This is a genomic window from Gordonia sp. C13 (assembly GCF_023218005.1).
In the GTDB taxonomy this organism is placed as follows: Bacteria; Actinomycetota; Actinomycetes; order Mycobacteriales; family Mycobacteriaceae; genus Gordonia; species Gordonia namibiensis.
Genome location: NZ_JALPSY010000007.1, coordinates 57672 through 115342, shown reverse-complemented (window position 1 = coordinate 115342; position 57671 = coordinate 57672). Strand labels below are relative to the sequence as shown.

Here is a 57671-nt window from a genome sequence, read left to right as displayed (position 1 = left end):
CGGTGGCGGCGAGAACCACGGAGTTGCCCTCGATCTCCACGCGCACGCCGGTCAGCATCGGCAGGGTGTCGTCCTTGCCGGCCGCGACGGCGACCTGCGAGATCGCCTCGGCGAACAGCTGCGACGGGATCGTGCCGGTGATGGCCGGGACATCGGGCAGCTGCGGGTAGTCCTCGACCGGCATCGTCGGCAGGGAGAACTTGGCGCTACCGCAGGTGATCGCGACGCGCGCGCCGTCGAGGGTCACGTCGACGGGCTTGTTGGGCAGGGCCTTGGTGATGTCGGCCAGGAGTCGACCGGAGACCAGCACCTGGCCGGGCTCGGCGACCTCGGCACCCAGGTTCTCCTGCGCCGAGACCTCGTAGTCGAATCCCGACACGGTCAGACCGGTCTCGCCGACGTTGAGCACCACACAGCCCAGAACCGGTACCGGCGGACGAGAGGGCAGGCTTCGAGCGACCCAGGCGACGGAATCAGCGAACTCGTCACGTGCGACACGGAACTTCATGCTGGGAGATTGCCCTTCTCTCTCGTGCGGATCGTCGGCATGCCGGAGCCGAAACGACGGCATGGTCGATCACGTCCCACATCCGGGAATCCCACTGTAGAACGCCACCGCCCATGCCGGGATGGTTGGGGCCAAGTCAGTCCATCCGGGAGGCCGGGCCCGCAGGGCCCGCGGATGGGTGTTTGTGCACAGTCCTTCTTACAAAAGATTTCTCTTTAGAGAGGGATCCATCTCAGTAATAGGAACTGTGGAATCTGTGGACAACTGTCACATCGGGCCAGTCGGACGGGGTGCGCGGGTGTGCATGACCGGTGGAGCGTCGTTGAGCGGAATCCCAAGAGTTTGTGGACAAAACTTGTTGTTCGCGCGGCGTCCACCGTCGGTGCACAGGTCTTGCCCTGTTATCCCACGCCGGTCCACAGCCTCCGGAGACAAAAATTGTCATTCGGAGATGGCCGATCCGAGTGTGCGAGAACACAGAAGATCGACGCGTCAGTCTCGACCCGGGGAACAGAGTTGTGGTTCGGGCGGGCCGGATCCGACGGGATACGACGCCACCCTCACTCTTCGTTCAGGGCGCTGCGCCGCCCCTCGCTCTCCGTTGCGGGCGCCGCGACACCTTTCACAGCTGCCTGTTTCGCGCGGCGTGACACGTCGTTGCTCCCAGTCGGTCGGCGCGACGTCTCAATTGCTGCCTGTTTCGGGCGGCGCAGCGCCTTTTACCGCTGCCTGAGGTGCGAGGAGCGCAGCGACGAGCCACGAAGGCCTGGTGAGACGACGCCGCTGACGCTCGCCCCTCCAGGAGCACCCAGATCGACCCCTGACACACGAAACGCGCCTCCCGTGCGGGGCACGAGAGGCGCGTGGAGGTAGAGGAGAAGGACTGTCAGCCCACCGCACGCTGCTTGATGCGGGCGGTCAGCTCCTGGACGTGGTCGTACACCTTGCGGCGCTCGGCCATCTCCTTGCGGATCTTGCGTTCGGCGTACATGACCGTGGTGTGGTCGCGGTCGAATGTCTCGCCGATCTTCGGCAGCGACAGGTCGGTCAGCTCGCGGCACAGGTACATCGAGATCTGACGTGCCTGGGCGATGGACCGGGTTTTACCGGGTCCGCGCAGCTCCTCGACCGAGATGTCGAAATACTCGGCGGTGATCGCGAGGATGCTGGCGGCGCTGACCTCGAGGGTGCCCGAGTTGGGCAGCAGTGCCTGCAGGACGACGTCGGCCAGCGACTTGTCGAGCGCTGCGTCGTTGAGTGAGGCGAACGCCGTAACGCGGATCAGCGCACCCTCGAGCTCGCGGATGTTGCGTTCGATCTTCGACGCGATCAGCTCGAGGACGTCGTCGGGCACCGCGATGTTGTCCATCTGCGCCTTCTTGCGCAGGATGGCGATGCGGGTTTCCAGGTCGGGCGGCTGGACGTCGGTGATCAGACCCCACTCGAACCGCGTGCGGAGTCGATCTTCAAGTGTGGCAAGCTGTTTCGGCGGACGATCGGACGAGATGACGATCTGCTTGCTCGCATTGTGAAGGGTGTTGAAGGTGTGGAAGAACTCTTCCTGGATACCTTCTTTACCCACCAGGAACTGGATGTCGTCGACCAGCAGCACGTCGACATCGCGGTAGCGGCGCTTGAACGCCACCCGCCGGTCGTCACGCAACGAGTTGATGAAGTCGTTGGTGAATTCCTCGGTCGAGACGTACTTGACGCGCATCCCGGGGAACAGCCGTTGGGCGTAGTGTCCGGCCGCATGGAGCAGGTGGGTCTTGCCCAGTCCCGACTCTCCCCAGATGAACAGCGGGTTGTACGCCCGTGCCGGAGCCTCGGACACCGCGACGGCCGACGCGTGCGCGAAGCGGTTCGAGGCACCGATGACGAAAGTGTCAAAGGTGTACTTGGGGTTCAGGTTTGCGCTCGACGGCGACGGCGTGCTCGTCGGCCGCTCGGCGAAATAGGAGGCCCAGTCGCCCGACGGTCGTCCGGTGTCGCCACCGGGCACCGCTCCGGCACCCGGGGCGGCCGGGAATCCGGCACCGATCGCCGCACCCGGGACCGCGGAGTAGTCGACCGGTGCCGAGCCGTTGACCAGGCGTGGTTCGGGCGCGGCCGGCTCCGGCACTGGTTCGTCGTTGCGGGGTGTCTGGATGCGGACGCCGAGGTCCACGGGCTCGTTGAGGTGACGGCTCAGAACGGATCGGATCGTCTCGCGCAGATTGCGCTCGATCTGTTCCTGGACCAGAGCGGTCGGCACGGTGAGGAGGGCGAATCCCTCGGTGAGGGTGAGGGGTCGAACCAGTGACAGCCACGCCTTCTGCTGGCGGGTCAGTGGTTCGTGGTCACGTGCGGCTTCGTCGTCGTTGAGTTCGGCGACGACCTGTTGCCACACCTCACCGAATGTGTCGCGGTCTGAAGTCACGGGGCTGGCCTCCTGACCCGGAAAACTACCAGCGTTGACGCGGGCCGGGGCACCCCACGTCATCGACCGCATCTCTCCACAGAGTTATCCACACCTGTGTACAACGGTGATGACGAACTTGGGACTTTGGTCGGTAACCTCGGATCCCGGCGACACTTCGTTCGTGTCCGGCAGGGGTTCGGGGCCGACGCTCTGACAGAACCTAACAGAGGTGTCGGCGGGCGACAAAGCGATCGGGACAATTGACTCGTTCGAACTGATTGTCGTCATCCGCGTGCTCCAGAGCACACCTGGTGAGAGACTGTTCTGCCGCCCCGACGGCCGCGTTTGATTTGAGCGCGCGCTGTCAGTAGTCTCGACTGGTCATCCAGGTTGCGGATTTGCGCGGCGTTTTGTCATGTTCGCCGAGTTCATCACCGACAAGAGTTCGGCACCGTCCTGGATCAACGACCAACGACAACATGTGGGTCACGTGCGGGTAACCGGCGTTCTCACAGGGAGCACAAGGAGTCACCGTGGCCAAGGGCAAGCGTACTTTCCAGCCGAACAACCGTCGTCGTTCGCGCGTGCACGGCTTCCGTCTGCGTATGCGGACCCGCGCCGGCCGTGCGATCGTCAGCAGCCGTCGTAACAAGGGCCGCGCGAAGCTCACCGCCTGATCGTCGGCTACCCACCGGATCCCCCGGGTCCGGTCAGCTGATCGATGACTGCGTCTTCTCATCGGATCTCTCGTGGATCCGACTTCTCACGCACCCTGAAGTCCGGTGCGGGGGTGAATGCTCGTGACTTCGTCGTACACCTGGCACCGGTCGGCCCACAGTGGCCGGATCCGGCCGGGTTGCGGCGCGACGTCGCCATGACAGGTGGACCCTGGCTCGGCCTCGTCGTGAGCAAGTCGGTGGGCAACGCCGTGGTCCGTCATGCCGTCGCACGACGGCTGCGGGCCGCGTTCGCGGCGACCAGGCATCTCTGTCCGGCCGTCGAGACATACGTGGTGATCCGCGCTCGGCGCGGCGCCGCGGACAGGACCAGCGAAGAACTGGCGGATCAACTCCGGGCAGCCTTCACCAGCCGGCGGGTCGTCGAAATGGCGTCCACCGCAGGCACACCGATCGGGGCGGGTGTCGGTCGATGATCGACGCCGAGCTGGATGACCGTGGATCGGCCCCCTCCCCCACCCCGTCATCGTCGACCCCGGACACTCGGACCGACTCGCCCGCGGACGCGGACGATCAGCTCACCGTCATCACTCGGATGCGCCGCGGAGCCCACCTGATCCCCCGCCGCACGGTCATCTTTCTCATCGAGCTCTACCGCACCTGGGTCTCGCCGCTGCGGCTGCCCACGTGCCGGTTCGAACCGACCTGCTCGGGCTATGCAGTGGAAGCCCTCTCTCGTCACGGCTTTCTGTACGGCTCCCTGCTGGCGACGGTCCGGCTCCTCAAATGCGGTCCGTGGCACAAGCCCGGATACGACCCGGTCCCGGATAGAGGTCCCCGCGAACTGTGGAGCGATCTCTGCGGGCGGATCCGTGAACTCTCCGGCGGGTCGCAGGCGGCCCACGATGACCGGACCCATCAGCCACCATCCCGGCGGAACGATTCCACCTAGAGAACAACAAGTAAGGGGTACCTGACCCGTGCTCGACTTCATCTACTACCCGGTCTCCGGGATCATGTGGGTGTGGCATTGGCTCTTCAGCTACGTCACGCCCAGCAGTCCCGGTGGCGACGGCATCGCCTGGGCACTGTCCGTGGTGTTCCTCGTCTTCACCCTGCGCGCGATTCTCTACAAGCCCTTCGTGAAGCAGATCCGCACCACGAAGAAGATGCAGGAGATCAACCCGCAGCTTCAGGCGATCCGGAAGAAGTACGCCAAGGACCGGGTCAAGATGACCGAGGAGATGCAGAAGCTGCAGAAGGAGCACGGGTTCAACCCGATGCTCGGCTGTCTGCCGATGCTGCTGCAGATCCCGGTGTTCATCGGTCTGTTCCACGTGCTGCGTTCGTTCAACCGCATGGGTACCGGCATGGGACAGCTCGGCATGAGTGCCGCCGAGACCCGGTCGCAGGGCAACTACGTCTTCAGCGCCGACCAGGTGCAGAACTTCCTCGACGCCCGTCTCTTCGGTGTGCCCCTGTCGTCCTACCTCGTCGAGCCGGTCACCGAGTTCCAGGCCTTCGTCGAGCCCGGCGCCCCCATCGATTTCACCCGTGTCCAGATCGGTTATGTCATCGTCCCGATGATGATCATCGCCTCGATCGCGACGCACATGAACTCGCGCGCATCGGTGCAGCGTCAGCCCGAGGCTGCGCTCGAGAACCCGCAGACCCGAATGATGAACAACCTCGCGCTGTACATCTTCCCGATCGGCATCCTGATCACCGGTCCGTTCTTCCCCGTCGCGATCCTCCTCTACTGGATGAGCAACAACATCTGGACCTACGGCCAGCAGCATCTGGTGTTCGGCAAGATCGCCAAGGAAGAGGAAGAGGCCAAGCGCCTCAAGCAGGAGAAGCTGAAGGCGAACGCCCCCAAGCCCGGTGCGCGTCCGGACCGCCAGAAGAAGCGCAACGCATCTGCTGATGCCTCCGGGGACGCGGATACGACGGCTGTGTCGATGACCAAGGCGGGTGCAGCCGACGAAGCGGGTACGACGTCTGACTCCTCCTCCGGCGAAACCACCGACTCCGCGCCGAGCGCGAAGCCGAAGCCGGGACAGAAGCCGACGCGCTCAGGCGCCGGCGCCGGTCCGGGTTCCAAGAAGCAACCCCCCAATCGGGGCGGGAAGTCCACCGCCAAGAGCGGTAAGAAACGCGGCAAGCGATGACCGCACAAGACTTGTTCGAAGCACACAGTTAGGTGAATGAGATGACAGCAGAGACTGCAACTCAAACCGGAACCGGGACCGAGGCACAGGACGACGCCAAGGCCACGACCGAAGCCCAGACCGACACCGCCGAGTCCACCGGAGCGGACGCCGCTGCCGACACCGACGTCACCGATGAGTCCGCCGAGGACTTCGACGACGATCAGGACGATGACGAGGACGATGAGGATCGCCTCGTCGAAGAGGGCGAGATCGCGGGCGACTACCTCGAGCAGCTGCTCGACGTTCTCGACTTCGACGGAGACATCGATCTGGATGTCGACGGTGACCGTGCCGTCGTCAGCATCGACGGGGGCGACGACCTGACGAAGCTCGTCGGCCGTAAGGGTGAGGTTCTCGACGCCCTGCAGGAGCTGACCCGCCTCGCGGTCCAGCAGGCGACCGGCGAGCGCAGTCGGCTGATGCTCGACATCGCCCGGTGGCGTGCCGACCGTCGTGACCGCCTGGCCCGTCTCGGCCGTGAGGTGGCCGAGCGTGTGCTCAAGTCGGGCGAGCGTGAAGCGCTCGATCCGATGACTCCGTTCGAACGCAAAATCGTTCACGATGCGGTCGCCGCCGTCGACGGTGTCGTCAGCGAGAGCGAGGGCGCCGAGCCCAAGCGCCGCGTGGTGGTCCTTCCCGAGTAGGACTCACCCGAACCTGAAGCCCACTCAGGCCCCGACCGACGGTCGGGGCCTGAGTTGTTTTCAGGGCTCCCCTCCCCTGCCGTTCTGGTGCCGACGTCTCGGTGTCCCGGCTCCGCGCGGGAATCACAACGGTGTTGTTTCACGTGAAACCGGACGGGGTCTTAGTGTGTACGCACTCGACTCTGAACGCCTAACTCGTGATGGCTCGAGTAGTGGTCCGCGACGGGGACGGTTGGCAAGTTCGAAGCCCGCCGGCGGACGGGGTGCCGAGACGTCGAACTGACCGTTCCGGGGCTGTAAAGACAGCGAATTTTCAGGACCTGAATTATCGGTGCTGATTCGTCACGTGTCGATTCATTCCGATCCGGTCCCCGATTGCCGGATAGCGCTGCTTATCCCCGCCCCGGGTTTCGCGTGCTGGGCATAACACTCGGGTCCCCTGCTGTCGGAGGGCTATGCCCTGGGCGGCGTCTCGGACGTACCGCCCGTGTTTGTGTGTCCAGCTGCTGACGCCAGTGCAGAATGATCCCCCCGGCCTGAAGCCACCGCAGTCGTCTCACCCAACTCTTGTCCGACGCTGATACCGCAGACGTGGCAATTGTCGGCGTCCACCGACGAACTGTCGATACGGGCCTCGCCGGACGTGCATCACTTCGAGCGAGCCCGGAACTGCTGGTTCACCTGACTTGAAGTCAGTAGCGGACCCTCGCGTCCACGGAACCGGATCCTCGATCACCTTCGATAGTTAACCCCCACGGTTGGAGCTACAGCCGCCAGACTTCGCGCATGGTGTCGGACACCGACACGTTTCGCGACACCTGCGTGCGCACCGCCGCGGTTCCACGTGCCGACTCTGTATCAAGTAGCCCGCGGCCAACTCAGGCGGCCTTGGTTTGACTCTGGACCGCCGGGACGCTCGGCGACAGGGGCGAGCCGGTCGAAGATGTCCGCTTGCGGATGCGCCAACCCTCAAGACCGGTGTCTGCCGTCGCAGCAAAGGTGAAGCTGTCGGTCGGTCCGGACGCGGAGAGGAACGTACGCGACGCTTCCTGAAACCTGGCCCCACTCCCCTCCCCCAGCCGAATGGGTTCACGTCGCCGATAGGAGAAACACCCGGCGTGCTCGGGTGCTCGCTGTCGAAGCATGGGCCGAGTGGCCTCTGATGTCTCGGCGGTCGTCGGAAGCGCGGCGCGGCGGGTACCGGTACGGTCTGTGGCTCGGCCGATCGGAGGGCCTACGCTCACGCAAAGACAGCCGCGATGACCCCGGGACCGGAATGACATAGGTGTCGTTTCACGTGAAACCGGACGCCCTCTATTGCTGTACCTGACGCGGCAGCATCGCCCGGTCCCATATGAAGCCGTCGCACCGGTGCTTCGGCGAACCAGACGTTTGTTACGCAGTCCTCGATTGGAAGTGCCCTACGTCGGACCCGCGCTCACTGGCGGGACCCCTTCGCGATCGCCGACGTGTAGACCGGCTCGCTAGCTCCGGTATGATCCTCAGTCTGAGCGAAGGACCCCGCTACGCTCCCGTCGAGCCGGGTGCTCGCCGCTCAGTCGACCCGTCTGTGCGTTCAGCCGTCAGCCATATCAGGCGAACCCACGATCGTCGCCGGGGCTGTGGCACCTGGCGGTAGTAGAAGGGGGCCGTTGCTGCGCCACCACGATATGCCGGGTGCTACTAAGCAGTGCGTGGTCTGAGCCGGCCAGTAGGGATAGCACCGTGCTGACTGGGCGACCTCGTGGGCGAGAACCTGGCGTCACAGCACCCGCGCGGGAGCGATCCTCGATTTCGCTTTGGTTCACCGCGTTCCGACTAGTGGCCGTATGGGGATCGGCAGTTCCCGCCCATCGATCGGGTCCTCGTGTCGGGGGTCAGATCAGCCACCGCAGACGTCACACGAACCGACCCGCACCCTGCCAGTCTCCGAGGGGAAACCTTCTGGGATCGGTTGGCTTCGGGCGGCGTTCGGGGGAACCGATGGCAAATAACAACGCTGTTGTTTCACGTGAAACGTGGGCCGTGGCGGTGATGTGTACCGACCGTCAGTCCCGCCCGGTTCCACGTGAAACACTGTCATAGGACCAACTAGAAACGGAGGCCAAGTGTCGTCAGACGCTCAACCCGATGACCATCCCGACCTTGACGCATTGCAGACCCCGCCGGCTTCGGCCGACGCGGTCTTCGGCGAACGTAAGGAACTGGCGAAGGGTTACTGGCGAATACTGGCCACCGATGGGATCGACCACGGTCTGATGGGACCCCGCGAGGTGCCACGGTTGTGGGATCGCCACATCCTCAACTGCGCGGTGATCGGGGAACTGATCAAGGAGGACGAGACGGTGTTCGACGTCGGGAGCGGCGCGGGTCTCCCCGGGCTACCGCTCGCGATCGCGCGCCCAGATGTGTCCATCACCCTGATCGAACCGCTGCTCCGGCGCAGCACCTTCCTCGAGCGAGCGGTGGAGACACTCGGTCTCGAGAACGTGCGGGTTGTTCGCGGCCGTGCGGAGGAGAAGGCGGTCCGCGCCGATGTCGGCCTCGCGGACGTGGTCACCTCACGGGCCGTTGCGCCGCTCGAGCGACTTTCCAAGTGGTCCGCTCCCCTGGTTCGCGGGGGCGGTCGGATGATCGCGATCAAGGGATCCTCGGCAGCCGAAGAGATCGAGCGGGATCGCGCGGTGGTCGGGCGGACCGGAATCAGCGACCTCCGCGTCGTCACGTGTGGGGCGGTTCTCGAGACTCCGACGACGGTCGTCGTAGGGACGAAGGCCGAGCGCGCCGCCAAGAAACAGCGACGACGATGAGTACCGACTCGGTCATTCGGGCCGATGCGGCGGATCCCGCCGATGGTGTCACACAGAGGGAGTTCTGAATTGGTATGGAGTCCGCGTAAGGCGCAGAATAGAAAGCGATCTGGCAGCGCGTCTCGGCGCTCTGCCTTCGACGATTCTGCATCTGTTGGAGCCGGGGCGACGCCCGCCGGAGCCGACAACTCGAACGCCTACCAGGTAGGTCAAAGGAGTGCCCGCGTGGTCGATCAAGACCCGAACGTTTCACGTGAAACGCCAGCCGCTGGAGCCCCGCCCGTCGCGGGCGAACCATACGCCGACACCCCGATCGCCATGGCTGCGGAGCGCGCCAGCCAAGTCCTGACCCCGGGGGGTGCCGGCCAACTCCCCCGTCCCCAGCACACCCGGATCATGACCGTTGCGAACCAGAAGGGTGGCGTCGGTAAGACCACCACCGCGGTGAACCTCGCAGCCGGTCTCGCTGTCCGTGGACTGCGCGTACTCGTCGTAGATCTCGACCCCCAGGGCAACGCGAGCACCGCCCTGGGCATCGACCATCGGGCCGAGGACATCGCTTCCGTCTACGAACTGCTCCTCGGCGAGGTGACTCTCAAGGAGGCCATCCAGGAGTCGCCGAGCCAGCAAGGTCTCTTCTGTGTGCCGGCGACACTCGATCTGGCCGGTGCCGAGATCGAGCTCGTGTCCCTGGTGGCGCGTGAGAACAGGCTTCGCAACGCGCTCTCCGACGAGGTGCTGGCCGAGTATCAGATCGACTACGTCTTCATCGACTGCCCACCGTCGCTCGGCCTGCTGACCGTCAACGCAATGGTCGCCGCCCGCGAGGTCCTCATCCCGATCCAGTGCGAGTACTACGCACTCGAGGGTGTGGGGCAGCTCCTGAGAAACATCGAGCTCGTCCAAGCGCACCTCAACCGTGGGCTGCACGTGTCGACGATCGTCCTCACGATGTACGACGGTCGGACCAAGCTGGCCGATCAGGTGGCTGAGGAAGTCCGCCGCCACTTCGGCGACAAGGTACTCGGCACGATCATCCCCCGCAGCGTGAAGGTGTCCGAGGCACCCGGTTATGGGATGACGATCATCGAATACGACCCGGGTTCACGTGGGGCGATGAGTTACCTCGACGCGGCGCGCGAGCTCGCTCTCCGCGGCGCAGCAGAAGACGCTCAGGCATGACGACAAAGATCCGTTTCCGAGTGGAGGTAGAGGCATGAGTCAACGGGACACCGCGCAGCGCCGAGGCGGACTGGGTCGTGGACTGGCCGCACTCATCCCGACCGGTCCCACCGAGGATCAGTCGAACGCTCCTCGACTGGGCAACGCAGCGGCCGACGTTGTCATCGGCAAAGGCCCTTCGCCCGTGGTCGACGGCCGGCCCTCCTCCCCCGTCGATGCCTCGACGGTTGACGTGCTGAGCCGCGAAGAGGCCGGTGCCGTCTACCGGGAGATCCCGCCCAAGCAGATCCAGCCGAACCCCAACCAGCCGCGAACGGTCTTCGACGACGAGCAGATGTCCGAGCTCGTCCACTCGATCCGCGAGTTCGGATTGATGCAACCGATCGTCGTACGGCGCCTGAAGGAGCCGACGGCTGACGGTGTCGCCTACCAGATCGTCATGGGTGAGCGCCGCTGGCGAGCGAGCCAGGAGGTCGGCCTCGAGGCCATTCCGGCCATTGTTCGTGAGACCGCCGACGGCGACATGCTGCGTGACGCACTGCTCGAGAACATCCACCGCGCACAACTGAATCCGTTGGAGGAGGCGGCCGCCTACCAACAGCTTCTCGAAGAGTTCGGTGTCACCCACGAGCAGCTGGCCGCTAAGCTCGGCCGCTCACGTCCGCTCATCAGCAACATGATCCGGTTGCTCAAGCTACCGATCCCGGTGCAGCGTCGGGTGGCGGCGGGTGTCCTGTCCGCCGGTCATGCACGCGCCCTCCTCTCCCTGGAGACCGGGAGCGATGCGCAGGAGGCTCTCGCCGCGCGGATCGTCGCCGAGGGACTGTCTGTTCGCGCGACCGAGGAAGCTGTGACTCTCGCCAACCGCGGCGATGGGCCTGAGGCGAAGCCGGCGGCGCCGAAGCGTAAACCGATGCAGATGCCTGGACTCCAGGACCTCGCCGAGAGACTGTCCGACAGCCTGGACACCAGGGTTACAGTCAGTCTAGGGAAGCGGAAAGGGAAGATCGTCGTGGAATTCGGATCGGTTGACGACCTGGAACGCATCGTTCAGTTCATCGACCCGAACAAGTGAATTTCACCGCGGATTTCTCGGTACCAGCGGATGCGGAAGTAATGTCACAGTGACGATTGACAGACCAGGCACGGACCTGGACTTCGAGATGGGTTGTAACCCAACACTTTTCGTCGATTCACGTCTTCGGCTCGGAGATCGGTGACATGAGCGTGTCGATCGTGCGGTTGGAACTCGGATCTTTCGAGTCGCTCCCCCATCACACCCGCCGATGTGTCTTCTGGGAGGTCGAACCGACCACCAACGGCCAGGCCTACGAGAGCGAGTTCGACAAGGAGGCCTGGATCTCGGGGCTGCTACTCGAGTGGGGTGCGTGCGGACAGGTCGCCATTGACTCGACAACCAATTCCGTCATCGGTACGGCGTTCTACGCACCACCGAACAGGGTGCCCCGTTCGCAGCACTTCCCCACTTCCCCGGTCAGTCACGACGCCGTCCTACTCACCAGCATCCGCACCGAGCCGGGACATGAGGAAGTGGCGACGATCTTGCTCGACGCGGTGCTCGGTGATCTGATCCGCCGCGGCGTCCGCGCAGTGGAGGCTTTCGGTCTCGTTCGAAACGGTGCCGGCGGTGCCGAGTTCGGCGGATCGATCGGCGCTACACCGTCCATGTCCGAGAAGGCGGGTGAGGCCGTCACGGGTGTAGGTCTCCCCGACCTCGACTTCTGGACGGACGAGGCGATCATCGAAGTCGCGCGAGAGATCCTGGAGGACTCACAGGCGGATCTGTGCACCTCGTGCATGATCGACGCGTCGTTCCTCAAGAACTCCGGATTCGACGTCGTCTCTTCGCATCAGCGGTTCCCGCGGTTCCGTCTGGAGCTCGATGAAGGGCTCGGCTGGAAGTTCGAGGTCGAGAGCGCACTGGAAAAGCTCGTGGTGATGGCCGAGATCGATCTCACCGGACGGCAGCGAACAGCTGTCCCGGTGGGATCGGGTGCGGATCGCGTCAGTGCGAAGCGTTCTCCGCGGCCAGAAGGTCCGCGAAAGTGTAAGTGCCCGTAGGACGATCGTCCTGGTCGAGCAGGTACAGCCGCTTCACCGCGACCAGGATGGCGTCGGCGATGACATTACGCCAATCGGAACTACCCAGCACCGCAGCATCATCCGGATTGGTGATGTAACCGACGTCGATGAGGGCAACCGGCATCCTGGTGAGCCGCAGGACATCCCAGGTGCGCTCATGGGTTCGACAATCGGCAAGCGGTGTGCGAGCGGCGATCTCGCGCTGGATGAACCCGGCGAGATTGCGGCCGATCGTCGAGAAAGAGTTCTGGTTGTTGCCGAAGTAGAACGAGGCGACGCCGTTGGCCTGTGCATTGTGGTAATGACCGCAACGCAGCGAGATCATCAGGTCGGCATCCATGAGGTTTGCGACCCGGGCACGTTCGTTGTCTCCCGGTCGGCCGCGACCGTCGTGGGACAGGAAGGTCTGCATCCCGGCAGCGGCCATGCGGCCCTCGAGACGTGCACCCAGATCCCAGAGCAGATCGGATTCGCGTTCGGCGAGCTCCCCGGTCGACAACGGGTGCAGCCCGCCGGAACCCGGATCGATGAGGATCCGCTTGCCCGACAGCTGCGGGCCGGAGCGTCGGACCTGCTCCTCCTGCCGGATCGCGTAGGGCGAACCACCGGTTACACGGGTACCGAGACGTTCGAGAGAGCGGAGAGTTGCCGGTCCGCAGATTCCGTCGGAAGCCAGACCGTATTCACTCTGGTACAGACAGACCGCGTTGTGGGTGTTGAGCCCAAAGATGCCGTCGACAAGAGAGGTGTAGTAGCCGAGGTTCTGGAGGCGGTGCTGCAGAGTTGCGACGTCGTCGCCGACCATGGGCGCCGACAGCTGGTACGAGAGCACACGTGCGCCGAGACGGTAGGAGGCCTCTCTGAGGACCCGGTAGGTCGCGGGGCCGACGATCCCGTCGACGATCAGACCGCGCTGCTGCTGGAACGCCCGAATTGCCCGGTCACAGGCTTCGTCGAAAACAGGGTCACCACGGTCGGGCAACAGACCGAGCCCGACCAGGATGGCGCGGATCTCGGCCACCGCCGAGCCGTGATCCCCAAGTCGGAACAATGGCATGTCGTCACCCCTCGTACGAATCGCGGCAGGGTGACGCCCTGCCGGCGATATCTGGCGGACCGCGTGACTGCGGTACCGGTCAGCATCAGCCTGCATTCTCTCAGCTGAAGTTCACTACACCAAACTGGAACAGCTCCAGTGGCGTCGTTGCCGGTTCGTGTCCCTCATGGTCGGGGACCCGGGCCGACACTACCAACGACGAGAGCCCGCGGGCCGACGACAACGTCGTTCACCCGTCGGACTCTCGTCGCGGATCAGAAGAAACTGCAGGTCAGGCCGACTGGCCGATCACCGAATCGAGTTCGCGGAGCAGAGCCGCCTTGCCCTTGGCCCCGACGATCGTCTTCACCGGCTGACCCTTGTCGAACAGGATCATGGTCGGGATCGACATGATCTGGAAGTCACGCGCGGTGGCCGGGCTCTCATCGACATCCAACTTGGCGATGGTGAGCTTGTCGCCGTTGTCGCGGGCGATCTCCTCGAGCACCGGGGCGACCATGCGGCACGGGCCGCACCAGGTGGCCCAGAAGTCGACCAGGACCGGCTTGTCGGCACCGAGAACGGTGTCCTTGAAGGTGGTGTCGTTGACGACGACCGTGTTTGCACCCATGGTGATGTCCTCCTCAGATGGACTCAAAGAATGAGATTGGGATGGAAAGCTCGGTCAGGCGGGTGCCTGAACAGCTTCGACCTCGGCGACCGACTCGGCGTCGACGGTGTGCGCGGGCGCCTCACCCTGTTCGGCGAGCCAGCGCTCCGCGTCGATGGCCGCCGAGCAGCCGCTGCCGGCTGCGGTGATGGCCTGGCGGTAGGTGTGATCGACCAGGTCGCCACAGGCGAAGACGCCGGGCAGCGAGGTGTAGGTGGTCCGATCCTTCACGAGGACATAGCCCTCGTCGTCGAGGTCGACCTGTCCGCGGACCAGTTCGCTGCGCGGATCGTGACCGATCGCGACGAACATGCCGGTGACATCGAGGTTGCTTACCTCACCGTTGCGGGTGTCCTCGATCTCGAGACCACTCACCGACCCGTCGCCGATGACCGAACGGACGGCGGCGTTGGTCACGAAGCGGATCTTGTCGTTGTTGCGGGCGCGCTCGAGCATGATCTTCGAGGCGCGGAACTCGTCGCGGCGGTGAACCAGCGTGACGGTGCGGGCGAACTTCGTGAGGAAGGTCGCCTCCTCCATCGCCGAGTCGCCGCCGCCGATGACGGCGATGTCCTGGTCCTTGAAGAAGAAGCCGTCGCAGGTCGCGCATGCGGAGACACCGCGACCGAGGAGCTCCTGCTCTCCCTGGACACCGAGGTATCGCGCTGCGGCGCCCATCGCGAGGATGACAGCGCGTGCGCGGAACACCTCACCGCCGACCTCGACCTCCTTGACGTCACCCTCGAGGCGGACCGTGTCGACGTCCTCCATGCGCAGGTCGGCGCCGAATCGGATCGCCTGCTCGCGCATCTCGTCCATCAGGGCCGGGCCCTGGATGCCGGTCTGGAAGCCGGGGAAGTTCTCGACCTCGGTGGTCGTCATCAGCGCGCCACCGAATTGGGTGCCCTCGAAGACGATCGGCGCTAGCTCGGCGCGCGCGGCGTAGATCGCCGCGGTGTACCCGGCAGGACCAGATCCGATGATGATCACGTCGTGGATCTGCTGGGTCTCTGGCTGGCTCATCCGTCCTCCGTGCTGTGGGGTATGCGGAATCCCGGAGTTCTCGTCGGGATCACGGCTGCTTCAACACAAGGGTAAGCGCAGATGTTCCCGGTCAAGTCCGTGCGTCCGGCGTGGTGACGCAGGTCTCGGCCCTGGCACAGGCGATCAGGCGCCGATCGTCCCCCTGGCCAGGAACGCGGGATTGCCGGTGTCGCATTCGAGACCGACGATCAGGGCGTCGAACCGACCGGCGATGCCGGTCGACAGCAGGATGGCGGCGGCGGGGTCACCGTGGAAGGTGATCCGCCCGGAGCCGACGATCACAACCGTCGCGGGGATGAGGTGAGCCGCGGTGCAGCGTCGGAGCGCGGCGACCGATTCGAACGGTGCCCCGTCGGTACGACCGAGGACCGAGAGGGCCGACGCGGAACCCGCCGGGTCCAGGGTCTGGGTCGATCCGGTCTGGGCCTGTATCGGAGATGGGGTGTCGTCGGACGAGGAGGACATCAGTCGAAGCACGCCGATCGAGCCGAGGGCGACCACCGCGATCGCCGCCGCGGCCAGCACCACCGGAAGGATCTTCGACCGACCGGGTCGGTCGCGCCGTGCGGCGAGATCCGCCGGGGAGTCTGCGACGAGACCGGGTCGTGCGGGGCCGGGAGGCGCTGCCGCGCCGGTCGCGGACGATCCCGCCAGTGCTGCCAGTGTGGCCTGGACATCGGCGCGGACATGATCCGGAACCGCATGGGGGGCGGGGGCCGAGGTGCGAAGCTGACTCGTCGTCCGGTCCAGAGCTGCCAGGATCTCCTGCGCGGCAGTGTCATCGGCGATCTGGGCACGAATGTGGGCGGCAGCGCGCTCGGACAGCACTCCGGCGTGAAGATCGGCCAGCGTGTCCGCCGAGTACGGCGGATCGGGCAGATCGCCGGACTCGGTGTCGTCAGGTCCCCGCGGGGTCATGGTGTCAGTCTTCCATTCCGAAGGTCGGGCGTCGGTGTCTCGGTGGTGGCATCTCGCTGGTCGTGGTCCGTTGTCGTCGAATACTTGGACGCACGACGCGCGGTTCCGGTTCCGCTCCGGCCGGATTCATCGCCGAAGACGTTGGCAGGCGTCGACTTACGCGTCATCGGCAGTCCGGAGGTGGCCCAGGACCTGGGCGAGTTTGAGACGTCCGCGTGCGCAACGACTCTTGATGGTCCCTTCGGCGACGCCGAGCAGGGAGGCGGCCTCGGCGATCGAGTAACCCTCGAGATCGACGGCGACGATGGCCTGCCGCTGGCCTTCGGGAAGAGCGTGCAGGGCCCGGCCGATGGAGACGGACAGATCTACCGCGGCGATGTCGTCGGCGGTGTCGGCGATCGACATCACGTCCCATTCGGGCAACGGAACGGTCTTGCGGGAGTTGTTGCGTCGGATCCGGTCGAGGCAGGCGTTGACGACGATCCGGTGCAGCCAGCTGGTCACCTTCGCGTCGGACCGGAAATCCCCGGCGGTCCGGTGGGCGGCGAGTAGCGCGTCCTGTAACCCGTCGGCCGCGTCCTCGGGGCTTTGGCTGGTCCGGATGGCGACCGACCACAGGTAGTCGAGGTGACGATTGACCAGATCGGTGAACGCGCCCGGGTCGCCGGCGACGTGAGCGCGTAACAACTGCTCATCGGTGCGCAGGTCAACTGCGTCGTTCCCCCCGGCCATGCGCTGAGAGTAACGGAGAAGTCACCACCCGACCCGGTGACGACGCGGTTGTCTACAGGAGTGATCCCGCTGTGGACAGTCGGTTTGGAGGGTGTGTTCAAGCCTCCAGCCGGGCTCGGACGGCGGCCATCCGCTGCGCGAGTTCGCGTTCGTCGATCACCCCGCGATCGAGCAGAGTGTGGGCCAGGGCGACGAGCTGATTCTCCGGATAGGGGAGGTCGGCGTAGGTGGTCGCCGCCAACCGGTCCTCTTCGTCCCGGCGCTCCACGACCCCGGGCGCCGCGCACCCGCTGTCGGCGGCCCGGTCGAGCGCATCGCAGAGACCGTCGAGGCTGGTCTTCCACGGCGGGACGAGGTTGGCGACCCCGTACTTGGCGGCCATCCGCGGCCACACCTGGTCACGCTCGACGACCTCGGCGAGCGGCGAGTAGACATCTCCGGTCTCGGGTTGCGTCGACATCGTCAGTCTCCTGCCGGGTGGACGGCGGGTCGGACGGTAGTGACCGCGTTGGTGGTCACCCCGGGCCTGGGGAGAGCGACCCCGATCAGGCAGTCGCGGGTCAGGATCTCGGCCAGCTGCTCCTGGGTCCAGTCCTCCGTCCCGGCCGGGCGTTGCGGCATCACCATGAACCGGTGTTTCTGATTGGAGTCCTGGACACGGACCGACACACCGTCCGGTAGCTGGAGACCGAACTCCGACAACACCTGTCGCGGCCAGCGCACCATGCGACGCCGATAGTTCGGCGTGCGATACCACTCGGGCGAATTACCGAGAATCGGCCGCGGATAACACGAACACAACGCGCACACGATCACGTGATGAACCGACGGGGTGTCCTCGAGGATCGAGAAAGCGGTGAAATCACTGGGCGTTCCGAAGCCGGTGGGCTCGAGCCAGTCGACCCCGACCTCCTTGCTCGCGGTCATCGGTTCGGCGAGGGCGAGTTCTTTGAAGTCCGGTTCGAGCCAGGCGCGGGCGACCAGGGTTGCGGCCGGCGTCGGTCCGATCTGTTCGGCGAACTCGGTGAACCTACGATGTTCCTCCGCGGTGAAAAGTCCCTTCTCTATGCACAATTCACGCAGGGCGATCTCGAGCACCTCGAAATCGGTGACCTCCTCGACCATCGGCGCGACCGTCCGCGCATGGTCGTGATCGTGATCGTGGCCGTGCGTACCGGTGGCGTCGCTCATGGTCTAGTTCTCCTCTCGACCGGCCGGCGCCAGCCACCTCTCCGGGATCTCGGTTCGCAGGGTGTCGTCGGCGGTGCCGGTGTATCCGTGCCACAGGTCACTCATCTGGAATTCGACGACGTAGAACCACTCGGCCTGGGCGTCGGACAGACCCCATGTCTCGTCCTCGGGCGCGGGACTCTCGTAGGCGACGGCCGAGATCCGACCGGTTGCGCCGCGCACGTATTCCGGTGTGCGCGTGTAGAAGACGACCGGAAGCTCCCGCACGACGACGAGATCGTCGACGGCGAACCGGGCCTCACCGGCCTTTCCTGCGTAGATCTGCGGGTCCCCGACCCCTACCGCGTGCCGGTGGTGGGTGTTGCGGGGTACCTCGGAACCGTCACCGACACTGCGGGGTTGCGCTTGGAGTTTCTTGCCCGCCAGTCCCCCGGCGTACCGTTCCTGCACCTCCAGCATGCGCTCGGAGAGCTCGCCGAGCGCGATGTGGTGTTTCTCGACCAGAACTCTCGCGACCGCCAGCAACCACCGGCCGTAGTACGGGAGACCGAGGTACTCCGCGCGGCCGACGTCGACATTGCCGATCCGCCGGCGTTCCTCGGAGAGCCAGATTCCGCGCCAGGCCAGGACTTCACACATGACGTAGGTCATGTGCTCCCACAGCTCGTAGGCTTTTCCCTCGTAGAAGATCGGTGCGTCGGGTTCACCGCCGACGTCGTGCACAGGTTTCAGGTAGGCGGTGATCCGCGCGTGATCGAGGAGATCGGGAGTCGGCGCGTCCGGAAGCTCCGGATACGAAGATTTCAGGCGCGCAACAAGATCCAGCTGTCTGGCACGTTCTTCTGCTGTACTCATCCGTCGCCTCCCGGGAGTAGCGGCCCCGCGGCTTTGAAGCAGAATGTTCCGAAATCTACTCGCGTAGCACGACTTATGGAGGTGTTTTGACGGAGTCGACGGTCGTGTGACGTCAGTTCAGCAGTCGGCCGTGCGCGGCGACGAACAGTTCGACGCACACGTCGAGGACGTCTTCGAGGGGTTCGCGTGGAATGTCGGAGTCCGCTTCCCCGGCGACATACCAGTCGACCATCAACTGGGTGACGGCTCCGACGAGCCCGACCGAGGCGAGCCGCTGACGGGTCGTGGGCGGACGACTTCCCCGTGCCAGCATCAGGATGAGGTCGGCCCATCCGTGTATCGCGCGCATTCGTACGCGCTCGATCTCCGGTGAGACGCCGACGACCTCGACCAGCATGACCCGCGCCCGACGCGCATCGTCGGCCAGTGCCGACATGAAGGCCTGCAGGATTGCGCGCGCCGCATCGGAGATGGCTTCTGCGGGAATGCCTTCCGAAGCATCGATGATCCCGGTCTCGTCGATCGCGGCGTCGAGGAAGCTCCTTGCGGCGGCGATCGTCGAGGTGCGGGCGAAGTCGACGCAGTCGTCGTAGACCGCGACGAGCAGGTCGGCGCGATCGCTGAAGGATTCGTAGAAGTAGCGCTGGGTGAGCCCGGCCTGGTCGCAGACACTCTTGACCGAGGCCTTCGCGTATCCGTCGGTACCGAAAACGTCGAGTCCGGCGCTGATCAGAGCGCTGCGTCGCCGAGCCTGGCGTTCGGTCGGGTCCGCTCCCCCATAGCGCCGGCCGGCGGTTCGGGTGGCGGGGTCTCCCGCGGTGGCGGACGTGGGCACGGAACCTCGCTCCTGTCGTCACGACCCGATTTCGACCGATCGGGTCTTTACAGCGCTGCTTCTGACACGATACCTTGTCAGAATCGAACTGACATGCTGACGTGTCAGATGGTGTCCTAGGGAGTACACGGTGTTGGAGTTCTTGCCGGAACCTATGCGCGAGCCCACGGTTCTCGCGATCCCGTTCTTCTTGTCGATGCTGGCCATCGAGTGGTTCGCCGCGGCCAAGCTCGAACACGAACACGATCACGACGACGAGGGCGGTCCGGCCCCCGGCGCCTACGAGACCCGGGATGCGCGCGCGAGCGTGATGATGGGGGTCGTCTCCATCGGGACCAGCGCCTTCTGGAAACTTCTCGGCCTGCTCGCCTACACCGCCCTGTTCACCTACGTCGCACCGTGGCATCTGCCGATGAACCAGTGGTACTCGTGGGTCATCGCTTTCGTGGCGGTGGACTTCATCTACTACTGGGTGCATCGGGTGTCGCACCGCGTGCGCATCGTCTGGGCGACCCATCAGGCCCATCACTCCAGCGAGTACTTCAACTTCGCTACCGCGCTGCGCCAGAAGTGGAACATCAGCGCCGCGATCGTGATGTGGCTCCCGCTGCCCCTGCTCGGTGTCCCGCCGGCCCTCGTGTTCTTCGCGTACTCGCTGAACCTCATCTACCAGTTCTGGATTCACACCGAGCACATCAACAAGATGTGGGCGCCGTTCGAGTACGTGTTCAACACCCCGTCGCACCACCGTGTGCATCACGGACGCGATCCCGAGTACCTCGACCGCAACTACGGCGGCGTCTTCATCATCTGGGACCGGATGTTCGGATCCTTCACGCCGGAGATCCGCCGCCCGCGCTACGGACTGACCAAACCGGTGGACACCTACAACATCTGGCGACTCGAGACGCACGAGTACGTGGCGATCGCCCGCGATGTGAGGTCGACGTCGAGCTGGCGAGCACGCCTGGGCTACATCTTCGGCCCGCCCGGGTGGACTCCGAAGACGACCGATCCGGCGCCCGAACCGGTGACAGCGGGCACCGAGAGCGAGTCGGTCAGCCCGCCATCGTGACGCGGCCGACCTCGGCCTGGAAGCCGCCCGCCGACGGTGGCAGCGTCTTGATCCACACCATCACGTAGCGGCTGGGTTGCGGAGACGCGATCGGGATCGTCGTGGTGTCCTGATCGACCCGACCCGCGGCCACCGGGGTGGTCCGGGCGAAGGCGGGCCGCGCGTTCGGCGAGGTGCGGATCTCCACGTCGAAACCGGGGGTCGGGGTCTCGATGGTCACCGACTTCACCGCGCGCTCGTCACCGAGGTCGAACATCAGGCCGAGCCCCTGCTTGAGACCGCCGAAGTCGGGGCGGCCCCGGTAGTTGTCGGTCTGCCACGGCGGCGCCGCACCGGTGATCACGTTCCCGACGTTGGCCGAGTTGTCCGGCGGCTGCGACGAGAAGTCGGCCACGGTCACCCCCCGGAGGGCGATGTCCTGTGCCGGCGGGGCCTCGGCAGGTGCCTTGGCCTCGGGTGTCGGTTGGCCCGGCGGGGCCGGCTCGGTGGTGGTCAGGATCGAATCGATGTCACTCGAGCCGTCACCGCTGCCGAAGACGTTGGTGGCTCCGACGATCAGCGCGATGACCACGAAGAGCGCGAGCAGACCGGCGCCGATCAGCAGCGCGAGGTTCTTGCGTCCCGGCTTGTGCTCGGCGCTGCCGACCCGCGGTGCCACCGTGACCGGCGGCGGCGCGTCGGCGTCGGTGATGGCGGGGAGCATGTCGGTGTTGAGGTCGACCACCGTCGCCTGGTCGAGGACATGCTGGACCGTCGCCGCGGTGCGGATGCCCCGGGTTCCGTCGAGGGCACGCGCCGCGACCGCCGAGATCTCGAACGGGATGTCGGGCTTCGCCGCCCGCGGTTCCAGGGGCTGACCGTTCTCCCCCGGTGCCGCCACCGGGATGCCACCGATCGGATCGGTGACGTCGTCGGTGGTGACGAGCCGCGACCCGTTCTCGGGATCGAGGGTCCACCGGTTCAGCAGCAGTGCGTAGAGCACCGCACCGAGGCCGCGCACGTCGGAGGCCTTGTCGTCCGCGGCGAGGGTGCCTGGGAAGGCGAGGACCGCGTTGCCGTCGTGGCTGATGCGGATGCGGTCGGGATGGTCGATCGACAGCGCGCCACCGGACCGGTGGGCGATCTCGGCGGCCGCGGCCAGCGAGCGCACGGCTCGGGCTGCGCCGATCGGGGACGGCTCGGACCGGGCAACGTCGGCGAGCGACGAGCCGGGCACCCACTCGGCGACGACGATGCCGCCGGAGGAACCGCGGACGACGTCGAGCACCCGGGCCACTCCGTCGGAGGTGATCTGTCCCAGACGGAGGGTCCGGGAGAGGACCGCCTGGGGTCCCTGGTCGGTCGCCTTGATGGCCTGTCCGCGCTCGAGCGGCGGCGCGAGCTGGTCGGCGTCGACGAAGGTCAAGGCGACCTCACGGTCGAGGTTGATGTCCTGGGCGCGCCAGAACTGCAGACCGCGGGTGCCGCCATGCTGTTCGAGGAGCCGGTATCGGCCACCGGCGACCGCGGCGCCCGGGATCAGACGTGGGCCGCGTCGACGGGCGGCCTCCGGTGTCGGGGCGGCGGCCGGCGCGTCGGGAGTCTGGCCGTGAGTGGATGTGGAGGGAGCCTGCGCTTCGGCGGAATGGGATTCGCCGGGGCCGGATTCGACGGGCAACCCGGTGGGTGCACTCGTGTCGATCTCGCTGTCACTCACGCGACGGACTCCTTTCCTCCGGTATCTGATGTCGCGCGGAACCGGTGCGCGCTCTGGGATGGGACGTGCTCCCCGGCCGGCGCCGATCGCGCCGCCGGTGTGCACGGAGTAGGACTGCCACGTCGCGGTGCCCCTGTCGAAGCGGCGCAGCACTTGTACCTGACCAGAGTACGGGAGCGATTCGTCCGCAGAGACGCGCGGAAACTGAACTGTGATCGCCGGGGACTGTTCGCGTTCGGGCTCCGCGGGCGGCGCGAGAGCCGGGATGAACCGGCCGAGGAGGCGACGTACCGAGTTGCCGATCGCGACCACGTCCGGCACCTGTGCGGCGGCCAGACCCGCATAGGTCACCGCCAGCACGACGACCGCCGTCAGGATCAGGTACAGCAGCGACCCGACCTTGCCGAGCCAACCGATCATGTGGTCGAGGCCGGACATCTTGGCGACGGCCCAGACGACCGCCGAGACGCTCAGAGAGACCGCGAACGTGACCAGCGTGGTGCGGGCGACGTTCGTCAATCGCGCGCCCCGCAGTCGGCTGCGGAGCAGGTAGTGGCCGACGATGGCGCCGACCAGGTAGCCGAGCCCGTTGGACAGCGCGAGCCACCGCACGACGTTCGACGGGTCGTCGAACAGGACGGGACCCATGTACGACGACGTCACCTTGACCACGGTGATGCCGAGCGCGATGAAGGTCGGGGTCCAGGCGTCCTCCCGGGCGTAGAAGACACGTAGCTGGACGAGCGTCATCGAGTACGGGATGAGCGTGAACGCACCCCAGGCGAGCACCGAACCCAGCTGGGAGGCGTCGGCGGCGTCGAACCGGCCGAAGTTGAACACCGCGATGGCGATGGCCGGCCCGAAGAAGGTCATGAACGACACGACCGGGACCAGGGCGACCATCGTCAGGCGTGTGGCCAGCGACAGGTCGTCGACCACGGCCTTCGTGTCGTCGGCGGCCGCATTGCGCGACAGTCGCGGCATGATCGCGGTCAGGATGGTCACACCGAGCACGCCGTAGGGCAGCTGCAGCAACTGCCAGTGGGTGAAGTAGATGCTGACGCCGGACTCCTCGGCGGAGGCGGCGATCCGGTAGGTCGCGATGAGACCGACCTGCAGCAGCGCCACGTAGGCGACGATCGCCAAGGCCATGTTGCCGAACTGACGCAACCGGGCGTCGATGCCCCATTCGAGCTTGAGATGCACTCCCGCCTTGCGCAGGAACGGCACCAGGACCATGGCCTGCAGCACCACGCCGAGGGTGCACCCGATACCCAGGACGAGCAGCTGCGGATCGCTCATCCGGACCGGGTTGAGCGTGATCTCGCCGGGCACGAGTGCGTACAGCACGAGCGTCGTGATCTGGACGACGTTGTTCAGGACCGGTGCCCAGGCGCCCGGCTTGAACAGACCGCGCAGGTTGAGCACCGCGATGAACAGTGCAGAGAGCCCGTAGAACAGGATCTCGGGCAGCAGCAGATAGGCGAGGTGGGTGGACAGGTCCCGGTTGACCTGCCCGTCACCGAGATTCAGGTAGGTCAGCAGTGGCGCGGCGATGACGGCCAGAACCGTCGCCGAGCCGAGCACCACCACGGTGATCGTGAAGATTCGGTTGAGAAAGCCCTGACCACCGTCTTCGTCCTCGGCTTCGGCCCGGGCGAGCAGCGGGATGACGATGGCCGTCAGCACGGCGCCCAACACGACCTCGGCGATCATGTTCGGCAGCACGTCGGCGGCCTGGAACGCCGATGCGATGCCCGAACCGAGCATCGCCAGGATCAGAACGGTGCGCAGGAAGCCGGTGATCCGACTGAAGAGGGTCGCGATGGCGATCGAGCCACTGGTTCGCAGGATGCTCGAGTCGGAGTCGCGTGCCAGACCGGTCGACGACGAGTCGTCGGCGGTCACCTTCTTCGACGACCCGGTGTTGACGGCGTCCGTCTCGCCGCTGTGTCGTTCGTGGTAACCGGCCGCGTCGAGGCGTCCGGGTCGGGCCGGCGGGGCATCGACGCGGACACCACCGGGGGCGGGGCCCTGAGCATGACGGGCGCCCTGAGGATCGCGGGTGCGGTGGACGGGCGGCGGCGGGACCGGCCGGCCGGGACGGGGTGGCCGCGGCACCGGGCCGGAACCGGGCGGGATCCGGCGAGGTGCGGCGCGATCCGGACGCTGTGGAGGCACCGCACCGGGTGCTCCCGGCCGCGGTTCGCGCGGCACATCGTTCCAGTTCACGTATTGTTTCGCCGTCCTCGTTCAGTGCTCGATCATGGGTCGTGCGGGTGGTCTTCCGGCTCCTCGCCGGGTGGCCGACCCTCGCCTTGCAGGGTACGGCGTCGCTCCTGATAGCCGCTTCCCGCCAGCATCCGCTCGAGTTCGTCGGGTTCGGGCCGGTCGGCGTCGGCGGGGTCGGGCTGACCGCGGAACCGGTGCCACAGCCTGCGCGCGGTCAGCAGCACGAGCGCCACGCCGGCGACGATGGTGATGTAGAACAGCGGCTTGCCGTAGGCGTTGGTGTGCACCTGCAGGGTGATCGGCTGGCCGAGGGGCACACCGGTGACCGTGGCCAGCCGGATGTCGATGGTGACGGCCTCGGAGGTCTCGCCGCGTGTGGGGAGCTGGATCTGCCGGGTTCCGCGGGCGGGGATCTCGATCACCCCGAGATCGCCGATCTCGACGCCCTCGGGTGCGGACGTGGTCAGGCGGGCCCGGACCGGCAGGGCGAGGTCGTTGCGCACCGCGAGCAGTACCGGGCTGCGTTCGGAGGCCAGGGTGTACCGGCCGCCGGGGTCGAGGATCGTGACGGACTGACCGAGGCGGTGCAGGGTCGACGCCACGGCGTCGATGCGCTCCTCCTGCAGCCGACGCAGATGCGTGTAGACGGCGGATCCCGCGACGTCGGGGGACCTGATGGCGCGCAGCTGGTCCTCGCGCAGCGGCGACATGTACCGCTCCGGGGTGGCCGCGACATCGGCCGACCGGACCAGCGCGCCCTCGAACTGCCAACTGTCCTCGACGTTGCGACGGATGGCGGCGGTCGCCTGCGAGGTGAGCACGGATCCGATGCGGCCGACGGGTCCCACCCCCGGTGGGTCGGTCAGGCGGCCGGTGGCACCTGCGGTGTTCAGTTCCTGCACCAGGGACGGCAGGGGTGTCGGGGTCGCGGCACCGGACTCGAGCAGCAGGCGCGCGGTCGCGAAGAGCGCGTCGGAATCCGCGACCGTCGGGGACCAGTAGGTCGGGGGCACGAGGAACGCAGACCGCCCGACCACCGGATTTCGGGGGCCGGAGTCGTCTGCCGAGTCCGGTTGCGGCGCGGCGATCGCCGGGTAGGCCAGCGCGGCGATCGCACTCTGGCGACGGCTGCCGGTCGATTCGTCGGTGAGGTCGACCTGCTGTGACTTCGGGGTGAGGGCCGGGGTGCTCGGGGCGGTGCCGATCGCGGCGAGCGACGCCGTGATGGGTGCGTCGAAGGTCTGGGCGGTGAGGCGGCCGACACGGTAGCGCCCGGTGTCGTCGCGGCGGCCGGTGGGGGCGACCGAGTTCGACGCGAGTGCAACGGAGGTGACGGCGGCTTCGGCCAGGGCGTCGGCACCGGCGTCGTCGATGGCGCCGAGGGCGGGCACTGACAGGCCGCGCACGCTGCGCACGCCCAGGATGGCGTCGATGATGTCGGCGGGCTTGCGGAGGGCGGACTCGGTGAGTCCGGTGTTGCCGATCCTGGCGAGCGACGTCAGGTCGGCCTGCGCGAACGGCAACGCCACCACGCACATCCGGCTCGCAGTCCACCGTAGGTCGTCGAGCCAGCGGCCGGCGATCTCGGATCCGCTGCCTGGCCGGGCGGCCGAGGTCGGGTCGGCCGGGTTCGTCGACACCTCGTAGCCGAGGGACATCGCACGGACGGTCACGAGGAGGTCGGGGTCGACGGCCAGGCACATGCTCTCGGCGAGCTTCTCGGAGCCGGGCATCGTGGCCGGCGCCGGTTCGGCGGGACTCTCCGCCGGGGGTTCGGACGACGGCGGTCCGGACTCCTCGCGCGGTGGCGTGCCGACGACCTTCTGCAACGACTTGAGCAGTTCGTGCAGCCGACCGCCGGTGTCGAGCGACCGTGCCATGTCCTCGTTGATCAGCCGGACGGGTTCGGTGTTGCCGCCGAGTACACCGGGCGCGAGCTGCGGTGGCGCGGCCATCGGCCACAGCATCGTCATCTGGGCCGGGCTGGCCAGATCCGCCGAGACCGAACCGTCGGGGCCGAGCCCGGGCACCGACGGCGAACCCGTCTCGTCGGTCGGATCGACGTAGTTGCGCGCACGGTTCTCGTCCGGCGGCAGCGACAGCACCGGGAGGAGCATGCGCGAGCCGGCGACCTGGGCCGGGTTGCCGTAGTCGGGGGTGCCGTTGACGTTGACCTGCATCGGATAGACGCCGGTCTCGGAGATCCCGAGGCCCTGACCGTCGGGTCCGGAGCCGGCGGACAGTGCCATCGACATCCGGAAGCCGACACTCTCCCCCGGCGCGAGGGACTCACTGAGCGTCTCGAACGGGCCGGCGACGGCGATCGCGGGATCGTCGTCGGCAAGCTGGGTGCGCAACCCCGAGGCCGACGAGACGGGATCACCACGTTCGAGACGGATGGACAGGTTGCTGATCGAGCGGTCGCCGATGTTGTCGACGCGACCGCTCACCGTCACCAGCGGCCTGCTGGTGGTGGTCACGATCGACGGGGTCATCGAGTCGATGACGATGCGTGCGAACCGCGGCGACGACTGCTGGGTGGGATCCGCCCCGGTGGCACTCGTCTCGGGCACGGCGGAGGCCGGTGCGGCGACACCCGGCAGCAACAGCAGTGCGACGACGCCGAGCACCGCCGCCAATGCGGTCACGACCTGCACCCGCCGCGGATCGATGATCCCGCCGCGACGATCATGACGTCGCTCGGATCGGCGGAGAGAAGGACGAGGGATCGGACCGGACCGGTCGGGCAACAGGCGCGCCTCAGCCATCGCCGGCCGCGGGCCGTCGGGGACGGCGTCGTCGCCGGCGCGGACGAGCCGGGGGCAGGGGCTCGTTGCGGCGCTGATTGCGCGCTGCGGCGGCTTTCTCATAGGCGTTGGGTTCGGTGCGAATGCTGTCGGCCTCGGACTGGGCGAGTCGGGTCGGGTCGGCGGCGAGATCGGCGATCACACCACGGGCCATCCGGGCGAGTCGTCGCTCGTCAGAGTACGTGAGGCGACGCGGCAACTCGTGCAACGGCACCCAGGCCACCTCGCTGACTTCGTAGTCGGCATCGGACAATTCACCGCCGACACAACGCAGAAGGTAGTGGTGCACGGTCTTGTGGATGCGGCGACCCTCGCTCACGAACCAGTAGTCGATCTTGCCCAGCGGTGCGACGACCGTGCCCAGGATCCCGGTCTCCTCCTCGACCTCGCGGATCGCGGTCTGCTCGGCGGTCTCACCGGTCTCGATGTGACCCTTGGGCAGCGACCACATCATCCGGCCGCGGCGATCCACCCGGCCGATCAGTGCGGCGGACAGTTCGTCGATGGGCAGACCGAGGTCGGAGATGACGAGTCCACCGGCGGAGGTCTCCCGCACGGTCCGGAGCTTGTCGGTGGCGGTGCGGTCGCTGGACCGGTCGGCGGTGCGGTCCGGCCGTGCGGAGCGGCGTCGGCCCTTGCCGGCCTTGCCCGTCGCCTGGGACAGGCCCTTGGTGGTGATGGTCGCCGTGACCGTGGCCATGTCGGAGGGCTTCGGCGGCGTCACCTTCGGACGGGCACGGTCGGGGTCGACGGGGAGCTTCTCCACCGGCTCGGCCTCGACGGGGTCGGGGCAGGCGGGATCGGCGGTACGGGCGCGGACGAGATCGTTCGGCGTGGGCCGCCCGGTCGACGGCGCCGGTGACGTGGCGGGGTTGTGCTGCTTGTGGGTGCCCGGTTTGTGGCCGTTCTGTTTGGGCCCGTTCTGCTTGGAACCGGACTGCTTGTGGCCGGCTGCGGCGTGACCGCCGCTGTTGTGCGAGGTGGTTCCGCGACCCTCGCCCTTGCGACCACCTCGACGCCGGCGGCCGCGTCGTGTGCGACGCCCCTGACCGGCTGGGTTCTGACCTGCTTGTCCGCCGCCGTCCCCATGCGAACCCGACGAGACGTCGCTGACGTCTGAAGGGTTGGTCGAGGAATCGGTGGACACTCCACGATGCTAGCGGCTGGTCACCTGCAGTTTGCCCGGACGCCTCGTAGTGCGCGGAGGATGTCGACACCGGCAACGGGATGCGCGGACAGGGTGTACGACGGATATCGACAGGTGGCCGCGACTGGGCCCGTGGTCCGGGCTCCTCCACGGCGTCGAAGCCGCGGGCGACGACGGTAGGGTGGCAAGCCGTGAATGACTCTTCTCCGTCGGATGTACGGCCGACGGTGTCGGATCCGGACCGCAAGACGCGCCTGCTGGCTGCCGCGGCGATAGCGCTCCGGGAGCTCGACGACGTCCTGGCTCCCCTCGGGGAGCTGTTCGCGTCGGCCGGTCATGAGTTGTATCTGGTCGGCGGCTCGGTGCGCGATGCGGTTCTGGGCCGGCTGGGCAACGACTTGGACTTCACCACCGATGCCCGTCCCGAAGAGGTGTCCCGCCTGCTCAAGGGATGGGCCGACGCCTTCTGGGATGTCGGCATCGAGTTCGGCACGGTCGGCATCCGCAAGGGTGAGCACCAGATCGAGATCACCACCTTCCGAGCCGACAGCTACGACCAGGTCAGCCGGAATCCCGAGGTCACCTTTGGCGAGACCCTCGACGACGACCTGATCCGCCGCGACTTCACCGTCAACGCGATGGCCGTACGCATCGGTGCGAAGGGTGCCGAGGACTTCTGCGATCCGCTCGACGGTATGTCCGCGTTGCTGGCGGGGGTCATCGACACCCCGGCGACCCCGGAGCAGTCCTTCGGCGACGATCCGCTGCGCATGCTGCGGGCCGTCCGCTTCATCTCCCAGCTCGGATTCCGGCTCGCGCCGCGCGTGTGGCAGGCGATCACCGAGATGAACGGCGAGATCGACCGCATCACCGCCGAACGTGTCCGCGCGGAGCTGGACAAGCTCATCTGCGGGGAGTTCCCCCTGGACGCGATCGACGCGATGGTCGAGACCGGTCTGGCCGAGCGGGTGATGCCCGAGATCCCCGGGATGAAGCTCACCATCGACGAGCACCACCAGCACAAGGACGTCTACCAGCATTCGCTGACCGTGCTGAAGCAGGCGATCGACCTCGAGGAGGGCGACCCCGACCTCGTGCTGCGCTGGGCGGCACTGCTGCACGACATCGGCAAGCCCGCGACCCGACGCCACGAACCCGGCGGCGGGGTCAGCTTCCACCACCACGAGGTGGTCGGCGCCAAGATGGTGCGCAAGCGGATGCGGGCGCTGAAGTACCCGAAGGCCGTTGTGTCCGACGTCGCGGACCTGGTGTTCCTGCATCTGCGGTTCCATGGGTACGGCGACGGCGCCTGGACCGATTCGGCCGTGCGGCGCTATGTCAACGACGCCGGTCCGCTGCTCGACCGGTTGAACAAGCTGGTGCGGGCCGACTGCACGACGCGCAACAAGCGACGAGCCCGCCGGTTGCAGCAGAACTACGACAACCTCGAGCAGCGGATCGCGGCGCTCAAGGAAGCCGAGGACCTGGAGAAGGTCCGACCCGACCTCGACGGCAACGCAATCATGGAGATGCTCGGTGTGCCGCCCGGGCCGATCGTCGGCCAGGCCTGGCGGTACCTGAAGGAACTGCGGCTGGACCGCGGTCCGCTCAGCCACGAGGAGGCCGAACAGGCACTCCGGGAGTGGTGGGCAGCGCGCGGGGAGAAGTAGGCGCGAGGACCGGTCAGCTCGGCGTCGGAGGGGTGAACACCTCGATGGCATGCGGGACGGCTTCGAACACCGCGGGCAGTTCACCGACGAGATCGCCGTCGACGGACACCAGCGCCGGCGGATCGCAGTAGAGCTCGACCTCGGCGCCGCGCATCGTCTGCACCAGCGGATGGTCGATGTGCGTTCCGGTGAACACCTTCGGGAAGACGCGGGCGAGCGTCGGCCGGGCGAACCGCGGCGGATTCTTCGCGAGGGTGACGTCGAGCTGTCCGTCGGACACCGATGCCTTCGGGGTGATCCTCATGCCGCCGCCGTACGAGGTGGTGTTCCCGATGGCAGCGAAGATGAGGTCGGCCTCGGCGGTCTCGTCGTCGACGCGCACCTGGTAGTGCCGCGAACGCAAGGCGATGAGCTCGAACAGTGCGGCGATCGTGTAGCGCGCCTGTCCCCTGGGCCAGCGCATGTCGATGGCGCGGGCGGTCACCGCGGCGTCGAAGCCGGTGGCGGCGACCGTCCCGAACAGAGCGGTCCGGCCGTCGGGGAAGCTGACGCGGCCCAGGTCGACGGGCCGTCGGTGGCCGTCGAGGATCACCTGGACGGCGTCGGCGGTCTCGAGCGGGATGTGCAGGTTGCGGGCGAAGTCGTTGCCGCTGCCGGCGGGGATGACGGCGAGGGGCTTGCCCGAACCGATGCTGGCCTCGACCGCGAGCCGGATGGTGCCGTCGCCGCCTGCGATGGCCAGCACGTCGGTGTCGCCGCGGGCGGCCTTGCCGGCCAGGTCCGCGGCATCGGCCATGTCCTCGCCGACGATGATCTCGACCCCGACGTTCTGTGCCTTCAGGAGGTCGGCGGCGTCCTGTGCCACGTGTAGACCGGCTCCGTGACGTGCGTACGGACTGGCAACGATGGTGACGTGTCGGATGGTCATCTGGTCGGCCCCCCGCCGATTGTGTGATCCGTTACAGTGTTACACATCATGTCAATCCGTAACGAGGAGATCGGGGATCTCGTTCTGGACGCGGCGCGGGTCTGCCTGCTGCGTAGCGGCGGCCGCAAGGTGACCGTCTCCGAGGTCGCCCGCCAGGCCGGGGTGAGTCGACCCACCGTCTATCGACGCTGGCCCGACATCGCCGAGATCATCCGGGACCTGCTCACCCGCGAGGTTCTCACCATCGTCGACCACGTGCTCGGTGAGCGCGGCGAGCCGCAGGACCTCGACGCACTGGCCGACCAGGTGGTGACGGTGGTCGGGGCTTTGCGCGACAGCGACCTGATCTCCTCGCTGTGGCGCGAGCAGCGGGACTTCATGGCGCCCTACGTCTTCGAACGCCTCGGCACCAGTCAGCAGGGTGTGCTCGCGCTGCTGGCGGACATGCTGGCCCAGGGACAGGGGCGCAGGCAGGTGCGGACCGGTGACGCCAAGCGGATGGCGTCGATGGTCCTGCTGATCGCGCAGAGTTTCCTGCAGTCGGGGGCGTTGGTGTCGGACATCCTCGCCGAGGGCTGGAGAACCGAACTCCACGACGTCATCGTCGGCTACCTGCGACCGACGCCATGAAGGGGTCCATCTGATGGCCACATTGTCCGTTCGGACCCGCAGTCGCGCGCTCGAGTCGATGGCGTCGAGTGCCGCGCCTCTCGATCTGCTGGTGGTCGGCGGTGGGATCACCGGCGTCGGAGTCGCTCTCGATGCCGCCACCCGTGGCCTGCGCGTCGCTCTCGTCGAGCAGGGCGACCTGGCCACCGGTACCTCCCGGTGGAGCAGCAAGCTCGTCCACGGTGGCCTCCGGTACCTCGCCAAGGGCGACCTCCGGATCGCCCGGGAGAGCGCCGTCGAACGCCATCACCTGATGACATCCATTGCACCGCACCTGATATCACCGCTCCGGCAGATCCTCCCCGACCGCGGCGAACGGCAGAGCTCGGTGCTGCGCGTCGGGATGCGTGCGGCGGATCTGTTGCGCCGCAACGCCGGAACGCCGAGCGCGTTGTTGCCTCCGCCGTCGCGGTTGTCGGTCATGGAGACCCTGGGCCGCTGCCCGACGCTGTCACCGGTCGGACTCCGCGGCGGGATCTCGACCACCGACGGGCAGCTGATCGACGACGCGCGGCTCGTCGTCGCCGTGGCGCGCACCGCAGCCGCCTACGGCGCATTGATCTGTACGTACACCCGCGCCGACCGGGTCGACGGTCGCGGCGCCACGCTCACCGATGTGTTCACGGGCGAGAGCTTCGACGTCGGCGCGCGGATGGTCGTGAACGCCACCGGTGTCTGGTCCGGCTCGGTCGACGACTCGATCGCCGTCCAGCCCAGCCGCGGAACACACCTCGTCGTCGATGCGGCGACCCTGGGCAACCCGACCGCCGCGTTGACCGTTCCGGTCGGAAAGTCGTTGTCCCGGTTCGTCTTCGCGTTGCCCGCACAGTTGGGTCGGGTCTACATCGGGATCACCGACGTCGCGGCGCCCGGAGCGATCCCCGATGTCCCCACCCCCGACGACTCCGAGATCGACTTCCTGCTCGACGCGATCAACCCCGCGCTGACCCGGTCCCTCGACCGCTCCGACATCATCGGCGTCTACGCCGGTCTGCGGCCGCTCGTCGATGAGCGCGGCACCGCCGGTGCCGAGTCCGACGGCCTCGCCGATGTCTCGCGCCGGCACCACATCCGGGTTCGCGGTGATGGACTGGTGACCGTGCTCGGCGGCAAGCTCACGACCTATCGGCGAATGGCCGAGGACGCGGTCGACGCCGCGCTGGCCACCACCGATCTGACCGCGGGTGAATGCGTCACCACCACGACCGCGCTGGTCGGAGCCTTGCGCGACCAACGTGAACAGGGTCTCCCGGCGTCACTGGTGGCGCGTTTCGGCGGGGAGGCCCCGACGGTTGTCGAGACGGCCACGGTGGACCGGCCACTGGATCCGATCGCCCCCGGCATCGACGTCACCCGCGCCGAGATCGAGTTCGCGGTCACCCACGAAGGCGCGGTCGACGTCGACGACGTCCTACATCGGCGGACACGCATCGGCCTGGTCCAGCGGGACGCCGATCTGGCCCGACCGGAGATCGAGAAGATCGTGACGCAGGTGCTTCCCACTGCCGGTTGAGTGGGCGACGGGGCCTCTTACCGCCGGTTGAGTGGGCGACGGGCCCCTTACCGACGGTTGAGTAGGCGAGGAGCGCAGCGACGAGCCGTATCGAAACCCCCCACCGCCGGTTGAGTAGGCGAGGAGCGCAGCGACGAGCCGTATCGAAACCCCCCACCGCCGGTTGAGTAGGCGAGGAGCGAAGCGACGAGCCGTATCGAAACCCCCCACCGCCGGTTGAGCAGGCGAGGAGCGCAGCGACGAGCCGTATCGAAACCCTCAGTAACCCATGGTGCGCAATGCATCTGCGAGACGGTCGAGGTCTTCGCGCTGCACGTCGAGATGCGGGCTGAGGCGTAGGACCGGGGTCTCGGTCGCCAGGGGTGCGCGCCAGGTGTCGGCCGCGGTGACCAGGAGGCCGAGGGAGAGCAGCTTCTCCCGCGCGGCGGTGACGTCCTCGAACTGCCACCCGGGCGGCGGCGCGAGGGTGACGATCGCCGACGGCTCGTCGAGCGGTTCGACGACCTCCCAGCTCGCGATGCCGTGCAGCCGCTCGCGGGTGACCCTGCCGATCGTTGCCAGTTCGCGGAAGACCCGCTGCTGCCCGATGTCGAGCAGCTCGCGAACTGCGATGCCGAGGCCGAGTCGGCCGGCGATGAACGCGTCGGATCCGTCGATCTCGACCGGTCGCAGGGAGTCTCGGCGTACCGCGACGAACCCCACACCGCGCGGGCCGGTCAGCCATTTGCGGCTGGTGCCGTAGACGACGTCGGCGCCGGTCACGGTGGGTACATGTCCGACCGACTGGGCCATGTCGACGACCACCGGCACGCCGACGCGGTGGGCGAGTTCGACGATCCGCGCGACCGGCTGAACCGCACCCGACATCGACCCGATGTGGCAGATGTGGATGAAGTCGGGCTGCTCGAACTGCAGCATGTTCTCGAGTGCATCGGTGTCGACGTGGCCGTAGACGTCGGCGTCGGGCATCGTGCGGACGGCGTAACCGCGACGTTCGAACTCCTCGAGGTTGGGGCCGAACTCGTTCTTCGCCACCCACACCGTCGAGGTGACGGGGAGACTCCAGTTGGTGAGCAGGGCACGCAGGGCCGCGCGGGCGCTCTCGCGGAAGATGATCTCGTCCGGGGTGTGCCCGATCAGGGCGGCCAGATTGCGTGTGTCGCGGGCGATTTCCTCGGCACGGTCGTCGGCGGCCACATAGGAGCCGCGTTCGGTCTCACGCCACAGATGGGCGGTCATCGCACCGATCACGCCGTACGACGACCGTCCGGCGGATGCGGAGTCGAGATGCGCGAGGGCGGGTTTCAGCCGCGCTGCATGCCATTGCTCGCCGAGGTCGCTGACGTACATAGGGCCTCAACCTACCGGGTACGGACGGTCCCGGTCACACGCCGGGGGCGATGTGGCATGGGATCGATGGAACCGCCCGGGGTGGTCCATGCGTCCAAGAACGCATGGACCCGGTGATCGAGTATTTCTTCGGGCCCGGCGATGGTTCGACGACCCGCTGGTCCTCCCCTGCCGACGCCGTTCTCGGCGATTCCGGGCCCGACGCGGTCAGCCTCGACTTCGACGGTGACGGCCGTCGGGACGACGCGATGTGGGACACCGACGCCGATGGCATCGCCGACGTGGCGGCGCTCGACACCGACGACGACGGCGAGCCGGATGCCTTCTATCGCGACTCCGGTGCCGGTTTGTGGGACCGGGCCGTCGACCCCACCGCCGGTGTCGAACCCACCGCGTCCGACGCCCGTTCCCCCGCGCCCGGCGACGGGTCGGGCGAGAGAGCCCTGAACCTCGATCTCGACGGGGACGGGGTCACCGACATCGAGCTGGTGGGTGCGGAGAAGGGAGGTCGGATCACGGTCGAGTGTCTGTATGTCGACGCCGACGGGGACGGAGTGTCGGACACGGTGCTCGTGGACCTGAACGGGGACGGGGTGGCCGACGCGGCCTACGAGAAGCGCGATCCGCGGTTCACGCGGCGGGGTCGGTGACCGCCTGCTGTCCGGCGGCGGGTTCGCCGGTCACCTCGGCGCGGTTGTACAAGGCGCGGACCGTCACCATGCCGACCAGGTAAATGACCACACCGAGGACGACGAGCACGGTGGCATGACCGTCGACGGGGATAGCCAGCGCCGCCACGGTGACCGCGCCGACGTAGGCGATGTTGAAGACCGCGTCCTGCACGGAGAAGACCTGACCGCGTACCGCGTCGCCGACGTCGACCTGCATTGCGACGTCGCCGCACAGCTTGGCGACCTGACCGATCAGGCCGAGCACGAAGGCCGACCCGCAGATCACCGCGAAGTGGAACCCCAGGACGGTCACCTCGGCGACGGCTCCGACGCCCAGCGCGCACATCAGGGTCACGTACCGCCCGACGCGTGCCACCGCGAGCGGGGTGACCACTGCGGCGAGGAGGGCGCCGGCTCCGGTGAAGCCGACGACGAGGCTGACGCGATCGAGCCCGTCGCCCGGTCCCATCTGCCGGGTCAGCACGAGGATCATGAGGGTGTTCATGCCGAACACCAGGCGGTGGGCGCCGATGGCCGACAATGCGGCCGCCACCGTCTTGTGGGTCGCGACCGCCCGGGCGCCGTGCCACAGGCCGACCGAGACGGCATGGAACGCCGACTTCCCCGGATCGTCGGGTTCGTCGGGGCCCAGTTGCAGCGGCCGGAATCCGTGTGCGAGACCGCCGGACACGACGGCCAGCACGATGCCGGCCAGCATGGTGAGGGCACTGCCCGAGTTGTCGTCGCCGAAGATGGCTCGCAGGCCCAGCGTGATACCGAGGCCGACGCTGAGCATCGCGCCGCCGAGCGTCGTGAACAACGCGTTGATGGCCACGATCACCTCGCGTTTGGCCACGTGCGGGAGCCCGGCGGACAGACCTGCGGCCACGAACCGACTCGCGCCCGTGGCGGCGAGCGCCGAGATCAGCACCACGAGGTCGGGTGCACCGGATGCGACCGCGATCGCGACGAGTCCGATGATGGCGCCGCGCAACAGGTTCGCGTAGAGCAGCACATTGCGTCGGTCCCAGTGATCGAGCAACGCCCCGGCGAACGGGCCGATGAGCGAATAGGGCAGCAGCAGCACCGCGAGACCGCCCGCGACGGCCAGTGGATCCGCGTGGCGTTCGGGGTTGAAGAGGATGCTCCCGACGAGTGCCGCCTGGAAGATCCCGTCCGTGACCTGACTCGAGAGACGGACGAACAGCAACCGTCCCAGACCCGGTGAGTGACGGAGCGAATCGAGGAACACCGACCACCCGCGGCGGTGGCTCACCTCGGTGCTGTTCACCCGTTCAAGCGTACTCACCGACGGGGTGAGCTCCCTCGGCTGTGCCGACCCCGGGACTCGACGGGCGTGCGATGATGGCTGAGTGGCCGGCGGTGACGACGCAGACGATCCCACACCGGAATTCCGCCCCGGGGATCCCTCGGCGGGCAGCGGTGACAGTGGCCGCATGCCCGGTGTCCCGTGGGATGCCGATCCCACCCACCGTGTCCGTCCCGGCACCGCCCTGATCGCGTCGACCGATCTCATCGAACCGACCTTCGCGCGCACGGTCATCTACGTCATCGAACACAACGAGGCCGGCAGTCTCGGCGTCATCCTCAACCGCATGAGCCAGACCGCGGTGCACAACCTGCTGCCGCAGTGGACCGACATCGCGGCCTCGCCTCGCGCCCTCTACGTCGGCGGTCCGGTCAAGCAGGACGCCGCCCTGTGCCTCGGCGTGATGAAGCACGGCTTCGACGTCGACGACCATCCCGCCCTCCGACCCGTCGACGGTCGGGTTGTCCTCGTCGATCTCGACGCCGACCCCGAGTCGCTGTCCGAGGTGCTCGAAGGAGTGCGCATCTTCGCCGGTTACAGCGGATGGGGAATCGGTCAGCTCGACGACGAACTCGAGCAGGACAGCTGGATGCTCGCCTCGGCGCTCCCCCGGGACCTGCTCGCCCCGCCCGGCGTCGACGTCTGGTTCGACATCCTCCGCCGGCAGCCGTGGCCGATGCCGCTTCTCGCGACGCACCCGATCGATCTCAGCCTCAACTGAGCTGTACCCCTGCTCCCTGAGGTGCGAGGAGCGCACGGCGGTCCCCGCCTGCTGCCTGAGGTGCGAGGAGCGCACGGCGGTCCCCGCCTGCTGCCTGAGGTGCGAGGAGCGCACGGCGGTCCCCGCCTGCTGCCTGAGGTGCGAGGAGCGCCAGCGACGAGCCACGAAGGCCCCGTGACCCGAGCTCCTCGACCCCGCCCGAAGCAATTGAGAACCACCACGGGTGACCTACCTCACCCCCGATGCTAAGTTGTGATCGCTTGATCAGGTATCGCCGCGACGACGCTCAGCCGTCAGCGCGGCGAATCACACGCGGGGGTGTGTATGGGCGGGTCGTCGAAGAGTGTTCGTCTGCTGGCGGGGGTGATCGCACTCGTCGCGGTGCTGGTCGCGCCGACCGTCGTCGCGGGCGCCGCACCGAGCGGACCGACGGGAGGGTCGGCGGCAGCGCGGTGGGCCGCGAGCCACGACGGCCCGCAACCCTATGCCGGTGTGAACGTCAGCTGGGACGTGCCGATCCGGATGAGCGACGGCACCGTCCTGCGGGCGAACGTCTACCGGCCCGCCGACGCCCGCGAACGCCCGACGTCGACGAAGACGCCGGTCATCGTCAACATGACCCCGTACACCAAGCTGGTCAGCTCGATCGGTTCCGCGGTCACCCAGCATCCGGTGCTCGAACCGTTCCTTCTGCAACTCGCCCGGTCGATCAATCTGTCGGGCACCCCGATCGACGGGATCAACGACATCGCCCACACCATCCGTGACGGCGGCGCGAAGACCTTCCTCGTCGACTTCGACCTCGTCCGCAGCGGTTACACGCAGGTCGTCGTCGACGTGCGCGGCACCGGTTTCTCCCAGGGCAAGTGGGATGTCTTCCAGGACCGCGAGCAGCGTGACACCGTCGAGGTCATCGACTGGGCGTCGAAGCAGCGGTGGTCCAACGGCAAGGTCGGCATGTCGGGTGTCTCCTACTCGGCGATCAACCAGATCCAGGCCGCCAACAAGAACCCGAAGGCGCTCAAGGCGATCTTCCCGGTCGAACCGGGCGGTGATCTCATCCGCGACATCGTCGCGCCCGGTGGCGCACTCGGCGTCGGCTTCCTCCCCTTGTGGCTGACCCTGGTCAACACCACCAAGATGGTTCCGAACGTGGCGTCGATGCTGAACGGCACGTTCGACTGGAAGTGGCTGGCCGACCGGATCGCCGATCCGCTCACCTTCTACCCGCAGCTCCTCGCCGGCCTCTTCACCCCCGACATCGCGTCGGTGCCGCCGGAGCTCAAGGAGTTGCTGGAGACCGATTCCGGGCCGCGCACGGCCTGGCTCGACCGCGCCGAGAAGATCACCACGCCGACGTTCATCTACGGCGGTTGGTTCGACCTGTTCACCAACTCCGAAGTCCGCATGTACAACAAGATCCCGCTGCCCCCGGGCAAGAAGCAGCTCATCATGGGCGACGGCTACCACCTCACCATCGGTGGCGGCCAGCAGGGACGGGCCGGCACACCGCCGCGGCTCGACGTCCTGCAGAAGGCGTGGTTCGACAAGTGGCTCAAGGGAATCGACAACGGCATCGACTCCTACGGTCCGGTGAATCTCAAGCAGGTCGGCGACTCATGGATCACCGCACAGCAGTTCCCGCGAGCGGGGATGGAACGCCAGCGTCTGTACCTGAGCGACCGTCGTAGCGGCACTGCCCCGTACGCGGTGCGCGACGGCAGCCTGACCCCCACGGCGCCGCAGTCGCGCGCCCGCATGACCATCGCCCCCGGCCTCGCACCGGTGTGTTCCCGCGACGCCGCGCAGCAGATGGCCGGCGCGCTGGCGATCTTCCCGGGCTGCTCCGACGACGCCCGGATCTCCGAACGCGCCGCACTGTCGTTCACCACTCCCCCGCTGACGACGACCCGCAGCGTGTCCGGTTACTCGAATGTCCGGCTGAACACCGTGCTCGACGCCACGGACGGGTACTGGACGGCCACCCTCAACGACGTCGCCCCGGACGGCACGTCGAAGGTCATCACCTCCGGGCAGGTGGTGTCGTCGCTGCGCGGGTACGACCGTGCGGCATCACAGTTCGCACCGAACGGCGACGTGATCGACCCGTTCTACAACCTCACCCTGTCGACACGGCAGCGCGTCGCACCGGGACGCCCGGTGAGCGTCGACATCGGGCTGTTGCCCACCGAGGCGATCGTGAAGCCGGGCCACCGCCTGCGGGTCGACGTGTTCGCGATGAACTTCCCGCGTGGTCTCCCATTGCGGCCGTTGCTGAACGAGTCCGGTCTGAAGGCACAGCACATCCAGCTCGACCCGAACCGTCCGAGCTTCGTGAACCTGCCGCTGTCGACACCAATCGGTGACTGACACGCCAATCGGTGACTGACACGGCGAGAGGCGCTCGGCGACAGTCGATCTGAGACGGGCCGACACACTGACGACACAGCTGGAGCCGTCGACTTCTTGGTCGACGGCTCCAGCGTGTGCGATCTGTGCGGGGGCGCGGTTTCGCCGACTACGATGCCGGTGGGTCCGCGGTTCGTCGCGTCGTTCGGGTCAGTGCCGACCAGCGTCGTCCTGCGGTTCTGGACTGCCCGACTTCGCCAGGCCTCTCGCGATCATGTAACCGATGGTCAGCCACGTGATGTACTTGAGCGCCTCGGCAGCACCGAACGGATCGACGTCGCCATCGCCACCGCCCACCACCAGCGCGGTGATCACGACGGCGAGTACGGCGAGCCCATATGCGATCAGTTCACTCGTCTTCGTCGAAGCCTTTGCCTCTACATCTCGACGGAACCCGACGGGGTTTGGCGCGGCGATCGGGGGTGCAGAATGGCCGGGCGCACCGGGATTGGGCGGCCGGTACGGTTCGGGGTTGGTCATGAGAAGGCCTTTCCTCGAATTGCTCACCCTTCTCCGGTGACCCCGGAGAAGGTGCACCTCTGTGCATCTCAGGGTCCCCCTCTCGGGGAGCCGCCAAACACCGGGCAAAACAGTCAATCGTGCCGTGTCTCGCCCGTATCCGTACCCGACCGCATCGAACAGGCCGCGGGCCCGCGATTTTGTTCGACGTGAAGCCAGGTAATCGTCAGGAGGTCTCCGCGGCCTCCGCCTCACGCCCGTACCGCGTGGCCAGCCACGAGCAGATGATGAGCTGGATCTGATGGAAGATCATCAGCGGTAGGACGATGAGGCCGACGGTCGAACCGGCGAAGAGGACGGTGGCCATCGGGAGTCCGGTGGCGAGGCTCTTCTTGGTGCCGCAGAACTGGATGGCGATGGTGTCCGCGCGGTCGAAGCCGAGTTTCTTCGGCACCCAACCGGTCACCACCAGCATGATCAAGACGAGCAGCAGCGAGATCACCGCGACGGCGATCACCTGTGCGGCGTCGACCGACGACCAGATGCCGTTGACGACGCCCTCGCTGAAGGCGACGTAGACGACGAGGACGATGGTGCTGCGGTCGGCGAGCTTGGTGATCGTGGCGTGCCGGGCGAAGAACGGGCCGACCCAGGGTCGAGCGAGCTGACCGATCACGAACGGCACCAGGATCTGCGCCACGATCTTCAGGATCGACGTCGCGTCGATGCTCGCGTCGCCGGTGTTGTGCATCAGCGCGACCACCAGCACCGGGGTGAGGAACACGCCCAGGATGTTCGACGCGGAGGCGCTGACGATCGCACCGGCAATGTTTCCCCTGGCAATGGACGTGAACGCGATCGACGACTGCACCGTCGACGGCACCAGGCACAGGAACAGGAGTCCGGCGTAGAGATCGGAACCGATCATCGGCTCGACGACCGGTTTCAGGGCCAGACCGATGATCGGGAACGCCACGAAGGTGAACGCCAGGATCGTCACGTGGAGGCGCCAGTGCTTCAGACCTTCGAGAGCCTCGCGCGGGTGGAGCCGCGTCCCGTAGAGGAAGAACAGGGCGCCGATCGCGATGATGACGACCCACTCGAACACATCCCCGGCGGCACCGCGGACGGGCAGGAAAGCGGCGACGACGACCGCGGCCACGATCGCGAGGATGAATCCGTCGATCGGTGAGCGGTCGAGAAGGTTCTTGAGCGTGCGCATACGTCAGAGCTGCCGGCCGCAGGCCAGGTCAGGCCTGGGCGGTGTCGCTCGAGCAGACGCCGCGCAGCGAGCACGCACCGCAGCTGCTGGTGCCGCAGTCGGCGGCGGGCTCGGAGGTGCCCTGCTCCCCGGCGGGCTCGGCGTGGCTGTGACCCTCGTCGTGACCCGAGCAGCAGGAGCAACCCGCATCCTCGGCCGGCACGGTGGCAGCGGCGCGGACGCCGATGGCGCTGACGAGGCCGATGATGACCAGTGCGGCCACCAGGGCGACGACGCCGAAGAGGATCGACCAACCGCCGTCGACGGCGAGGGTCGCGACGGCGCCGAGGACGAGGATCACGCTCGCCCCGATCGTGCCCGGTGCGGCGACACGGTTGGCGACGCGGAAGGCCTCGTCGGAGCGCATGGTCTCGTCGGTGCGGACACCGAAACGGCGATTGCGAGGGAGTGAGCCGCGGAGCCCGCGGACCCCGACCGTGGCCCAGAGCCCGGCCAGCGCGAAGAGCAGCACGGCAACGGCGACGGACAGGGCATTCACGACCCACAGCATACGACCGCGTCCACCGTGCAACCGAATCGAGCATCGGCGGTGAGCTGCACCTCATAGAGGCATCCGCCCGGTCGCGGGTGACGGGCTGACCGGATTTCAGGCTGGTCGGCCCAGGATTTACCCTGGTCGGGTGACTTCAGTCGACACCACCAGCACCAACGGCTCCGCCGGCGCCACCGCTCATCGCTACACCGCGGAGGTTGCGGGCGAGCTCGAGCAGCGCTGGCAGCAGACCTGGTCCGACGAGCGTGTCTACGAGGCGCCCAACCCCGTCGGACCGCTGGCCGGTGACCTGAGCGCGTTCGGCGGCGGCAGCGCCGACGCCCCCGACAAGCTGTTCGTCCAGGACATGTTCCCCTACCCCTCCGGTGCGGGTCTGCATGTCGGCCACCCCTTGGGCTTCATCGCCAGCGACGTCTTCGCGCGCTACCAGCGGATGACCGGCAAGAACGTCCTGCACACGATGGGCTTCGACTCTTTCGGTCTGCCGGCCGAGCAGTACGCGGTCCAGACCGGTACCCACCCGCGTACGACGACCGAGCAGAACATCGAGCGCTACCTCGGCCAGATCCGACGCCTCGGACTCGGCCACGACGAGCGTCGTCGCGTCGCCACCACCGACGTCGACTTCTACCGGTGGACGCAGTGGATCTTCCTGCAGATCTACAACGCCTGGTTCGACGCCGATCAGGGCAAGGCCCGACGCATCTCCGAACTGGTCGACGAGTTCGTCGCCGGCACCCGCGAACTGACCGGTGAGCACGCCGGGAAGTCCTGGGCGGATCTGACTGCGGCCGAGCGCACCTCGGTGATCGACGATCACCGCCTCGTCTACCTGAGTGACTCGCTGGTCAACTGGTGCCCCGGTCTGGGCACCGTGCTGGCCAACGAAGAGGTCACCGCCGACGGTCGCAGCGACCGTGGCAACTTCCCGGTCTTCCGAAAGCATCTGCGGCAGTGGATGATGCGGATCACCGCATACTCCGACCGCCTGCTCGACGACCTGGAACTGCTGGACTGGCCGGAGAAGGTCAAGACCATGCAGCGCAATTGGATCGGCCGCTCGCGCGGTGCGCAGGTCCGGTTCAGCGCGCCCGGTGTCGGCGACATCGAGGTCTTCACCACCCGCCCCGACACCCTGTTCGGCGCCACCTACATGGTGCTGGCCCCCGAGCATCCCCTCGTCGACGCATTGACTGCCGCCGCCTGGCCGGAGGGCACCGACGACCGCTGGACCGGCGGCGCGAGCGATCCCGCGTCGGCGATTGCCGGGTACCGTGCCTCGATCGCGGCGAAGTCGGATCTCGAACGCCAGGAGAACAAAGAGAAGACCGGTGTCTTCACCGGTTCCTTCGCCGTCAATCCGGTGAACGGACAGCAGGTTCCGGTCTTCATCGCCGACTACGTCCTCATGGGTTACGGCACCGGCGCCATCATGGCGGTCCCGGCGCACGACGCCCGCGACCACGAGTTCGCGACCGTGTTCGGCCTGCCGATCATCGAGGTCATCGGCTCCGACACCGATGTGCAGGCCGAGGCCTACGTCGGCGACGGCCCGCTGGTCAACTCCGACTTCCTGAACGGCAAGAACGTCGAGGACGCCAAGGCTGCGATCGTCGAACGCCTCGAGGCCGACGGCGTCGGCACCGGCAAGATCCAGTACAAGCTGCGCGACTGGCTGTTCGCCCGTCAGCGGTACTGGGGCGAGCCGTTCCCCATCGTCTACGACGCCGACGGCCAGCCGCATGCGCTGCCGGAATCCATGCTGCCGGTTGAGCTCCCGGAAGTCGAGGACTACGCGCCGGTCTCCTTCGACCCCGACGACGCCGACAGCGAGCCGTCCCCGCCGCTGGCCAAGGCCTCGGACTGGATGACCGTCGAACTCGATCTCGGTGACGGTCCGAAGACCTACACCCGCGACGCCAACGTCATGCCGCAGTGGGCGGGCAGCTCCTGGTACCAGCTGCGCTACATCGACCCCACGAATCAGGACACCTTGTGCGACAAGGACAACGAGGCCTACTGGATGGGTCCGCGTCCGGAGCTGCACGGCCCGAACGACCCGGGTGGCCTCGACCTGTACATCGGTGGTGTCGAGCATGCGGTGCTGCACCTGTTGTACTCGCGGTTCTGGCACAAGGTGCTGTTCGACCTCGGTTACGTCACCAGTAGCGAGCCGTACCGAAAGTTGTTCAACCAGGGCATGATCCAGGCGTACGCCTACACCGACTCGCGCGGCATCTACGTGCCGGCCGAGGAGGTCACCGAGGAGAACGGCAAGTTCTTCTACAACGGTGAAGAGGTGAGGCAGGAATACGGCAAGATGGGCAAGTCGCTGAAGAACTCGGTGACCCCCGATGACATCTGCCGCGATTACGGTGCCGACACCCTGCGCGTCTACGAGATGTTCATGGGCCCGCTCGACCAGTCCCGTCCCTGGGCGACCAAGGACGTCGTCGGCTCGCAGCGTTTCCTCCAGCGCATCTGGCGTCTCGTCGTCGACGAGGAGTCCGGTACGTCGCGCGTCGCCGACACCGAGTCGGACGACGACACGAAGCGCCTGCTGCACAAGACGATCGCCGGTGTCCGCGAGGACTACGAGGCCCTGCGCAACAACACCGCCGTCGCCAAGCTGACCGTGCTGACCAACCACCTCACCAAGAACTTCGAGAAGACCGGCGCCCCAAGGGAAGCCGTCGAAGCCCTGGTGATCATGCTCGCGCCGCTGGCACCGCACATCGCCGAGGAACTGTGGCACCGCCTGGGCCACGACACCCTCGTCGTCCGTGCGCCGTTCCCGGTGGCCGACGAGGCCTGGCTGGTCGAGGACACCATCGAGATCCCGGTCCAGGTCAAGGGCAAGGTCCGCAGCCGCATCACCGTCGCCGCCGACGCCGATGAGGACACCCTGCGCACCACCGCCCTCGCCGACGAGAAGATCGCCGCGCTCCTCGACGGTGCCGAACCGCGCAAGGTGATCGTGGTGCCCGGCCGCATGGTGAACATCGTTCCCTGACGGATAAGCACCTCAGGGCCGGGTGTCCCCGCTCCCTGAGGTGCGAGGAGCGTTCGCGACGGTCCGTTTTGCTCCCTGAGGGCGAGGAGTGTTGGCGACGGCCCGTTTTGCTCCCTGAGGTGTGAGGAGCGTTAGCGACGAGCCACGAAGGGCCGGCGACCGAACAGTGTTGCCGCCCAACGGCTTCGATCACGGTGTGACGATCGGGAATCCCGGGTCGGGGTTGTCGATCAGTCCGATCACGGTTGCGATCACCGACGTGTCGCCGTCGAGAACGGCACCGTCGGGCGCCGCGCCGGTGAGAAGTCCGAGTAGATCGCGTTTGGTGAGTGTCACGACGAGATCGGCGGAATCCCGCCGCCGCGTGGGGAAGTGGCTCAGGACGCCGTTCGACAGTTCCATCCGGTAGGTCTCGTCCAGATCGGTGATATGCCAACGGATCGAGGCCGAGAGGTCCCAGGCCCGCGGACCGTCGATGCGGATGGCCAGACTGTCGAAGAGTTGGGTGACGGTGAGCGCCGACGCCACTCCGGCGGCGTTGATCGGGGCGGCGTGGACCCCCGCCGAGTTCGTCGGCGCCGACGAGGAAGTTGTTGCGCCAGGTGGCGCATTCGGCGCCGTAACCCAGCGTCGTGAAGACCTGTGCGAGTAGCTCTTTCGCACCGGCATGGTCCGGATCGGCGAACACCGCATGACCGGCCAGTTCCGCGGCGAATCGGAGATCCCCGTCGGCGGCGAACTCTCGCGCTTTGGCGACCGTGGCCTCGATACCGCCGAGTGCCTGTACGTACCGAGCGGCGGCCGCTTCCGGTGGATGCTGCCACAGATGCGCCGGGTTGCCGTCGTACCAGCCGAGATAGCGCTGATAGATGGCCTTGACGTTGTGGCTGACCGAGCCGTAGTACCCGCGGGCGTGCCAGGCCGCGTCGAGCACCGGTGGCATCGGGAAGTCCTCGGCGATCTCGCTGCCGAGGTAGCCCTGGTTGAGTCGACGCAGCGTCTGATCGTGCAGGTAGGCGTACAGGTCGCGCTGCTGCGTCAGATAGACGAGGATCTCCTCGGTTCCCCACGTCGGCCAATGGTGCGACGCGAAAGCGACATCGGAGTCGTAGGCGAACATCTCGATGGCCTCGCTGAGGTACCGGGACCAGATCCGGGCGTCGCGAACCTGTGCACCGCGGAGGGTCAGGAGGTTGTGGAGGTTGTGAGTTGCGTTCTCCGCCGAGCACAGTGCGCGATGGTCGGGGAACCAGAAGTTCATCTCCGAGGGCGCTTCCGTCCCCGGCGTGACCTGGAAGACCATCCGGACACCGTCGAAGGTCTCCTCCTGCCCGGTGTGGGTGATGTCGAGCGTCGGCGCGATCAGACCCACCGTGCCGGTGGATGTACTGGGGCCGAGGCCGGCGCCGAGGGTTCCGGTCGCACCGGCCGGCAGGACGATCCCCGTGTGGTACATGCTGCGCCGCAGCATCGCGGTGCCGGCGTAGACGTTCTCGGAGACGGCATGTTGGAGAAAGTGTTCGGGCGCGACGATCGGTACCGTCGTGTCGGCGTCGACGACGCCGAGCACACCGCCGAAGTGGTCGACGTGGGAGTGGGTGTCGATGACCGCGCTCACCGGACGGTCACCACGATGCTCGCGATAGAGGGCGAGGGCGGCCGCTGCACACTCCGACGAGACCAGCGGGTCGATGACCACCACACCGGTGTCGCCCTCGACCAGCGTCATGCTCGACAGGTCGTACCCACGGATCTGGTAGATGCCGTCGGTCACTTCGAACAAACCATGCACGGACGTCAGCTGCGCCTGACGCCAGAGACTGGGGTTCACGGTGTCGGGACAGTCACCGGCGGTCGCCTCGGCGAAACCAGCGGCGTCGTAGACGACCCGGCCGTCCCCACCATGAATGACAGCCGGTTCGAGTACCCCGATCAGACCGCGGTTGGCATTGTCGAAGTCTGTTCGGTCGGAGAAATCGGCAGACATCGGAACTCCCCCACCGGCAGACGCTGCGGTCTGCGTGGCTCAGATCGATGTTCGGTTCCCGACACCTTCACGTTGGATACGCAGTCACGAGTATCGCGCACCGGGCGTCCTGACCGTCGGTGTTTGAGGCGGGCGACTACGCCTTGCGACGCAGCCACCATCTCTTGACGTAGACGCTGCCGACTCCGACGCCGGTGGCGATCAACCCGAGAACGACGATGACCCGGTTGTTCTGTGCATCCCGGGCTCGTTGCTCGTCGCGGGACCGACCGGCCCACTCGGGGACCGACGCGGTGTCGGCGTACAACTCGGTGAACTGCGGGGACAACTCGACGCCCCCGGGCGCTGTCGGTAGAGCCGCCAGCTGCTCGGGCGTCAGAAGCGACTCCCCGTCGTCGTTGGCGTGCTGGACACACCGGTCGTCCGCGGACATCGGCTCGCCGCCACAGGTGACCTCCGCACCGAGCAGCCCGTACAGACCGAAGAGGACGAAGAACAGGCCGAACGGGACCAGGATGACCGTCCGCGGCCACTCGTCGAGCTTCCGCCTCACTTCGGCGGGAGTCTCCGGGCGTAGTCGGCGCCGATGGTGACCCAGCGGGTCAGCTGCCGGTCGGACGCGATCCCCTCTTCGAAGACGCGCAGCCACCCGAGCGTCTCGCGCGCGGACATGTGCATCGGGGCGGTGTGCGGGTACTCGAGCAGGGTGCTGGTCTCCTCGGGCGGCACGCGCACCATGATCCCGCCTTTGCCGCTCACCGTCACGGCCATGTTGCCGTTGATCAGGAAGGCGAGGCCGCCGAACATGGGGACCTCGTCCACGCCGACCTCCGCCGCGAGCAGCGCGCGGATGCGGAAGGCGAGTTCCTCGTCGTAAGCCACGTCTCCAGGCTATTCGGCGGGTGTGACGGGGAAAGACTTGGCAACTAACTTACTGCGCAGTAAGGTCATGCCATGGCGATCAACCTGGAGCTCCCGAAGAAGTTCGATTCGACGGTCGAGCGCACCCATCTGGCTGCCGAGCACATCTTCCGGCCCATCTCGCGCAAGTACGACAAGGCCGAGCACGAGTACCCCACGGAACTCGACGACCTGGCGAAGCTCGCGAAGCAGGGACGTGGGTCGGAGAAGGCGGCCGACTCGTCGAGCAGTGACGACGGACCGTCGGTCAACGGCGCGAACATGCGTGGCCTGATCTCCGCCCTCGAGATGAGCTGGGGCGATGTGGGTTTGCTGCTCTCCATCCCCGGCCAGGGACTCGGCAATGCCGCCATCGCGGCCGTCGCCAACCCCGAACAGCTCGAGAAGTTCTCCGATGTGTGGGCGGCGATGGCCATCACCGAACCCAGCTTCGGTTCGGACTCCGCGGCGGTCTCGACGACGGCCACCCGCGACGGCGACGACTACGTCATCAACGGCGAGAAGATCTTCGTGACCGCCGGCTCGCGGGCAGACCACGTGGTCGTGTGGGCCACGCTCGACAAGAGCGTCGGCCGCGCGGCCATCAAGAGTTTCGTCGTCCCGATGACCACCGAGGGTGTGACGGTCGCCCGCCTTGAGCACAAGCTCGGCATCAAGGCCTCCGACACCGCGGTGATCCGTTTCGAGAATGCCCGCGTTCCCGCCGAGAACCTGCTCGGTTCGCCGGAGATCGACACCAAGAAGGCCTTCGGCGGGGTCATGCAGACCTTCGACAACACCCGCCCGGTCGTCGCGGCCATGGCCATCGGTCTGGGTCGCGCCGCACTCGAGGAGCTCCGCCGGATGCTCGAAGAGGCCGGGCACGAGATCGACTACGACCGCCCGGCCGCCGCCCAGCATGCGACCGTCGCCGAGTTCATCCGCCTCGAATCAGAGTGGGAGGCGTCCTGGCTGCACACCCTGCGTGCCGCCTGGATGGCCGACAACAAGCAGCCGAACTCCACCGAGGCCTCGATGTCGAAGGCCAAGGCCGGCCGCACGGTCACCGAGATCACCAACAAGGCCGTGGAAATCGGTGCGACAGCCGGGTTCTCGGAGACCTCGCTTCTCGAGAAGTGGGCGCGTGATTCCAAGATCCTCGACATTTTCGAAGGCACTCAGCAGATTCAGCAGCTGATCATCGCTCGCCGCGTGCTCCGGAAGTCCAGCACCGACCTCAAGTAGTGCTCACACCTGGCCGACGAGCCATCGGGCGATGCTCGTCGCACCGGGTTCGGCTGCCACTCCCGGATGTCCGATGAAGCGTTCGTTGTAGGTGACCCGCACCCCGGCATCCCGATACGTGTTCGCCAGCTCGGAGACGAAGGGTTGCGGGGAGACCGTGTCGACCGTCCCGGCTTCGATCCGCACGGGCAGCTCCGGTGAGAATTGCAGGTGCGCAACATCGTTGCGGTCGAGGATCGTCAGGAGCAGAGCCTTCAACTCTTCTCCTCGCGGTCCCAGGAGCTGGTCGGCGCGAGTCCGCCGAACGAATCGGGAGCGGTGAGCCCTACGTAGCAGCGCTTCTCGACCTGCGGTACGAGGCGTCGGGCCGCCGAACTGAGGCCACCGCCGTTCAGCATGAGCTGTTCGAACTCGGGATCCGCGGCGGCAGCGCCGTACCCGAGCAATGCGGCCAATCCCATCAGTTCGTCGATGGCCGGGCCGGCCACCGGCACAATCGAAGCGGCGTCGAGCATCCGCGCGACCTGGGTGGGCGGGGCCAGTGCCGCAACGCCTCTCACACGTAAGCCCTGCCATTCGGTGCCCGGCCTCGACGCGGCGAACAGCGCGGCCACCGCGCCTTCGGAGTGGCCGGCCACCACCACATCCCGGCCGATCCTCGCGTCGTCGCGCGACGCGGCGACGGCCATGTCTATCGCAGATCGTGCGAGGGAATCCCCGATCAGGTACGGGTGGGGTCCCGGACCGCCGATCCCTTCGAAATCCGGTCGTACGACCGCGAATCCGGCCTCGAGCAGGTGCCCGACGATGAGGTCACCGGACGTCATCCGCGGACGCTCCGGGTGAGTCGCATGACCGGTGGACGGTGCATGAGTCCGCCGCGCCGACGGTCATGTGGTTCCACACCGCCAGCGGCCATCCGCCGCGCGGCGGCGCGGACCTGGGCAGCAGCACGGTTCCGGTCATCTCGGTCGGACGGCCGCGCACCGAGGTCGAGCTGTACCGGACGCGGGTCGTCGACGACGCCGTGTCGAGCGCGACCGGCGTGTTGTGCACGACCGCAGACGAGACGATGCGCGGGACCGGATCGGCCGGCGTCGACGAAGCGCGAGGTGCGAGCGCGGTACCGCCGATCGCCATCAGCACCCCGGTGGCCAGCGCGCAGAACATCCTGACGTCACGTGCCGACGTTCTCATCGCAACAACCTCTCCCGCAGGCGCGCTTCACGTTCGAGTCGTTCGGTGTCGCGGCGTCGGCGTTCGGCCATGATCGCCGACAGCACGTCTTCGAACGACGCGCCCTGCGGCGGTGCGGGTGCCACGAACGGCGCCGCGGCGAAGACGAGTCGGTGTGCGGCGGCAGCTCGCGGTTCGGGCTTCATCGCGTGCCGTCCGTTGAGGAACTGGCGGATGGCCACGGCGAGGCCGTCGGGCAGGGCGGCCATGTCGGCCGCGACCGCCCACGACGCAAGCCCCACGGGCATCTCGACGGGATGCTGCTCCTCGATGCGATGCCGGTCCCGGATCACGTACGTCCCGGCGAGGAGATCACCGAGGCGCTTGTTCTTCCGTGAGATCGCCGCGCTGATGAGCGCCGGCAGACCCAGGCAGGCGTACATCTCGATGAATCCGACGAGCGCACGGGTCAGGGAGTGCCGAAAACCGGTGGGCCCGGCGTCGTCTCGCACGGTGCGCAGTCCGACGACCAGATGGCCGATGGTCTTGCCGCCGGTGAGCGTCTCCGTGACCGTCGGTAGGGCGATGACGCTGAGGATGGGCAGCAACGTGTTGACGGTGCCGCGCCACGCGTCGTTCAGGTCTCCGGTCACCTTGTACGACAGCCACCAGAGGAACAACCACAGAGCGATCCCCAGCGCGACGTCGAGCATTCCCGAGAGAATCCGGTAGCCGAGACCCCCCGGCGGCAGCGCGAGCGCAACCGCCTCACCGGAGACGAGGTCGTCGCGGCCCACGCCGACGGTGGCCGACGCACCGGCACCCCAGACGGCCGGCGGCGTCCCGACCGGGACCGGGGCACCTGCCATCACCGGAGGTCGTGGTGGCAACGATCCGGGCGGCACCGCCTCACCATACGACGCCGAACATGGTCCGCGCGGCACGAGCACACACCCACGACGCCCGTCGAATGACACGCTCCGCACCGGCTCGGAGGCCGGTTACGCTGGCCGGGTGGATCTCGACGCCTATGTGTCCGCGCACCGCGCGACGTGGGAACGGCTCGACACGCTGTCGCGCCGGCGTCGGCTGACCGGCGCCGAGACCGACGAGATCATCGACACCTATCAGCGCGTGGCCACCCATCTTTCGGTGATCCGCTCCTCGGCCCCCGACGCCTCGCTCGTCGCGTATTTGTCGGCGTTGCTGGCGCGGGCCCGTGGTCGGGCGTCGGGAACCCGGGTGAGTACGTGGTCGACGTTCATCGACTTCTTCGCCGTCACCTTCCCCGCCGCGCTGTACCGGATGCGGTGGTGGTGGCTGACCGTCATGGGTGTGTGCGTGCTCGCGGCCGCCGTGATGACCTGCTGGGTTCTGGAGCATCCTCGCATCGAGAGTTCCTTCGCCTCTCCGCAGGAGATCGAGCGGCTCGTCACAAACGACTTCGAGAACTACTACCGCGAATTCGAGGCCACCTCGTTCGCGGCGCGGGTGTGGACCAACAACTTCTGGCTGGCCGCGATGTGCATCGTCGTCGGTATCTTCGGCCTACCGGTGATCTGGATGCTCTACAGCAACATCCTGAATCTGGTGGTCATCGCCTCGATCATGATCCGGCACGGCCGCGGCGATCTGTTCTTCGGTCTGCTCCTCCCGCACGGCATGCTCGAGCTCACCTGCCTGTTCGTCGCCGCGGGGGTCGGCCTGCGGATCTTCTGGTCCTGGGTGTCACCCGGAAATCGAACGCGCGCAGCCGCTCTCGGCGAGGAAGGGCGCGCCGCGGTCGGTGTGGCGCTCGGACTTGTCGTCGTGCTGCTGATCTGCGGGGTGATCGAGGCCTTCGTGACTCCCTCTCCCCTACCCACCTGGGCGCGCATCGGGATCGGGGTGACCGCCTGGCTGCTGTTCATGGCCTACGTCTTCATCGCGGGACGCCGCGCGCACGAGACCGGTGAAACCGGCGATCTCGCCGAACTTCATCGAGGCCTGACCGCACCCACCGTGTAGGAATGGTTTGTGACCTCGATACGGTCCTCGGCTTGCGCCTCGGACCAACTCGGCCGGCAGAGGTCTGCTGGTTGAGTAGGTGAGGAGCTTGCGACGAGCCGTATCGAAACCAGCCACCCGAGAGGAACACCCGAATGGCCAAGAACGACAAGTCCCTGGACGCGGTCTCGCTGATCGGCGGAGGTCTCGCCGCGGTCGGTCTGACGCACTTCGTGAAGCCGGAGCTGTTCGCCCCCATCACCGCACCCGTGTTCCCCGACGACACCACGAAGTGGACCTACCGCAACGGCGCCTGCGAGACTGCGATCGGCGTCGCGCTGGTGTCCCCTCGCACCCGACGCCTCGGCCTCGCCGGCCTGGCCGGTTATCTCGGCTTCCTCGGTTACCGCGGGGTGCAGGCCAAGAGCTAGTCGGTTACAGCAACCCGCGCGACTTGAGCAGCAGATAGTGATCGGCGAGCCGCGCGGGGAGCTTGTCCGGCGGGGCGTCCACCACGTCGACGCCGATCCGGCCGACAGCAGTGGCCGTTCGGTTCCGTAGGGTGACGGTCCGGGCCGCGGCCGCCGCGTCGTAGATGGCCTCCGGATTCTCCCGGGCCGCGATCATCTCCTCCAGCGCCGGATCGGCGACGGATCCGATGACGACCTTGTAGTGCTGCGCCAGGACCGACAGCGGCGGCAGCAGTGACTCTTCGACGGCGGCCGGTTCCAGTGGGGTCAACAGCACCAACAGGGCCCGCTGTCGGCTGATCTTCGCGACCTCTGCTCCGAGCATCGGCCAATCCGCCTCCAGCAGCGCCGGTTCGAGGTTCGCCATGGCGGTGACCAGGCTGTTGAGCAGTGTCGTGCGGCCCACCCCGACCACCCGTCGGTGGACGCGTCGGTCGCCGGCGATGAGGTCGACGCGGTCGCCCGCATGCGACGCCAGGGCGGCGAGCAGCAGAGCGGCGTCCATCGCGGCGTCGAGGCGTGGGACGTCGCCGACACGACCGGCCGAGGTACGCGACGTGTCGAGCACGATGACGATGTGCCGGTCCTTCTCGGGCTGCCAGGTGCGCACGACGGTCGAGCGGCGTCGTGCTGTCGCCCGCCAGTCGATGCTGCGGACGTCGTCCCCTTCGACGTAGTCCCGCAGGGAGTCGAATTCGGTTCCCTGCCCGCGTATCCGGACCGCCGACCGGCCGTCGAGCTGGCGCAGATGGGCGAGCCGTGAGGGCAGCAGGCGTCGTGAACCGAACGGCGGGAGCGCGCGGACCCGGCCCGGTAGCGGCATGCTGCGTTGCCGACCGGCGAGTCCGAGGGGGCCGAGGCGACGAACGGTAGCCCGCACCGCGAGCCGGTCGCCACGGCGCGTCGGGGTGAGCGTGGTGGTGACCGAGCGGGTGTCACCCTGGGGCACGGTGAGTCGATGGACCGTGTCGGTGGCACCGGCCGACGGTTGCCAGCTGTCGCGCAGGACGCCGCGGAAGGTGCCGGTTCCGGTGTTGGTGACGGTGATCGAACATGAGGTGGTCTCCCCGAGCCGGACCGGTCCGGGCACCGACCGTGCCAGGGCGACGGTCTTCGTCGACCCGGCGAGGACGAGGTCCAAGCACATCAGCAGTACGCAGAACAGCACCCACAGCACCGGGACGGCATAGTTCGGCCACACCAGGATCGGCACTGCGCCGAGCAGCAGCAGGATCAGGAACCGGCCGGTGAGGAACATCAGCGTGGGACGGGGACCGAGTTCACGGCGGCGTCGAGGACCGAACCCACCGACACCCCTTCGAGTTCGGCCTCGGGACGCAGCGACAGGCGGTGCGCGAGCGTCGACTGTGCCAGCGCCTGAACGTCATCGGGGGTCACGAAGTCGCGCCCGTTCAGCCAAGCCCAGGCCCTGCTGGTCCCGAGCAATGCGGTCGCGCCTCGCGGACTGACGCCGAGCGCGAGGGACGGGGAGAACCGTGTCGCACGGGCGATGTCGACGATGTAGGCGGCCACCTGAGGTGCGACGCTGACACGCCGGACCTGTTCGATCCCGGCCTCGACGTCGGCGGCGGAGGCGACCGGCCGCAGTCCGGCCGCGGCGAGATCACGCGGATCGAATCCGGCCGCATGCCGGGTGAGGACCGTGATCTCGTCGTCACGGGGCGGCAGCGGCAGTGTCACCTTGAGGAGGAAGCGGTCGAGCTGGGCCTCCGGCAGCGGATACGTGCCCTCGTATTCGACGGGGTTCTGCGTGGCGGCGACGAGGAAGGGGCTGGGCAGGGGGCGACCCACGCCGTCCACGGTCACCTGCCGTTCCTCCATCGCCTCCAGCAGCGACGCCTGCGTCTTCGGCGGGGTGCGGTTGATCTCGTCGGCCAGCAGCAGGTTGGTGAACACCGGGCCCTCGCGGAACGTGAACTCCGAACTGGCGGCGTCGAACACGAGCGACCCCGTCACATCTCCGGGCATGAGGTCCGGGGTGAACTGCACGCGTTTGGTGTCGACGTCGAGCGCGGCCGCGACCGATCTGACGAGGAGCGTCTTCGCGACACCGGGTACGCCCTCGAGCAGGATGTGTCCGCGGCAGAGCAGTGCGATGAGGATGCCGGCGACCGCCGGGTCCTGTCCGACAACCGCTTTGGCGACCTCGGCACGTACCGCACCGAGCGCGGCCCGCGCGGTGTTCGACGACGAGGCGGGTCCGCTGTGCGGACTCTGCGGCGGCGCCTTCTCGAACGGACCGGGTCCGGAGGTGCGGGATGGGTCGACGGTCATGGTGTGTGTCGGACTTCCTTCTCGAGGGCGGTCAGTTCGGCGACGAAGAGGACGAGGCCTTCGTCGGTGGTGGGGAGCGGTCCGGCGAGCAGGGCGCGCACCCGGACGAGGTCGCGGCCGGTGACGGACACGACGGCGGTGATGATCGCGTGTACCGCAGGATCGGCCGTCTCCCCCTGGGCCACAGTCCTTTCCCATCCCGGTGTGGCCAGTTCGTCGGTGGCCCTCCCGGCGTCGTAGGGCAGGCCGAGGTACGAGGCGAGCGAGGTCAGTGTGTGAATTCGCAGCGCGGCGGCGGACCGGGCGTCGGCGCGGGCCTTGTGATACATCCGACCCCGCGCCTGGGTGGTCTCGATCGCCTTGACGACCGCGGGCAGCGGCTCGGTGACCAGCGCGCCGAACCGGCGACCCCGCCAGAGCATGAGGGCCAGGACCGCGAACGCGGCGAGCACGATCAGCGGCCCGATCGCCGCCGGGATGTCGGAGTCCTCGTCCTGCGTCGGCACCTCGTCGGTGAAGAACGGGACGTACCAGAGGATATCGTCGGCATCGGCGAAGAGCCGGGTGGTCACGCCGGCGTTGTCCCGGAGCGCGAGGTTGTCGTTGATCAGCATGTCGCCGCTGATGACCACGATCTCAGGACGGCCGGAGCCGGCCGGCAGGTACAGCACATTCGATGCGGTGCCGGTGGTGAAGCAGGACGTCGCACCTGGTGCGGAGGTGCTGTAGCCGAGGGCGCCGCCGGTGATGATGTCGTCGGCGGCGATCTCGGCGGTGGTGCACCGGGCGGCCACGCCGGTCGGGGCTCCGCCGAACTCCAGCCGGACGGGAAGTTCGAGGAGCGACAGAGCGCTGTCCTGCGGCGCGATCAGGATCACCCGGTGTGCCTCGGACACCCGATCGAGGAACTGTTGCGCGGTACCGGGATTCAGCGCGCCCACCGATGACACGACGACCGTCGTGTTGCCTCCGGGGCGGGGTGCGCCGGTGAACTCGTCCAGTCCGCGTGCCTGACGGAGGTCGCCGCCGTGCTCGTCGATGATCCGGGCCAGCGCCCGGGCACCCTGGGGCCTCGGGTTGTCGGGGTCGTAACTCACCCCGGGCCCGGGTTCCGCCCCGAACACGGTCAGGGCGGACACTCCGAGCAGACCGATCGCGCCGATCACGACGACGACCAGAACCACCACGAGCACCCAGATCCATCGCGGCGTACCGCGCTTCGGCGGGGCGGGCGCGATCGACGGAGCACTGGTCGTCGTCATCGGGGCACCGCCAGACGATGCGGATCCGAGGTGCCCACCGCGGCCGGCAGGGTGGACGACACCGCACGTTCCAGCTCGAGCACCGCCCGCGCCGGCCCGGCGGCCGCGTGGCGGTCGCCGTACGCGATCGCGTCGAACAGGTCAGCGGCACTGCGCAGTTCGACGCCGTGGTCGGGGAAGCGGGACACCAGTTCGGTGGCCACCTCGTGTGCGGTGAGAGACGGCTCATCGGCGAGCAGGCCTCGTTCGATGGCGCGCCGGGCGAGGGCTCGAACCGCGTAGACCACGCTGCCGTCGTAGTCGCCTGCGGCGTAGCGGTCCTCGGCCTCGGCGCGGAGTTCGTTCGCCGATCGCGTACCGGACAGCACCACCTTGGCCGCGCCGGAGTCCGCGGTCTTCGGGACGCGCGGGATACGTCGAACCCGACGGATCACGAGCACGGCGAGGCCCACGAACAAAAGTATCGCGACCACGATGACGATGGCCCGGATCGTGTCCGAGCCACCGAACAAGTCCAGGATGTTGTCGGCGATCCACTCCCACACGCGGTCGCTGAACTCGTCCCACCACGACGGTTCCGGCGGCTGATAGACGTCCTTCGACAGCTCGTCCTCGGCCCAGCGTCGGGCCTCCTCGTTGCCGGGGTCCAGCGGAGCAGCCAGGATCGGGGTCACGGATACCGGCCTTTCCGCGCTGCTGCGACCTCGTCGTTTTCCCGGACTCGAGGCCGGAAGGGACTCTTGCGGCGAACGTATCAAAGAACCCTGCGCAAGCACCGCAAACATCCACCGGTCGACGGACCCGCGTGCTACGGTGCGGAATTAGAACACGTTCTAATTCCTGGAGGATTCATGACCGTCGAGCAAGCCGACCTCGCCGACAAGATCGACGCGGCGGTCGACGCCTACGTCGAGCTGCTGAACAACGGCACCGCAGAACAGATCGCCGACCTCTACGCGCCCGACGCGACCGTCGAGGACCCGATCGGCGCCGACATCCGCAACACCCGCGAACAACTCGTCGAGTTCTACTCGGTGATCACCGGCATGGAAGAGCGCACCGCGAC

At 67.4% G+C, this 57671-nt stretch carries 51 protein-coding genes and 1 pseudogene (2 of these 52 cut by a window edge); 21 read left to right on the top strand and 31 right to left on the bottom strand.

What is annotated here, in order from left to right:
• Both dnaN and dnaA read right to left on the bottom strand, forming a co-directional pair.
• Positions 1–508, bottom strand: the start of a protein-coding gene (gene dnaN, locus M1L58_RS08465; protein WP_005200390.1) for a DNA polymerase III subunit beta. It extends 662 nt beyond the left edge of the window; the window shows 508 of its 1170 coding nt (coding positions 1–508); its start codon is at positions 506–508; its stop codon lies off the left edge, out of view.
• 886 nt (positions 509–1394) lie between these two features.
• Positions 1395–2927 (bottom strand): chromosomal replication initiator protein DnaA, encoded by a 1533-nt coding sequence (gene dnaA, locus M1L58_RS08460; RefSeq protein ID WP_248658548.1) that lies wholly within the window; start codon positions 2925–2927, stop codon positions 1395–1397.
• A gap of 515 nt (positions 2928–3442) precedes the next feature.
• On the opposite strand from dnaA, the gene rpmH reads away from it, so the two are divergent.
• The 9 genes from rpmH to M1L58_RS08415 all read left to right on the top strand — a co-directional run bounded on the left by rpmH (position 3443) and on the right by M1L58_RS08415 (position 12517).
• The gene (gene rpmH, locus M1L58_RS08455) at positions 3443–3586 is read left to right on the top strand and encodes a 50S ribosomal protein L34 (protein ID WP_005200386.1); all 144 of its coding nucleotides are present in this window, start codon (positions 3443–3445) and stop codon (positions 3584–3586) included.
• A 44-nt stretch (positions 3587–3630) separates the two neighbouring features.
• Positions 3631–4062: a ribonuclease P protein component gene (gene rnpA / locus M1L58_RS08450; protein ID WP_248658547.1), complete on the top strand. Its 432-nt coding sequence runs from the start codon at positions 3631–3633 to the stop codon at positions 4060–4062.
• The gene (gene yidD / locus M1L58_RS08445; protein ID WP_248658546.1) at positions 4059–4538 is read left to right on the top strand and encodes a membrane protein insertion efficiency factor YidD; all 480 of its coding nucleotides are present in this window, start codon (positions 4059–4061) and stop codon (positions 4536–4538) included. Before rnpA ends, yidD begins: the two co-directional genes overlap by 4 nt.
• A 28-nt stretch (positions 4539–4566) precedes the next feature.
• Positions 4567–5757: a membrane protein insertase YidC gene (yidC, locus tag M1L58_RS08440; RefSeq protein ID WP_006868473.1), complete on the top strand. Its 1191-nt coding sequence runs from the start codon at positions 4567–4569 to the stop codon at positions 5755–5757.
• A 41-nt stretch (positions 5758–5798) separates the two neighbouring features.
• Complete coding sequence (locus tag M1L58_RS08435) at positions 5799–6443, top strand: Jag family protein (RefSeq protein WP_248658545.1); 645 nt, start codon at positions 5799–5801, stop codon at positions 6441–6443.
• A gap of 2108 nt (positions 6444–8551) precedes the next feature.
• Complete coding sequence (gene rsmG, locus M1L58_RS08430) at positions 8552–9253, top strand: 16S rRNA (guanine(527)-N(7))-methyltransferase RsmG (RefSeq protein ID WP_006868476.1); 702 nt, start codon at positions 8552–8554, stop codon at positions 9251–9253.
• A gap of 225 nt (positions 9254–9478) precedes the next feature.
• Complete coding sequence (locus tag M1L58_RS08425; RefSeq protein ID WP_006868477.1) at positions 9479–10435, top strand: ParA family protein; 957 nt, start codon at positions 9479–9481, stop codon at positions 10433–10435.
• Between the two features lie 34 nt (positions 10436–10469).
• Positions 10470–11510 carry a ParB/RepB/Spo0J family partition protein gene (locus M1L58_RS08420; protein ID WP_154883704.1) on the top strand — a complete coding sequence of 347 codons (1041 nt, stop codon included), beginning with the start codon at positions 10470–10472 and terminating at the stop codon, positions 11508–11510.
• A 146-nt stretch (positions 11511–11656) separates the two neighbouring features.
• A complete protein-coding gene (locus tag M1L58_RS08415) occupies positions 11657–12517 on the top strand; it encodes a hypothetical protein (RefSeq protein ID WP_248658544.1) in 861 nt (286 codons plus the stop codon).
• Here the strand turns inward: M1L58_RS08415 and M1L58_RS08410 are convergent.
• The 9 genes from M1L58_RS08410 to M1L58_RS08370 all read right to left on the bottom strand — a co-directional run bounded on the left by M1L58_RS08410 (position 12462) and on the right by M1L58_RS08370 (position 19819).
• Positions 12462–13595, bottom strand: coding sequence for an N-acetylmuramoyl-L-alanine amidase (locus M1L58_RS08410; protein WP_248658543.1), 1134 nt, complete (start codon positions 13593–13595; stop codon positions 12462–12464). The genes M1L58_RS08415 and M1L58_RS08410 overlap by 56 nt on opposite strands.
• A 271-nt stretch (positions 13596–13866) precedes the next feature.
• Complete coding sequence (gene trxA / locus M1L58_RS08405; RefSeq protein ID WP_005200681.1) at positions 13867–14205, bottom strand: thioredoxin; 339 nt, start codon at positions 14203–14205, stop codon at positions 13867–13869.
• A 54-nt stretch (positions 14206–14259) separates the two neighbouring features.
• The gene (gene trxB / locus M1L58_RS08400) at positions 14260–15267 is read right to left on the bottom strand and encodes a thioredoxin-disulfide reductase (protein WP_248658542.1); all 1008 of its coding nucleotides are present in this window, start codon (positions 15265–15267) and stop codon (positions 14260–14262) included.
• Positions 15268–15411: 144 nt separating this feature from the next.
• Positions 15412–16206: a hypothetical protein gene (locus M1L58_RS08395; RefSeq protein ID WP_248658541.1), complete on the bottom strand. Its 795-nt coding sequence runs from the start codon at positions 16204–16206 to the stop codon at positions 15412–15414.
• Positions 16207–16362: 156 nt separating this feature from the next.
• Positions 16363–16938 carry an RNA polymerase sigma factor SigM gene (gene sigM / locus M1L58_RS08390; RefSeq protein ID WP_006868483.1) on the bottom strand — a complete coding sequence of 192 codons (576 nt, stop codon included), beginning with the start codon at positions 16936–16938 and terminating at the stop codon, positions 16363–16365.
• 97 nt (positions 16939–17035) lie between these two features.
• Positions 17036–17398, bottom strand: coding sequence for an SH3-like domain-containing protein (locus M1L58_RS08385; RefSeq protein WP_248658540.1), 363 nt, complete (start codon positions 17396–17398; stop codon positions 17036–17038).
• A gap of 2 nt (positions 17399–17400) precedes the next feature.
• Positions 17401–18129 carry a thiocyanate hydrolase subunit gamma gene (gene scnC / locus M1L58_RS08380; protein WP_154883700.1) on the bottom strand — a complete coding sequence of 243 codons (729 nt, stop codon included), beginning with the start codon at positions 18127–18129 and terminating at the stop codon, positions 17401–17403.
• Between the two features lie 3 nt (positions 18130–18132).
• Entirely contained in the window at positions 18133–18984 is an 852-nt protein-coding gene (locus M1L58_RS08375) for an SH3-like domain-containing protein (RefSeq protein WP_248658539.1), read from the bottom strand.
• A 112-nt stretch (positions 18985–19096) separates the two neighbouring features.
• Positions 19097–19819, bottom strand: coding sequence for a TetR/AcrR family transcriptional regulator (locus tag M1L58_RS08370; RefSeq protein ID WP_248658538.1), 723 nt, complete (start codon positions 19817–19819; stop codon positions 19097–19099).
• 130 nt (positions 19820–19949) lie between these two features.
• Here M1L58_RS08370 and M1L58_RS08365 point away from each other — a divergent pair, with 130 nt between their 5' ends.
• Positions 19950–20894 (top strand): sterol desaturase family protein, encoded by a 945-nt coding sequence (locus M1L58_RS08365; protein WP_248658537.1) that lies wholly within the window; start codon positions 19950–19952, stop codon positions 20892–20894.
• On the opposite strand, the gene M1L58_RS08360 is transcribed toward M1L58_RS08365, so the two are convergent.
• From M1L58_RS08360 to M1L58_RS08350, 3 genes are all read right to left on the bottom strand, one after another.
• Entirely contained in the window at positions 20878–24498 is a 3621-nt protein-coding gene (locus tag M1L58_RS08360) for a murein biosynthesis integral membrane protein MurJ (protein WP_248658589.1), read from the bottom strand. The genes M1L58_RS08365 and M1L58_RS08360 overlap by 17 nt on opposite strands.
• A 356-nt stretch (positions 24499–24854) precedes the next feature.
• Positions 24855–27479: a DUF6049 family protein gene (locus tag M1L58_RS08355; RefSeq protein WP_248658588.1), complete on the bottom strand. Its 2625-nt coding sequence runs from the start codon at positions 27477–27479 to the stop codon at positions 24855–24857.
• 103 nt (positions 27480–27582) lie between these two features.
• Positions 27583–28776: an NUDIX hydrolase gene (locus M1L58_RS08350; protein WP_248658536.1), complete on the bottom strand. Its 1194-nt coding sequence runs from the start codon at positions 28774–28776 to the stop codon at positions 27583–27585.
• 227 nt (positions 28777–29003) lie between these two features.
• On the opposite strand from M1L58_RS08350, the gene M1L58_RS08345 reads away from it, so the two are divergent.
• On the top strand, positions 29004–30446 hold the full coding sequence (locus tag M1L58_RS08345) for a CCA tRNA nucleotidyltransferase (RefSeq protein WP_308221801.1): 1443 nt from the start codon (positions 29004–29006) through the stop codon (positions 30444–30446).
• A 13-nt stretch (positions 30447–30459) separates the two neighbouring features.
• On the opposite strand, the gene M1L58_RS08340 is transcribed toward M1L58_RS08345, so the two are convergent.
• A complete protein-coding gene (locus M1L58_RS08340) occupies positions 30460–31374 on the bottom strand; it encodes a diacylglycerol/lipid kinase family protein (protein WP_248658534.1) in 915 nt (304 codons plus the stop codon).
• A gap of 48 nt (positions 31375–31422) precedes the next feature.
• Here M1L58_RS08340 and M1L58_RS08335 point away from each other — a divergent pair, with 48 nt between their 5' ends.
• Positions 31423–32004 (top strand): TetR/AcrR family transcriptional regulator, encoded by a 582-nt coding sequence (locus M1L58_RS08335; RefSeq protein ID WP_006868494.1) that lies wholly within the window; start codon positions 31423–31425, stop codon positions 32002–32004.
• Positions 32005–32017: 13 nt separating this feature from the next.
• A complete protein-coding gene (locus tag M1L58_RS08330; RefSeq protein ID WP_248658533.1) occupies positions 32018–33556 on the top strand; it encodes a glycerol-3-phosphate dehydrogenase/oxidase in 1539 nt (512 codons plus the stop codon).
• A gap of 258 nt (positions 33557–33814) precedes the next feature.
• Here the strand turns inward: M1L58_RS08330 and M1L58_RS08325 are convergent, their stop codons facing one another.
• Positions 33815–34906 (bottom strand): aminotransferase class V-fold PLP-dependent enzyme, encoded by a 1092-nt coding sequence (locus M1L58_RS08325; RefSeq protein WP_248658532.1) that lies wholly within the window; start codon positions 34904–34906, stop codon positions 33815–33817.
• 104 nt (positions 34907–35010) lie between these two features.
• On the opposite strand from M1L58_RS08325, the gene M1L58_RS08320 reads away from it, so the two are divergent.
• Positions 35011–35556, top strand: a complete 546-nt coding sequence (locus M1L58_RS08320) for a hypothetical protein (RefSeq protein ID WP_248658531.1) — start codon at positions 35011–35013, stop codon at positions 35554–35556.
• Here the strand turns inward: M1L58_RS08320 and M1L58_RS08315 are convergent.
• A complete protein-coding gene (locus M1L58_RS08315; RefSeq protein WP_248658530.1) occupies positions 35537–36868 on the bottom strand; it encodes an MFS transporter in 1332 nt (443 codons plus the stop codon). The two genes, M1L58_RS08320 and M1L58_RS08315, sit on opposite strands and share 20 nt — an antisense overlap.
• Before the next feature lie 82 nt (positions 36869–36950).
• On the opposite strand from M1L58_RS08315, the gene M1L58_RS08310 reads away from it, so the two are divergent.
• Together M1L58_RS08310 and M1L58_RS08305 are read left to right on the top strand one after the other, a co-directional pair.
• Positions 36951–37628: a YqgE/AlgH family protein gene (locus M1L58_RS08310; protein ID WP_374112680.1), complete on the top strand. Its 678-nt coding sequence runs from the start codon at positions 36951–36953 to the stop codon at positions 37626–37628.
• A gap of 324 nt (positions 37629–37952) precedes the next feature.
• Positions 37953–39998, top strand: coding sequence for a CocE/NonD family hydrolase (locus tag M1L58_RS08305; RefSeq protein ID WP_248658529.1), 2046 nt, complete (start codon positions 37953–37955; stop codon positions 39996–39998).
• Positions 39999–40187: 189 nt separating this feature from the next.
• On the opposite strand, the gene M1L58_RS08300 is transcribed toward M1L58_RS08305, so the two are convergent.
• The 3 genes from M1L58_RS08300 to M1L58_RS08290 all read right to left on the bottom strand — a co-directional run bounded on the left by M1L58_RS08300 (position 40188) and on the right by M1L58_RS08290 (position 42268).
• Complete coding sequence (locus tag M1L58_RS08300) at positions 40188–40517, bottom strand: hypothetical protein (protein ID WP_248658528.1); 330 nt, start codon at positions 40515–40517, stop codon at positions 40188–40190.
• A 205-nt stretch (positions 40518–40722) separates the two neighbouring features.
• Positions 40723–41718 carry a bile acid:sodium symporter family protein gene (locus M1L58_RS08295; protein ID WP_248658527.1) on the bottom strand — a complete coding sequence of 332 codons (996 nt, stop codon included), beginning with the start codon at positions 41716–41718 and terminating at the stop codon, positions 40723–40725.
• 28 nt (positions 41719–41746) lie between these two features.
• A complete protein-coding gene (locus M1L58_RS08290) occupies positions 41747–42268 on the bottom strand; it encodes an SdpI family protein (RefSeq protein WP_248658526.1) in 522 nt (173 codons plus the stop codon).
• 130 nt (positions 42269–42398) lie between these two features.
• Between M1L58_RS08290 and leuS the strand changes: the two genes are divergently transcribed.
• Positions 42399–45284, top strand: a complete 2886-nt coding sequence (gene leuS, locus M1L58_RS08285; RefSeq protein ID WP_248658525.1) for a leucine--tRNA ligase — start codon at positions 42399–42401, stop codon at positions 45282–45284.
• A 189-nt stretch (positions 45285–45473) separates the two neighbouring features.
• Here the strand turns inward: leuS and M1L58_RS08280 are convergent.
• From M1L58_RS08280 to M1L58_RS08270, 3 genes and pseudogenes are all read right to left on the bottom strand, one after another.
• Positions 45474–47271: pseudogene (locus M1L58_RS08280) on the bottom strand (alkyl/aryl-sulfatase).
• Between the two features lie 136 nt (positions 47272–47407).
• The gene (locus tag M1L58_RS08275; protein ID WP_248658524.1) at positions 47408–47824 is read right to left on the bottom strand and encodes a hypothetical protein; all 417 of its coding nucleotides are present in this window, start codon (positions 47822–47824) and stop codon (positions 47408–47410) included.
• Positions 47821–48153 carry a TfoX/Sxy family protein gene (locus M1L58_RS08270; protein ID WP_006868507.1) on the bottom strand — a complete coding sequence of 111 codons (333 nt, stop codon included), beginning with the start codon at positions 48151–48153 and terminating at the stop codon, positions 47821–47823. Before M1L58_RS08270 ends, M1L58_RS08275 begins: the two co-directional genes overlap by 4 nt.
• Positions 48154–48225: 72 nt before the next feature.
• On the opposite strand from M1L58_RS08270, the gene M1L58_RS08265 reads away from it, so the two are divergent.
• Positions 48226–49416 carry an acyl-CoA dehydrogenase family protein gene (locus tag M1L58_RS08265; RefSeq protein WP_248658523.1) on the top strand — a complete coding sequence of 397 codons (1191 nt, stop codon included), beginning with the start codon at positions 48226–48228 and terminating at the stop codon, positions 49414–49416.
• Positions 49417–49419: 3 nt separating this feature from the next.
• Here the strand turns inward: M1L58_RS08265 and M1L58_RS08260 are convergent, their stop codons facing one another.
• Genes M1L58_RS08260 through M1L58_RS08245 form a run of 4 tightly spaced genes read right to left on the bottom strand, consistent with a single transcriptional unit; the run spans position 49420 to position 51461 of the window.
• Positions 49420–49674: a hypothetical protein gene (locus M1L58_RS08260; protein WP_248658522.1), complete on the bottom strand. Its 255-nt coding sequence runs from the start codon at positions 49672–49674 to the stop codon at positions 49420–49422.
• The gene (locus tag M1L58_RS08255) at positions 49671–50243 is read right to left on the bottom strand and encodes an alpha/beta hydrolase (protein WP_248658521.1); all 573 of its coding nucleotides are present in this window, start codon (positions 50241–50243) and stop codon (positions 49671–49673) included. Before M1L58_RS08255 ends, M1L58_RS08260 begins: the two co-directional genes overlap by 4 nt.
• The gene (locus M1L58_RS08250) at positions 50230–50613 is read right to left on the bottom strand and encodes a hypothetical protein (protein ID WP_248658520.1); all 384 of its coding nucleotides are present in this window, start codon (positions 50611–50613) and stop codon (positions 50230–50232) included. Before M1L58_RS08250 ends, M1L58_RS08255 begins: the two co-directional genes overlap by 14 nt.
• Positions 50610–51461 (bottom strand): RDD family protein, encoded by an 852-nt coding sequence (locus M1L58_RS08245; RefSeq protein ID WP_248658519.1) that lies wholly within the window; start codon positions 51459–51461, stop codon positions 50610–50612. Before M1L58_RS08245 ends, M1L58_RS08250 begins: the two co-directional genes overlap by 4 nt.
• 145 nt (positions 51462–51606) lie before the next feature.
• Between M1L58_RS08245 and M1L58_RS08240 the strand changes: the two genes are divergently transcribed.
• Together M1L58_RS08240 and M1L58_RS08235 are read left to right on the top strand one after the other, a co-directional pair.
• Positions 51607–52599 (top strand): stage II sporulation protein M, encoded by a 993-nt coding sequence (locus M1L58_RS08240; protein ID WP_248658518.1) that lies wholly within the window; start codon positions 51607–51609, stop codon positions 52597–52599.
• A gap of 134 nt (positions 52600–52733) precedes the next feature.
• A complete protein-coding gene (locus tag M1L58_RS08235) occupies positions 52734–53009 on the top strand; it encodes a hypothetical protein (protein ID WP_232716781.1) in 276 nt (91 codons plus the stop codon).
• Between the two features lie 4 nt (positions 53010–53013).
• On the opposite strand, the gene M1L58_RS08230 is transcribed toward M1L58_RS08235, so the two are convergent.
• From M1L58_RS08230 to M1L58_RS08215, 4 genes are all read right to left on the bottom strand, one after another.
• Positions 53014–54306: a DUF58 domain-containing protein gene (locus M1L58_RS08230; protein ID WP_248658517.1), complete on the bottom strand. Its 1293-nt coding sequence runs from the start codon at positions 54304–54306 to the stop codon at positions 53014–53016.
• Positions 54306–55343: an AAA family ATPase gene (locus tag M1L58_RS08225; RefSeq protein WP_248658516.1), complete on the bottom strand. Its 1038-nt coding sequence runs from the start codon at positions 55341–55343 to the stop codon at positions 54306–54308. The genes M1L58_RS08230 and M1L58_RS08225 overlap by 1 nt, the downstream gene beginning before the upstream one ends.
• Complete coding sequence (locus M1L58_RS08220) at positions 55340–56536, bottom strand: DUF4350 domain-containing protein (RefSeq protein ID WP_248658586.1); 1197 nt, start codon at positions 56534–56536, stop codon at positions 55340–55342. Before M1L58_RS08220 ends, M1L58_RS08225 begins: the two co-directional genes overlap by 4 nt.
• A gap of 65 nt (positions 56537–56601) precedes the next feature.
• A complete protein-coding gene (locus M1L58_RS08215; RefSeq protein ID WP_248658515.1) occupies positions 56602–57279 on the bottom strand; it encodes a DUF4129 domain-containing protein in 678 nt (225 codons plus the stop codon).
• Between the two features lie 177 nt (positions 57280–57456).
• Here M1L58_RS08215 and M1L58_RS08210 point away from each other — a divergent pair, with 177 nt between their 5' ends.
• Positions 57457–57671: the 5' portion of a nuclear transport factor 2 family protein gene (locus M1L58_RS08210; protein ID WP_248658514.1), read on the top strand. Its footprint extends 175 nt past the window's final position; the window shows 215 of its 390 coding nt (coding positions 1–215); the start codon lies at positions 57457–57459; its stop codon lies beyond the right edge, outside the window.

What these genes read in the sequence shown, in the direction of transcription:
- M1L58_RS08295 (WP_248658527.1), bottom strand. Translation starts at nt 41,718, where the DNA reads ATGCGCACGCTCAAGAACCTTCTCGACCGCTCACCGATCGACGGATTC.
- M1L58_RS08235 (WP_232716781.1), top strand. Translation starts at nt 52,734, where the DNA reads ATGGCCAAGAACGACAAGTCCCTGGACGCGGTCTCGCTGATCGGCGGA.
- M1L58_RS08255 (WP_248658521.1), bottom strand. Translation starts at nt 50,243, where the DNA reads ATGACGTCCGGTGACCTCATCGTCGGGCACCTGCTCGAGGCCGGATTC.
- sigM (WP_006868483.1), bottom strand. Translation starts at nt 16,938, where the DNA reads ATGGCCGGGGGGAACGACGCAGTTGACCTGCGCACCGATGAGCAGTTG.
- M1L58_RS08245 (WP_248658519.1), bottom strand. Translation starts at nt 51,461, where the DNA reads ATGGCAGGTGCCCCGGTCCCGGTCGGGACGCCGCCGGCCGTCTGGGGT.
- M1L58_RS08385 (WP_248658540.1), bottom strand. Translation starts at nt 17,398, where the DNA reads ATGTCGACGCAACCCGAGACCGGAGATGTCTACTCGCCGCTCGCCGAG.
- M1L58_RS08375 (WP_248658539.1), bottom strand. Translation starts at nt 18,984, where the DNA reads ATGAGTACAGCAGAAGAACGTGCCAGACAGCTGGATCTTGTTGCGCGC.
- M1L58_RS08325 (WP_248658532.1), bottom strand. Translation starts at nt 34,906, where the DNA reads ATGTACGTCAGCGACCTCGGCGAGCAATGGCATGCAGCGCGGCTGAAA.
- M1L58_RS08330 (WP_248658533.1), top strand. Translation starts at nt 32,018, where the DNA reads ATGGCCACATTGTCCGTTCGGACCCGCAGTCGCGCGCTCGAGTCGATG.
- M1L58_RS08420 (WP_154883704.1), top strand. Translation starts at nt 10,470, where the DNA reads ATGAGTCAACGGGACACCGCGCAGCGCCGAGGCGGACTGGGTCGTGGA.
- yidD (WP_248658546.1), top strand. Translation starts at nt 4,059, where the DNA reads ATGATCGACGCCGAGCTGGATGACCGTGGATCGGCCCCCTCCCCCACC.
- M1L58_RS08300 (WP_248658528.1), bottom strand. Translation starts at nt 40,517, where the DNA reads ATGACCAACCCCGAACCGTACCGGCCGCCCAATCCCGGTGCGCCCGGC.
- M1L58_RS08415 (WP_248658544.1), top strand. Translation starts at nt 11,657, where the DNA reads ATGAGCGTGTCGATCGTGCGGTTGGAACTCGGATCTTTCGAGTCGCTC.
- M1L58_RS08290 (WP_248658526.1), bottom strand. Translation starts at nt 42,268, where the DNA reads ATGCTGTGGGTCGTGAATGCCCTGTCCGTCGCCGTTGCCGTGCTGCTC.
- trxA (WP_005200681.1), bottom strand. Translation starts at nt 14,205, where the DNA reads ATGGGTGCAAACACGGTCGTCGTCAACGACACCACCTTCAAGGACACC.
- M1L58_RS08320 (WP_248658531.1), top strand. Translation starts at nt 35,011, where the DNA reads ATGGACCCGGTGATCGAGTATTTCTTCGGGCCCGGCGATGGTTCGACG.
- M1L58_RS08340 (WP_248658534.1), bottom strand. Translation starts at nt 31,374, where the DNA reads ATGACCATCCGACACGTCACCATCGTTGCCAGTCCGTACGCACGTCAC.
- rnpA (WP_248658547.1), top strand. Translation starts at nt 3,631, where the DNA reads ATGACTGCGTCTTCTCATCGGATCTCTCGTGGATCCGACTTCTCACGC.
- scnC (WP_154883700.1), bottom strand. Translation starts at nt 18,129, where the DNA reads ATGAGCGACGCCACCGGTACGCACGGCCACGATCACGATCACGACCAT.
- M1L58_RS08250 (WP_248658520.1), bottom strand. Translation starts at nt 50,613, where the DNA reads ATGAGAACGTCGGCACGTGACGTCAGGATGTTCTGCGCGCTGGCCACC.
- M1L58_RS08225 (WP_248658516.1), bottom strand. Translation starts at nt 55,343, where the DNA reads ATGACCGTCGACCCATCCCGCACCTCCGGACCCGGTCCGTTCGAGAAG.
- M1L58_RS08230 (WP_248658517.1), bottom strand. Translation starts at nt 54,306, where the DNA reads ATGTTCCTCACCGGCCGGTTCCTGATCCTGCTGCTGCTCGGCGCAGTG.
- trxB (WP_248658542.1), bottom strand. Translation starts at nt 15,267, where the DNA reads ATGAGCCAGCCAGAGACCCAGCAGATCCACGACGTGATCATCATCGGA.
- M1L58_RS08395 (WP_248658541.1), bottom strand. Translation starts at nt 16,206, where the DNA reads ATGACCCCGCGGGGACCTGACGACACCGAGTCCGGCGATCTGCCCGAT.
- M1L58_RS08435 (WP_248658545.1), top strand. Translation starts at nt 5,799, where the DNA reads ATGACAGCAGAGACTGCAACTCAAACCGGAACCGGGACCGAGGCACAG.
- M1L58_RS08410 (WP_248658543.1), bottom strand. Translation starts at nt 13,595, where the DNA reads ATGCCATTGTTCCGACTTGGGGATCACGGCTCGGCGGTGGCCGAGATC.
- M1L58_RS08335 (WP_006868494.1), top strand. Translation starts at nt 31,423, where the DNA reads ATGTCAATCCGTAACGAGGAGATCGGGGATCTCGTTCTGGACGCGGCG.
- M1L58_RS08305 (WP_248658529.1), top strand. Translation starts at nt 37,953, where the DNA reads ATGGGCGGGTCGTCGAAGAGTGTTCGTCTGCTGGCGGGGGTGATCGCA.
- M1L58_RS08265 (WP_248658523.1), top strand. Translation starts at nt 48,226, where the DNA reads ATGGCGATCAACCTGGAGCTCCCGAAGAAGTTCGATTCGACGGTCGAG.